General features: G+C 63.2%; 43 protein-coding genes. 22 read left to right on the plus strand and 21 right to left on the minus strand.

Translation table 11 applies throughout. The annotated features are described in order from the left end of the window. Positions 1–350 precede the first annotated feature (350 nt). The 4 genes from DMX06_RS21600 to DMX06_RS21615 all read left to right on the plus strand — a co-directional run bounded on the left by DMX06_RS21600 (position 351) and on the right by DMX06_RS21615 (position 3,292). Positions 351–764 carry a GFA family protein gene (locus DMX06_RS21600; protein ID WP_110739274.1) on the plus strand — a complete coding sequence of 138 codons (414 nt, stop codon included), beginning with the start codon at positions 351–353 and terminating at the stop codon, positions 762–764. Positions 765–837: 73 nt separating this feature from the next. Continuing rightward, positions 838–1,176 (plus strand): FKBP-type peptidyl-prolyl cis-trans isomerase, encoded by a 339-nt coding sequence (locus tag DMX06_RS21605; RefSeq protein ID WP_110739275.1) that lies wholly within the window; start codon positions 838–840, stop codon positions 1,174–1,176. Positions 1,177–1,390: 214 nt separating this feature from the next. After that, positions 1,391–2,053 carry a histidine phosphatase family protein gene (locus tag DMX06_RS21610; protein ID WP_110739276.1) on the plus strand — a complete coding sequence of 221 codons (663 nt, stop codon included), beginning with the start codon at positions 1,391–1,393 and terminating at the stop codon, positions 2,051–2,053. A 45-nt stretch (positions 2,054–2,098) separates the two neighbouring features. Beyond that, positions 2,099–3,292: a D-amino acid dehydrogenase gene (locus DMX06_RS21615; protein ID WP_110739277.1), complete on the plus strand. Its 1,194-nt coding sequence runs from the start codon at positions 2,099–2,101 to the stop codon at positions 3,290–3,292. Positions 3,293–3,401: 109 nt separating this feature from the next. Here DMX06_RS21615 and DMX06_RS21620 read toward each other — a convergent pair whose 3' ends face one another. The 3 genes from DMX06_RS21620 to DMX06_RS21630 form a co-directional block, all read right to left on the minus strand. Beyond that, positions 3,402–4,130 (minus strand): aspartate/glutamate racemase family protein, encoded by a 729-nt coding sequence (locus DMX06_RS21620; protein ID WP_110739278.1) that lies wholly within the window; start codon positions 4,128–4,130, stop codon positions 3,402–3,404. A gap of 17 nt (positions 4,131–4,147) precedes the next feature. Further along, positions 4,148–5,683: an NCS1 family nucleobase:cation symporter-1 gene (locus tag DMX06_RS21625; RefSeq protein WP_110739279.1), complete on the minus strand. Its 1,536-nt coding sequence runs from the start codon at positions 5,681–5,683 to the stop codon at positions 4,148–4,150. Positions 5,684–6,192: 509 nt separating this feature from the next. Next, a complete protein-coding gene (locus DMX06_RS21630; protein ID WP_110739280.1) occupies positions 6,193–6,630 on the minus strand; it encodes an Lrp/AsnC family transcriptional regulator in 438 nt (145 codons plus the stop codon). A gap of 133 nt (positions 6,631–6,763) precedes the next feature. Here DMX06_RS21630 and DMX06_RS21635 point away from each other — a divergent pair, with 133 nt between their 5' ends. From DMX06_RS21635 to DMX06_RS21655, 6 genes are all read left to right on the plus strand, one after another. Beyond that, entirely contained in the window at positions 6,764–7,663 is a 900-nt protein-coding gene (locus tag DMX06_RS21635) for a DMT family transporter (protein WP_110739281.1), read from the plus strand. A 143-nt stretch (positions 7,664–7,806) separates the two neighbouring features. After that, complete coding sequence (locus DMX06_RS21640; RefSeq protein WP_110739282.1) at positions 7,807–9,501, plus strand: ShlB/FhaC/HecB family hemolysin secretion/activation protein; 1,695 nt, start codon at positions 7,807–7,809, stop codon at positions 9,499–9,501. Between the two features lie 88 nt (positions 9,502–9,589). Then, positions 9,590–20,629 carry a two-partner secretion domain-containing protein gene (locus DMX06_RS21645; protein WP_181427876.1) on the plus strand — a complete coding sequence of 3,680 codons (11,040 nt, stop codon included), beginning with the start codon at positions 9,590–9,592 and terminating at the stop codon, positions 20,627–20,629. Further along, a complete protein-coding gene (locus DMX06_RS26170) occupies positions 20,630–20,956 on the plus strand; it encodes a hypothetical protein (protein WP_146232225.1) in 327 nt (108 codons plus the stop codon). 241 nt (positions 20,957–21,197) lie between these two features. After that, entirely contained in the window at positions 21,198–21,458 is a 261-nt protein-coding gene (locus DMX06_RS26905; protein WP_110739283.1) for a YwqJ-related putative deaminase, read from the plus strand. Then, a complete protein-coding gene (locus DMX06_RS21655; RefSeq protein ID WP_110739284.1) occupies positions 21,458–22,324 on the plus strand; it encodes a hypothetical protein in 867 nt (288 codons plus the stop codon). Before DMX06_RS26905 ends, DMX06_RS21655 begins: the two co-directional genes overlap by 1 nt. Here DMX06_RS21655 and nfi read toward each other — a convergent pair. Further along, positions 22,308–23,006 carry a deoxyribonuclease V gene (nfi, locus tag DMX06_RS21660; RefSeq protein WP_110739285.1) on the minus strand — a complete coding sequence of 233 codons (699 nt, stop codon included), beginning with the start codon at positions 23,004–23,006 and terminating at the stop codon, positions 22,308–22,310. The genes DMX06_RS21655 and nfi overlap by 17 nt on opposite strands. 339 nt (positions 23,007–23,345) lie before the next feature. Here nfi and DMX06_RS26175 point away from each other — a divergent pair, with 339 nt between their 5' ends. The 7 genes from DMX06_RS26175 to DMX06_RS21685 all read left to right on the plus strand — a co-directional run bounded on the left by DMX06_RS26175 (position 23,346) and on the right by DMX06_RS21685 (position 27,395). Next, positions 23,346–23,780, plus strand: a complete 435-nt coding sequence (locus DMX06_RS26175) for a hypothetical protein (protein WP_146232226.1) — start codon at positions 23,346–23,348, stop codon at positions 23,778–23,780. 99 nt (positions 23,781–23,879) lie between these two features. Continuing rightward, the gene (locus tag DMX06_RS21665) at positions 23,880–24,374 is read left to right on the plus strand and encodes an SMI1/KNR4 family protein (protein WP_202892791.1); all 495 of its coding nucleotides are present in this window, start codon (positions 23,880–23,882) and stop codon (positions 24,372–24,374) included. 193 nt (positions 24,375–24,567) lie between these two features. Beyond that, positions 24,568–25,014, plus strand: a complete 447-nt coding sequence (locus DMX06_RS21670) for a hypothetical protein (protein WP_146232227.1) — start codon at positions 24,568–24,570, stop codon at positions 25,012–25,014. Positions 25,015–25,306: 292 nt separating this feature from the next. Next, positions 25,307–25,555: a hypothetical protein gene (locus DMX06_RS26180; protein ID WP_146232228.1), complete on the plus strand. Its 249-nt coding sequence runs from the start codon at positions 25,307–25,309 to the stop codon at positions 25,553–25,555. Between the two features lie 243 nt (positions 25,556–25,798). Further along, positions 25,799–26,248 (plus strand): hypothetical protein, encoded by a 450-nt coding sequence (locus DMX06_RS26185; protein WP_146232229.1) that lies wholly within the window; start codon positions 25,799–25,801, stop codon positions 26,246–26,248. A 233-nt stretch (positions 26,249–26,481) separates the two neighbouring features. Continuing rightward, entirely contained in the window at positions 26,482–26,829 is a 348-nt protein-coding gene (locus tag DMX06_RS21680; protein ID WP_110739289.1) for a DUF3969 family protein, read from the plus strand. Positions 26,830–26,918: 89 nt separating this feature from the next. After that, on the plus strand, positions 26,919–27,395 hold the full coding sequence (locus tag DMX06_RS21685) for a hypothetical protein (RefSeq protein WP_110739290.1): 477 nt from the start codon (positions 26,919–26,921) through the stop codon (positions 27,393–27,395). Positions 27,396–27,875: 480 nt separating this feature from the next. Here DMX06_RS21685 and DMX06_RS21690 read toward each other — a convergent pair whose 3' ends face one another. The 8 genes from DMX06_RS21690 to DMX06_RS21725 form a co-directional block, all read right to left on the minus strand. Next, positions 27,876–28,736, minus strand: a complete 861-nt coding sequence (locus DMX06_RS21690; protein ID WP_051555768.1) for a glutathione S-transferase C-terminal domain-containing protein — start codon at positions 28,734–28,736, stop codon at positions 27,876–27,878. A gap of 1 nt (position 28,737) precedes the next feature. Next, the gene (locus tag DMX06_RS21695) at positions 28,738–29,385 is read right to left on the minus strand and encodes an FMN-dependent NADH-azoreductase (protein WP_050706621.1); all 648 of its coding nucleotides are present in this window, start codon (positions 29,383–29,385) and stop codon (positions 28,738–28,740) included. Between the two features lie 206 nt (positions 29,386–29,591). Further along, the gene (locus tag DMX06_RS21700; RefSeq protein ID WP_028692820.1) at positions 29,592–30,029 is read right to left on the minus strand and encodes a PaaI family thioesterase; all 438 of its coding nucleotides are present in this window, start codon (positions 30,027–30,029) and stop codon (positions 29,592–29,594) included. An 11-nt stretch (positions 30,030–30,040) separates the two neighbouring features. Then, complete coding sequence (locus DMX06_RS21705) at positions 30,041–31,117, minus strand: acyl-CoA dehydrogenase family protein (protein WP_110739291.1); 1,077 nt, start codon at positions 31,115–31,117, stop codon at positions 30,041–30,043. Positions 31,118–31,127: 10 nt separating this feature from the next. After that, the gene (locus tag DMX06_RS21710; RefSeq protein ID WP_110739292.1) at positions 31,128–32,252 is read right to left on the minus strand and encodes an FAD-dependent oxidoreductase; all 1,125 of its coding nucleotides are present in this window, start codon (positions 32,250–32,252) and stop codon (positions 31,128–31,130) included. Further along, on the minus strand, positions 32,249–34,192 hold the full coding sequence (gene asnB, locus DMX06_RS21715) for an asparagine synthase (glutamine-hydrolyzing) (RefSeq protein WP_110739293.1): 1,944 nt from the start codon (positions 34,190–34,192) through the stop codon (positions 32,249–32,251). The genes DMX06_RS21710 and asnB overlap by 4 nt, the downstream gene beginning before the upstream one ends. A gap of 80 nt (positions 34,193–34,272) precedes the next feature. Further along, positions 34,273–35,055, minus strand: a complete 783-nt coding sequence (locus DMX06_RS21720; protein ID WP_110739294.1) for an enoyl-CoA hydratase-related protein — start codon at positions 35,053–35,055, stop codon at positions 34,273–34,275. A gap of 5 nt (positions 35,056–35,060) precedes the next feature. Further along, entirely contained in the window at positions 35,061–36,248 is a 1,188-nt protein-coding gene (locus DMX06_RS21725; RefSeq protein ID WP_062360730.1) for a hydroxymethylglutaryl-CoA synthase, read from the minus strand. Here DMX06_RS21725 and DMX06_RS26380 point away from each other — a divergent pair. The 4 genes from DMX06_RS26380 to DMX06_RS21740 all read left to right on the plus strand — a co-directional run bounded on the left by DMX06_RS26380 (position 36,171) and on the right by DMX06_RS21740 (position 38,757). After that, entirely contained in the window at positions 36,171–36,377 is a 207-nt protein-coding gene (locus DMX06_RS26380; protein WP_162232977.1) for a hypothetical protein, read from the plus strand. The two genes, DMX06_RS21725 and DMX06_RS26380, sit on opposite strands and share 78 nt — an antisense overlap. A 453-nt stretch (positions 36,378–36,830) precedes the next feature. Continuing rightward, positions 36,831–37,727 carry a LysR family transcriptional regulator gene (locus DMX06_RS21730; protein ID WP_052896062.1) on the plus strand — a complete coding sequence of 299 codons (897 nt, stop codon included), beginning with the start codon at positions 36,831–36,833 and terminating at the stop codon, positions 37,725–37,727. A 554-nt stretch (positions 37,728–38,281) separates the two neighbouring features. After that, positions 38,282–38,521 (plus strand): hypothetical protein, encoded by a 240-nt coding sequence (locus tag DMX06_RS21735; protein WP_110739296.1) that lies wholly within the window; start codon positions 38,282–38,284, stop codon positions 38,519–38,521. Between the two features lie 32 nt (positions 38,522–38,553). Continuing rightward, positions 38,554–38,757, plus strand: a complete 204-nt coding sequence (locus DMX06_RS21740; protein ID WP_110739297.1) for a DUF3077 domain-containing protein — start codon at positions 38,554–38,556, stop codon at positions 38,755–38,757. Between the two features lie 190 nt (positions 38,758–38,947). Here the strand turns inward: DMX06_RS21740 and DMX06_RS21745 are convergent, their stop codons facing one another. The 4 genes from DMX06_RS21745 to DMX06_RS21760 all read right to left on the minus strand — a co-directional run bounded on the left by DMX06_RS21745 (position 38,948) and on the right by DMX06_RS21760 (position 45,261). After that, a complete protein-coding gene (locus DMX06_RS21745; RefSeq protein ID WP_110739298.1) occupies positions 38,948–40,315 on the minus strand; it encodes a TolC family outer membrane protein in 1,368 nt (455 codons plus the stop codon). Between the two features lie 78 nt (positions 40,316–40,393). Next, on the minus strand, positions 40,394–43,471 hold the full coding sequence (locus tag DMX06_RS21750) for a MexW/MexI family multidrug efflux RND transporter permease subunit (protein ID WP_050706615.1): 3,078 nt from the start codon (positions 43,469–43,471) through the stop codon (positions 40,394–40,396). 36 nt (positions 43,472–43,507) lie between these two features. Then, positions 43,508–44,611: an efflux RND transporter periplasmic adaptor subunit gene (locus tag DMX06_RS21755; protein WP_110739299.1), complete on the minus strand. Its 1,104-nt coding sequence runs from the start codon at positions 44,609–44,611 to the stop codon at positions 43,508–43,510. Beyond that, positions 44,608–45,261 carry a DsbA family oxidoreductase gene (locus DMX06_RS21760; protein ID WP_110739300.1) on the minus strand — a complete coding sequence of 218 codons (654 nt, stop codon included), beginning with the start codon at positions 45,259–45,261 and terminating at the stop codon, positions 44,608–44,610. The genes DMX06_RS21755 and DMX06_RS21760 overlap by 4 nt, the downstream gene beginning before the upstream one ends. A 161-nt stretch (positions 45,262–45,422) precedes the next feature. On the opposite strand from DMX06_RS21760, the gene DMX06_RS21765 reads away from it, so the two are divergent. Next, on the plus strand, positions 45,423–46,352 hold the full coding sequence (locus DMX06_RS21765) for a class I SAM-dependent methyltransferase (protein ID WP_110739301.1): 930 nt from the start codon (positions 45,423–45,425) through the stop codon (positions 46,350–46,352). Positions 46,353–46,560: 208 nt separating this feature from the next. Here DMX06_RS21765 and DMX06_RS21770 read toward each other — a convergent pair whose 3' ends face one another. The 5 genes from DMX06_RS21770 to DMX06_RS21790 all read right to left on the minus strand — a co-directional run. Next, positions 46,561–47,559 (minus strand): sulfate ABC transporter substrate-binding protein, encoded by a 999-nt coding sequence (locus DMX06_RS21770; RefSeq protein ID WP_050706612.1) that lies wholly within the window; start codon positions 47,557–47,559, stop codon positions 46,561–46,563. 221 nt (positions 47,560–47,780) lie between these two features. Next, positions 47,781–48,602 carry an ion transporter gene (locus DMX06_RS21775; protein WP_110739302.1) on the minus strand — a complete coding sequence of 274 codons (822 nt, stop codon included), beginning with the start codon at positions 48,600–48,602 and terminating at the stop codon, positions 47,781–47,783. A 45-nt stretch (positions 48,603–48,647) separates the two neighbouring features. After that, positions 48,648–49,523: an urea transporter gene (locus DMX06_RS21780; RefSeq protein ID WP_110739303.1), complete on the minus strand. Its 876-nt coding sequence runs from the start codon at positions 49,521–49,523 to the stop codon at positions 48,648–48,650. 207 nt (positions 49,524–49,730) lie between these two features. After that, complete coding sequence (gene pyk, locus DMX06_RS21785) at positions 49,731–51,146, minus strand: pyruvate kinase (RefSeq protein WP_110739304.1); 1,416 nt, start codon at positions 51,144–51,146, stop codon at positions 49,731–49,733. Further along, positions 51,143–52,352, minus strand: a 1,210-nt coding sequence (locus DMX06_RS21790) for a glycerate kinase type-2 family protein (protein ID WP_110739305.1), incomplete at its 5' end; no start/stop codon positions are given. The genes pyk and DMX06_RS21790, both read right to left, overlap by 4 nt.

Genomic DNA, 52,352 nt, shown 5'->3' on the forward strand with positions numbered 1-52,352 from the left:
GAGGCCGAGCGGAGTTCTTGCGGAGGGAGGTGACGGCCATGGATGGCCGTCAAGCGCTGCGCCCCAGGATGGGGCGTTCAGCGCGGTCCTCCCGGGAGCAAGAACGGAGCGAGGGAACCCCGGAGCGAAGCGTAGGGGCCGGATGAACGGAGCGGGGCGGCTTTGGTTACTTTGGCCAAGACCAAAGTAACCCGCCGTAAGGGCGGAAAGGTGACTAAATGTCGTTATCTTCTACGAATGCGCATAAAAAATTCAAAATCCACACCCTGAAACCCGAACCCGAACCCGAACCCGAACCCGAACCCACCACCTATACTCCAACTCCCAAAAACAACAGCAAGGAGCCCCCCATGCCCCAGGAAAACCTAGGCACCTGCCTATGCCAAGCCACCAAACTGACCGTCAAGGTCGATAACAACCACGTCAGCGCCTGCCACTGCAGCATGTGCCGCAAATGGACCGGCGGCCCACTGCTGGCCGTCCATTGCGCCGAACCCCCGCAGTTCGAAGGTCCAGCCCCGAGCGTCTATGATTCCTCCCCCTGGGCCCAGCGCGGCTTCTGCGGCCAGTGCGGCACGCACCTGTTCTACCGCCTGAAAGAGGGCAACCTCTATGTCGTGCCGGTCGGCGTGCTCGACGGTAAGGTGAACTGGACCTTCACCGAGCAGATCTTCATCGACGAAAAACCCGCCTGGTACTGCTTCAAGAACGAAACCAAGGACCTCACCGGCCAACAGATCTTCGAACAGTTCGCCCCGTCCTGAGCCGACCCGCCTTGCCAAACCCACGTATTTCTGAGAAAAGGGCGCCCACCAAAACCGTCTCGAGGAACCTGCCATGAGCAGTGAGCTGCAAGTCATCGATCTACAGGAAGGCGACGGCAAGGCCGTGGTCAAGGGCGCGTTGATCACCACCCAGTACCGCGGCACCCTGGCCGACGGCAGCGAGTTCGATTCGTCCTGGTCGCGCGGCAAGCCGTTCCAGTGCGTGATCGGCACCGGCCGGGTGATCAAGGGCTGGGACCAGGGCCTGATGGGCATGCGCGTGGGCGGCAAACGCAAGCTGTTGGTGCCGGCGCACCTGGGCTATGGCGAGCGCTCGGTCGGTTCGATTCCACCGAATTCGGACCTCACCTTCGTGATCGAGTTGCTGGAAGTGCTGACCCGCGACGATTGAACTACAAGCAATAATTCAGCAACACACATGCGTTAACGTGGCCTATGTCCATGGAACGGCATGTGCGCCCAGGGAGGAACCAAACGGGTCGAGGGCACTCTGAGCCTCACTCGCTGCCATGGATGGCATTCACGACAAGGACGACCAGCAGCCAAGGCTGCGGGACCGTGTGGCGGGGCAACCCAGTATCCCTTGCCGCAAGAGTCCGTCCCAGATGAAGCTGCCCACCTTCCTTCGCCGTCGTCGTCACCTGTTGTTGAGCCTGACGCTCGCCGCTGCGGCCGTGCCGTTGGCCTTGGCTGTGGTCGAGAGCCGCGCGCAACCCGTGGATGGCACCCAGACCCTGGTCTTCCTGCGTCACGCCGAGAAACCCGGGGAGGGGTTGGGGCAGCTGAACTGCCAGGGGCTCAACCGTGCCCTGGACCTCGCCACCTTGCTGCCCGAGCGCTTCGGCAAGGCCGACTACGTATTTGCCGCCAACCCTTCGCGGGGGGTCGAGGAAGGTAGCCAGGATGAGCGCTACAGCTACATCCGCCCGCTGATGACCATCAGCCCCAGCGCCATCCGCCTCGGCCTGCCGGTGAACATCGACTATGGCGCCAACGATACCGATGACCTGGCTGACGAGCTGCTCAGCAGCAAGTACCGCAATGCGACGGTCTACACCGCCTGGTCCCGCGGCTATCTCCCGGAACTGATCAACACCGTGGCCGGCAAGGCCCTGGGCGAAGAGCGGGTGCTCACCGAAGACTGGCATCGCGACGACTTCGATACCTTGTACGTGCTCACGCTGACCTGGCGCGATGGCAAGGCGACCCTGCTCAGCCGTAACCTGCGCCAGGGGCTCGATCACGGCGAGCCTGGCTGCCCGACCTGACCTGCTGTTACTGTCTGGCCATCAGGCCTGGACAGGAATGGATGCATGAACCAGCGGGTGACAGTGATCGGCGGCGGGGTGGTCGGCTTGGCGACGGCATATGCGTTGGTGCGCGACGGCAGGCAGGTCGACCTGGTCGAGGCCCGCGACAGCCTGGCCAGCGCCACAAGTTTTGCCAACGGTGGACAGCTTTCGTATCGCTATGTGGCGCCTCTGGCCGATGCCGGTGTGCCGTGGCAGGCACTTGGCTGGCTGCTGCAGGGGGATTCGCCGTTGCGTCTGCGCGTGCGTCTGGACACAGCGCAGTGGCGTTGGCTGGCGGCTTTCGTCATGGCCTGCCGCACGTCCGTCAATCGGCGTAATGCTGCTCAGTTGCTGAGCCTGGCGCTCGAAAGCCAGGCGGCGTTACAGCGCTGGCGCGAGCAGGACGGCCTTGATGATTTCGCCTGGCGACGCAATGGCAAGCTGGTCGCATTCCGTACCCAGCGTGCATTCGACCATGGGTGCCGACACCTGCTCGATCCCGACAGCCAGCGAACACTGGATGCTGCCGAACTGCGCGAACTCGACCCGGCGCTTTGCGAGGCACCGTTCGTTGGCGGCGTGTTCACCCCGGACGAAGAGGTCGCCGATTGCCACCGCTTCTGCCTGCGCCTGGCCGAGCGCTTGGAGGCATCCGGGCAATGCCGGTTGCTGTTGGGGCGGCCGGTGACACGGCTGATCACGCACGGTGATCAGGTGCTGGCGCTTGAGATGGGCAACGAGCGGCTGGAAGTGCAGCGCCTTGTACTCAGCGCCGGGCACCGCAGTGCCGGCTTGGCATTGCCGGGCTTGAAGCTGCCGGTCTATCCCTTGAAAGGTTACAGCCTGACCGCGCCGGTCGGTGCCACGCACCGGGCGCCGGAGGTGAGCATCACCGACTACGAGCGCAAGATTGTCTATGCACGATTGGACGATCAACTGCGGGTGGCGGCGATGGTGGACATCGTCGGTTATGACGAGGCGGTGGACGCCGGCAGGCTCGCGAGCATGCGCCGGCTGGCGCGCCAGACCCTGCCGGAGGCCGCTGATTACGGGCAGGCGGTGGAGTGGGCTGGGATGCGGCCGGCGACGCCGACCGGGGTGCCGATCCTCGAGGCCACACGGTATCGCAACCTGTGGCTGAACCTGGGGCATGGAGCGCTGGGGTTCACCTTGGCGTGTGGCAGTGGCGAGCGGCTGGCGAGGCTGTTGCGCTGACCTTGTTGGCCTCATCGCGGGGCAAGTCGGGTCGCCGCATCGCCGCTCCCACGGATTGCTTTTGACGCCAGGGGAGCGGGCTTGCCCTGCGACGGGCGCTACTGGTGGATCAGCGGCCGAAGCGCATCGGCCAGCCCACCACCTTCTTCGCCCGCGGCGTGGCATAGGTACGCACCTTGGAGGTACTCAACCCCAGTCTCACCAGCGACTCGGCAATGGTCACCGCCGCACTCACGCCGTCCACCACCGGCACCCCGGTGCGCTGGCGGATCTGCTCGTCGAGCCCGGCCATGCCGCCGCAACCCAGGCAGATCACTTCGGCCTTGTCCTCGCGCACAGCCCGCTCGGCCTGCTCGACGATGGCTTCCACCGCGCGCCGTGGGTCGCTTTCCAGCTCCAGCACCGCCAGGCCGCTGGCGCGCACCGAGGCACAGCGCTCGTACAGCCCGGAGAGCTTGAGGCGGTCCTCGATCAGCGGCACGGTGCGGTCCAGGGTGGTGACCACCGAGTAGGCGTGGCCCAGGTACATGGCGGTGCTGGCGGCGGCGTCAGTGATGTCCACCACCGGCACGTCCAGCAGCTCCTGCAGGCCTTCGCGGCCATGCTCGCCGTAGCCGGCCTGGATCACGGCATCGAAGGGCTGGTCGTAGGCCAGCACCCGGTCCATCACCGCGATGGCGGCCAGGTAGCTCTCGAAATTGCCCTCCACCGACTCGGCGCCGAACCACGGGGTCAGGCCGACGATCTCGGTACCGGGCGCGGCCACGCTGCGCGCTTGCTCGGCAATGGCCTGGGTGATGGCTTCGGTGGTGTTGACGTTGGCGATCAGAATACGCATGACGGATCTCCCTGAATTCAGTGGCTGCTGTGGTCGACGGCGATGCATTCGCCGCTGACATCGAGGTATTGGCGGTGGCGTGGCGCAATCAGCAGGTAGATGGCGGCGGCGATACCGGCACCGATCAGCCAGGAGAATGGCGCGATGCCGTGGAAGTTGGGCACCAGGGCCAGGATGATGGCCAGCAGCGCGGCCGGGATGAACGCCGCCAGGGCGCGCAGGTTGATGCCGCGGGTGTAGTGGTAGGCGCCGGCGGGATTCTCGCTATACAGCTCAGGCACGTTGATGCGGCCCTTACGCAGCAGCCAGTAGTCGGCCATGATCACGCCGTACAGCGGGCCGAGCAGGGCGCCCAGGCCCGAGAGGAAGTAGACGATCACCAACGGGCTGTTGTACAGGTTCCACGGCAGGATCAGCACCGCCAGGGTGGCGCTGATCAGCCCGGCGCGGCGGAAGTTCAGGTGGCGCGGCGCCAGGTTGCTGAGCACGAAGGCCGGGGCGACGAAGTTGGCCATGATGTTCACTGCCACGGTGACGATCAGGAAGGCCAGGCAGCCCAGCACCAGGAACGCGGTGTTGGGGATGCTGGCGACGATCTGCGTCGGGCTGTCGATGACCTGGCCGTTGATCTGGAACTGCGCGCCGCACAGCACCACGGTGATCGCCGCGAACACCAGGATGTTCACCGGCAGGCCCCAGAAGTTGCCGACGCGGATGGTCCTGCGGCAGGGCGAGGAGCGGGCGAAGTCGCAGAAGTTGAGCACCAGGGTGCCGTAGATCGCCAGCCACAGCGCGCCGCCGGCGAAGATATTGCGCCACATCTCGTAACCGCCCAGGGGCTCGGCGACCGACCAGGCGATGCGCGCATCGGCCTTGAAGTACATGAACACCGCCAGGCTCGCGACGGTCAGCAGGATCACCGGGCCGGCGAAGGCCTCGTAGCGGCGCACCATCTCCATGCCGTAGGCGAGGATCACCAGCTGCACCAGCCAGATCGCCACGAAGCATACCCAGCCCAGGCTCGACAGGCCGAGGATGCTGTCGTGATCGTAGTCGGCCACTTGTGGCCACACGGCGGTCAACAGCACCCGCAGCACCACCGAGGCCAGGTAGGTCTGGATGCCGAACCAGGCGATGGCGATCACCGCGCGGATCAGCGCCGGGATCTGCGCGCCATGGATGCCGAAGGCGATGCGGCTGATCACCGGGAACGGCACGCCGGTCTTCTGCCCCATGTAGCCGGACAGGTTCATGAAGAAGTACACCAGCGCCGCACCGATCGCCAGCGACAGCAGGATCTGCCAACCGCCCAGGCCCAGGGCGAACAGCCCCATGGCGAAGGAGTAGTTGGCGATGTTGTGCACGTCATTGGTCCACAGCGCGAAGATGCTGTAGCCGCCCCAGCGGCGCCCTGCCAGTTTGGTCGGGGCGAGGTCGCGGTTATGCAGGCGTGGGCTCAATTCGAGATCGGCCGGGTGGCCTTCGAGGGGCGTGGTCGAGGGATGGGTGCTGGCAACGGAAAGTTCAGGGGCAAGGGGGAGGCTGCTACTCATTCCGGCGGCTCCTGATGCGTGTGACTGCGATGAGCGGGCGCTGGCGCACGGGCTCGCCATCTCGTCGGTGCAGGCGTTGGCATCACAGGGTTCTGGGCGCAACGGTCGCCGATGGGGCGACGCTGCGGGTTCTTGTGTATTTATGTTTCGTTAAATTTGTATACAAAACGCAAACACACAAAAGCCAGTTCCATGCCAGCAATCAACACGCTTTCAGGGGGCTACTATTTTGAATCTATCTGTTTGAAAGTTAAGTAGATGAAATATGGGAACTATAAGTTGACCAAATGAACAGGTTATATTTTTCACGCAACCAATTAGTTGATCGTTTGGTCAAATTTAGTTAAACAAAGTGTGTAACCTAATGGGGCGTTACCCGTGGAAAGTGCACACAAAAATGGCACTTATGGTGACATTCGTGTGTACAAGTTTTGCTCGGGCTCTTGGCCAAACCGACCTCGTGGGAGCGGGCTTGCCCCGCGATAGGGCCTGCCGCTGCAAAGCCTCCCTCACGCCATGGGCGGCAACCGCCGCTTCACCGGCGTCTTCTTGATGATCGCCGTATTGGTCTCGGCCAGCACGTTGAGGCGGTCGAGCAGCGTGTCCAACTGCTCCATCGAGCGCACATGCAGGCGAGCGATGAAACAATCCTCGCCAGTGACCTTGTCGCATTCGGTGAACTCGGGAATGGCCACGATCTGCCGTTCCACCTCCTGCAACTGCCCCGGCAGCGGGCGAATGCGCACGATCGCCTGCAACTGGTAGCCGAAACAGCGCGGGTCCACCTCCACCGTGTAACCGCGCAGCACGCCGCGCTCCTCCAGGCGGCGCAATCGCTCGCTGACGCTGGGAGCCGACAGTCCGCTGAGTTGCGCCAGGGCCTTGAGCGAGCGGCGCGAATCCTCCATCAGGGCGTTGATCAGCAACTGGTCGATGGCATCGGTCATGGCATCCTCGTTAGGTGATTTTCAAGATTTGCCTTGATAGTAAAGGTGCAAGCACGGATATGCCTTGGTTATCCGCTGGAAGGGCGCCCTCGACCCTCCGCATACTGTGCCCATCGTCGACAGGAGGTGTGAGATGGACAATTCGTTGCGCCGTGGTTCGCTGGAAATGATCGCCGCCATGCTGATCTCCGGGACCATCGGCTGGTTCGTGCTGGTGTCCGGGCAGCCGGTGCTGGAGGTGGTGTTCTGGCGCTGCGTGTTCGGCGCTGGCACCTTGCTGCTGATCTGCGCGGCCATGGGCTTTCTCAAACCGGGCGTGCTGACCCGCGCCACTTTTCTGCTGGCGGTGGCCAGCGGGGTGGCGATCGTCGGCAACTGGGTGCTGCTGTTCGCCTCCTACTCGCGGGCTTCGATCGCCATCGGCACCGCGGTGTACAACGTCCAGCCGTTCATGCTGGTGGGCTTGGCCGCGCTGTTTCTCGGCGAGAAGATCACCCTGGCCAAGCTGACCTGGCTGGGCGTGGCGTTCCTCGGCATGCTGGCCATCGTCAGCGCCCATGGCGCGGGGCAGGCCAGTGGCGACGAGTATCTGCTGGGCATCGTCCTGGCATTGGGCGCTGCGTTGCTGTATGCCGTGGCCGCGTTAATCATCAAGCGTCTGACCGGCACGCCGCCGCACCTGATCGCGCTGATCCAGGTGAGCACCGGCGTGTTGCTGCTGGCGCCCTGGGTAACACTCGGCGGACTGCCCGGTGAACTGCCGGCGCTCGGCAGCCTGGTGACGCTGGGGATCGTGCATACCGGGTTGATGTACGTGCTGCTGTACAGCGCCATCCAGCGCCTGCCCACGGCGTTGACCGGGGCGTTGTCGTTCATCTACCCGATCGCGGCGATCCTGGTCGACTGGCTGGCCTTCGACCATCGCCTGGCGCTGGTGCAGTGGCTGGGTGTGGGGCTGATCCTGCTGGCGGCGGCGGGCATGCAGCAGGGGTGGTGGTTCCGGCCAGCCGGCAAGCCTGCGCGACAACCTTAACGCAAGGGCGGCTTACCGGCGTAAAGGAATCATCCGGCAATATCAGGAAGCAGGTGGCTTATTGATGGCACTGCTGTCCTTTAGTACCCTGCGCAGCTATTTCGCAGTGATGCGCTCGGCTTTAAGTGACGGACCACGCCCCCATGCCCCTTCCTACCCGCTTCCTGGCCGCAGGCCTGGCACTTTTGCCTTTGCTGGCCGGTGCCGCACCGTTCCAGACACCTGGCGATCGCGACCTGATCCGCGACCGCCAGGAGAACCTGTTGCAAGAGCAGCGCAAGCGCCTCGAAGAGCTGCAGCAACTGCCGGGCAGGCAGGCACCGCAGGCGCCAGCCCAGCCGAGCCAGGAAGGGCGTTGCTTCCAGATCCAGCGTGTCGAGCTACAAGGCGCCAGCCTGCTGGATGATCGGCAGCGCCAGGCCCTGCTCGAAGGGTACCAGGGCAAGTGCCTGCAGGTCGGCCAGCTCAACGACCTGCTCAAGCGCATCACCGACCATTACCTGAACCGCGGCTACCTGACCACTCGCGCCTACCTGCCCCAGCAGGACCTGGGCTCCGGCGTGCTGCAGATCATCATTGTCGAAGGCCGCCTGGAAGGGCTGGACGGTTCCGCCCTGGCCAGCCCCCGGGAAATGGCCATGGCCTTCCCCGGCAACACCGGCGAGGTGCTCAACCTGCGCGACATGGAACAGATGGTCGACCAGCTTGGCCGCCTGCCCTCGCGTCAGGTCGAGGTGGAGCTGGTGCCGGGCCAGGAGGTCGGTGGCAGTCGCGTCCAGCTCAAGGGCCAGCGTGACAAGCCCTGGCGGGTCTCGGCCAGCCGTCACAACAACGGTGACGCCAGCAGTGGCGAACAGCAGATGAACCTTGGCCTGGAATGGGACAGCCCACTGGGCCTGGCCGATCAGCTGAGCCTGCGCGGCGGGCGCGACGTGGTCAGCGACCACTGGCGCCATTCCGACAGCCACGGCCTGAACTACAGCCTGCCGTGGGGCTGGTGGACCTTCAACTACAGCTACAACCACAACTACTACCGCACCCGCGACACCTCCAGCGGTTTTCCCTTCAAGCTCGACGGCGACAACAGCGTGCACCAGTTCCAGGCCGAACGGGTGATCCACCGCGACAGCCTGAGCAAGACCGCGGTCAATGCCGGCGTCAGCCACCTGCGTGCGCGCAACTACCTGGACGACACCCTGATCGACGTCTCCAGCACCCGTATCACCGAGCGCCAGCTGGGCGTCAACCACGGCCGTCGTATCGGCAACGCCTTCGTCAACCTCGATGCCGGCTGGCAGCAGGGCATCGGCGCCCTCGACGCCCAGGGCGCGGGCGATCCGCGCGGCAACGAACCGGTGGCGCGCTACAACAAGTACACCCTCACCCTGAGCTACCTGCAGCCGTTCCAGCTGTGGGGCGAGCAGTTCAGCTTCGACAGCCTGGCCACCGGCCAGCGCAGCGAAGACGCCCTCTACAGTGGCCAGCGCATCAGCGTCGGCGGGCTGACCTCGGTGCGTGGCTTCAAGGAGCAGACCCTCACCGGCGACAGCGGCGGCTACTGGCGCAACCAGTTGCGCTGGCGCCGCCCGGTGACCTGGGCCGCACTGCAGCCGTGGCTGCGCGAATACGGCATGGCCTTCGCCTATGACGCCGGGGTGATCAAGGGCCAGCACGGCAATGGCCAGGACCATGGTCGCCTGAGCGGCAATGCTTTCGAGTTCAACGTGCGCGGCCAGTACTTCGCCGCCAGCGCGACCTTCGCCCGCTCGCTTGAACGCCCCGACGTCATCACCCGCCGCGAACACCCGATCTATTTCCGCGTCGACGCGTTCTTCTGAGCCTCGACCCACCCATTACCCGTGACACCGCCGCCCCGTCAGGGGCGCGTCTGCAACTGGCCCGAGCAGCGACTGGAGTTCGTTCGACATGGATATCCGCACCCCACTGAACCAATGCATCGCCCTGATCGTCGCGGGTGTGCTGTTCCTCAACCCCATCGTCGCCACGGCCGCGCAACTGACCGTCGATGCGGCGGCCAATGCCAACACCAGCATCAACCAGGCCGGCAATGGGGTGCCGATCGTCAACATCGCCACGCCCAACGGCAGCGGCCTGTCGACCAACACCTTCCGCGACTACAACGTCGGCAGCAACGGGCTGATCCTCAACAACGCTACCAGCAAGACCCAGTCGACCCAGCTGGGCGGCATCATCATCGGCAACCCCAACCTCAAGGGCCACGCCGCCCAGGTGATCCTCAACCAGGTCACCGGCGGCAACCGCAGTACCTTGCAGGGCTACACCGAGGTAGCGGGGCAGGCGGCCCGGGTCATCGTCGCCAACCCCCATGGCATCACCTGCAAGGGCTGCGGCTTCATCAACACACCGCGGGCGACCCTCACCACCGGCAAGCCGATCATGGACGGCGAGCGCCTCGACCGCTTCCAGGTCGACGGCGGCGACATCGCCATCGAAGGCGACGCGCTCAACGCCACCAACCTCGACCAGTTTGACCTGATCACCCGCAGCGCCAAGCTCAACACCGAGCTGCACGCCAAGCAGTTGAACATCGTCACCGGGCGCAACGACGTCAAGGCTGACACCCTGCAGGCCACACCGCGTGCCGACGAGGGCGGCGACAAGCCGCTGCTGGCCATCGACAGCTCGGCGCTGGGTGGCATGTATGCAAACACCATTCGCCTGGTCGGCACCGAGCAGGGCGTGGGCGTCAAGCTGGCCGGCAACATGGCCGCCACCACCGGCGACATCCAGGTGGACGCCAACGGCAAGGTGACCCTGGCGCAGACGTCCAGTGCCGGCAACCTGACGGTCACCGCGCAGAGCGCCGAGCTGACCGGCAAGACCTACGCCGCTGGCAGTGCCACGGTGCGGGTGCGAGACGAAGCAACGGTCGGCCAGAGCCTCGCCGCCAAGGACAGCATCACCGTGGCCGGCGCGCGGATCGACAACCACGGCATCATCGAAGCCGGCGTGGAGCCAGACAACACCCGCAATGCCCACGGCGACGTGACCCTCACGGGCCAGACCCTGCGCAACCGTGGCAGCGTGGTGGCCAACCGCACCCTGGAGGCCACCGGCAGCACCACCCTCGACAACCAGGGCGGCACCTTCAAAGGCCGAGCGACCACGCTGACGGCTGGCCAGCTGGACAACCGCCAAGGCCAGGTACTGGCCGACGACACCCTGACGGTCAACGCCCACGCGATCGACAACCGTGACCAAGGCCTGCTGCAAGGCAAGGGCAAGGCCGTGGTGGATGTCAGCACAACCCTCGACAACCGTGGCGGCCGCCTGGTGGGCCAGGGCGGCCTGCAGGTCACCGCCACCCAGCTCGACAACCGTGACAAAGGCCTGGTCGGCAGCGATCGGCAGGCCAGGCTGACCACCCATGCGCTGCTGGACAACCAGGGCGGCGGCAAGCTCAGTGCCGACCGCCTGGACATCACCACCGCCGGCCTGCTCAACGGTGGTGGCCAGTTGTTCGGGGGCGATGTGCTGATCAACGCCAGCGCCGACATCGACAACCGCCTCGGCCTGGTTTCGGCCAAGCGCCTGCTCGACCTCAAGGCCGTGGGCCTGGATAACAGCGGCAAGGGCAACCTGCTCAGCGATGGCACGTCGGACATCAAGGTGGCCACCCTGGATAACCGCGGCGACGGCATTGTGTCCAGCCTCGGCGACCTGAGCCTGCATGGCAAGCACCTCGACAACCGTGGCGGCCTGGTCCTCGCCGACCGCTCGCTGACCGTCACCGGCGGGCATTTCGACAACCGCGACAAGGGCGCGGCCACCACCAAGGGCAAGGCCCTCATCGACGTCGCCAGCCTGTCCAACAGCGATGCCGGCCACCTGCAGAGCGATGGTCGTCTCGACCTGATCGCCGGCACGGTCGACAACCAGCGCCTGGGCAACATCACCGCCAAGGGCGACCTCGAGGCCCACCTGGGCACCTTGAACCATCAAGGCGGCAGGTTGACCAGCCTGGGCAGCCTGCTGCTCACCGCCGACACGATCGACAACCAGCAGGGCGGCAAGATTGGCGCGACCACCGTGGCCGACATCAGCGCGGCGCGCATCCTCAACCAGCAGGGTGAGATTTCCACCGCCGGCAAGGTCGTCCTGAATGCCAGCGAATTGCTGGACAACCAAGGCGGCAAGGTCATCGGCGACCGTGGCCTGGCCCTCACCGTGCAGCGCCTGCTCAACCAGAACAAGGGCCTGCTCAGTGGCTATGACCGCCTGAGCCTGCACGGCACCGAGCTGCTCAACAACGGCGGCAAGCTGAGCAGCCACCAGCACATCGATGTGACCCTGGACGGCCAGCTGGACAACAGCGACGCCGGCCTGATCGTCAGTGACGCCAGCGTTACCCTGAATGCCGGCACGCTGCGCAACAACCAGGGCGGCAAGGTCTCGGCCAACGCGGCCCTGGACCTGACCAGCCAGGGGCTGCTGGACAACCAGGGCGGCACCCTGGTGACCAACACCGGGCTGCTGCTCAAGGCCGGTCGCCTGGACAACAGCCACCTCGGCGTCATCAGCGCCCAGGACCACGCCGAGCTGCGCAGCGGCGCCATCGACAACAGTGCCAAGGGCAATATCGGAGCCGGCAGCCTGTTGCTGGTCGCCACCCAGCTCGACAACAACGCCTACGGCCGCATCAGCGCCGCCGGCCAGATCGATGCCACGCTGACCGGCCTCGACCAGAACGACCACGGGCAACTGGTCAGCGCAACCGGTATCGATCTCGACCTGCAGCACGGCCAGCTGGTGAACCGCAACGGCGGCCTGCTGCGCTCGCCGGGCAGCCTGTTGTTGCGCCAGATCGGTGTGGTGGACAACCGCGAGGCGGGCGAGATTTCCAGCAATCACGGTTTCAGCCTGGTTGCCAACAAACTCGACAACCGTGGCGGGCGAGTGATCAGTGCCCAGGACCTGACCCTGCGCATCGCCGGCGTCCTCGACAACAGCCTTCAAGGGGTGTTGTCGGCCAGCCATGACCTCACGGTCGAGGCCACCCGCCTCGACAACTACACCGGCGGCAGCCTGGCCAGCGGCCAGGCCCTCAAGGCCACGATCGGTGGCCAGCTCGACAACCACGACCAGGGCATCCTGTCCGCCGTCGGCGCGTTGACCGTGACCAGCGCCGGCTTGCTCAACAGCGAGCGCGGCCTGCTGTCGGGCAACACCGGCGTGACCGTCACCACCGGCCAGCTGGACAACCACCAGGGCGGCCAGCTCATCAGCCAGGCGGCGATGACCGTCGACAGCGCCGCGCTCGACAACCGTGGCGGTGCCTTGAGCAGCAAGCAGGCCATGAAGCTGACCACCGGCGACCTGCGCAACGGCGCCGATGCCTTGCTGCGCGGCGGCCGGATCCACAGCGATGGCGCGTTGACGCTGGTGGCGGGGCAGGTCGATTCCAGCCAGGGCGGTGAAATTTCCGCCAAGGGCGACCTGCTGCTGCGGGTCAGCACGCTGATCCAGCGCCAGGGGCGGCTGATCGGCGAACAGAAGCTCGACCTCGACCTGAATGGCGGCGACCTGCTGAATCAGGGCGGCTTGATCAGCGCCAACGGCCCACTGAACATCCAGAACCTGGGCAAGCTCGACAACAGCGCCGGCGAAGTCACCAGCCAGCAATCCTACAGCCTGCTCGCCCAGCGCATCGACAACCAGCAGGGCCGTATCCTCAGCGATGGCCGGCTGACCGTGGAAGCGCCACTGCTGGACAACAGCGGCAAGGGCCTGATTTCCGGCGCGCAGGGCCTGCTGGCCAAGGGTACCGACCTGAACAACAGCGGCGAAGGCACCCTGTCCAGCAAGGACGGCGACCTCACCGTGACCCTGGCCGGTACCCTCGACAACCGCGAACTGGGCGCCCTGGTCAGCAAGGGTAACCAGCAGGTCAGCGCGGCCAACCTGCATAACAGCAAGGGCATCATCTCTTCCGAGCAGGCCATCACCCTCAGTGTCACCGACCGGCTCGACAACAGCGGCGGCGGGCTCATTTCCGCCACCGGCGACCTGGCGTTCGACCAGGCAGGCACCGTCATCGACAACCAGGGCGGGCAGATCAACGGCCAGGCGATCACCGTCGTCGGCAAGCGCCTGGAAAACGCCAAGGGCCAGCTGACCAGCCGCGCGCTGCTCGACCTGACCTTGGCCGGGGCCCTGCTCAACACCGACGGCGCGCGCCTGGTCAGTGGCGCCGACCTGCTGCTCAAGGCCGGCAGCATCGCCAACAACGGCGGCAAACTAATCAGCCACGGCCTGCTGCGTGTCGATTCGGCGACGCTGGACAACAGCCGCGGCGGCAACCTGGCCAGCCAGCAGAACCTGGTGCTGCGCTTGAGCGGTGACCTGCTCAACGGCCAGGACGGCCTGCTGTTCAGCGAACACGGCAAGCTCGACATCCACGCCAATGCCCTAGACAACCAGGCCGGTACCCTGAAGAGCCAGGGCGGCATCGAAGTGCGCCTGGACAAGGCCCTGAACAACCACGGCGGACGCCTGGAGAGCCAGGCGGGCGACCTCGAGCTGCATGCCGCGAGCCTCGACAACGGCGGCAACGGCATGCTCAGCGCGGTCAAAGGCCTGTTCAAGGGCGTCTTCGCCGGCCTGTTCGACAACGGCGGCGGCACCACCCAGGCGCAGTCGGTGGACATCAAGGCCGACACCCGGGTGAACAACCAGGGCGGCTACCTCTCGGCCCTGGGGGGCGACAATCAGCTCGACACCGCCGAGTTCGACAACCGCGGTGGCGGCCTGTACGCCGCCGGGCTGCTGCACCTGCAGGGCCAGCAGCTGCTCAACCAGAGCGGCAAGATCGGCGCCGGGCGCATCGACTTCGGCCTGAGCGGCGCGCTGTACAACGGCCTCGGCCAGCTGGAAAGCGAAAGCGACCTGTTGCTGCGCGCCAGCGAGCTCGACAACCGCGCGGGCAACCTGCGCGCCCTCGGCAAGACCGGCACCAGCCGCTTCATCGTCACGGGCAACCTGCTCAACGACAACGGCGTGCTGGCCACCGCCAACCACGACCTCAACCTGCAGATCGGCGGCCTGAGCAACAGCGGCGGGCAACTGCTGCACACCGGCCTTGGCACCTTCGGCCTGGCCTCGGACAAAGTCACCCAGGCCGGTGGCGTGCTGCATACCGATGGCCTGCTGAGCATCGGCGCCGCCAGCTGGACCAACGACAGCGTGCTGCAGGCCCGGCGCCTGGAGCTGGACATCGGCCGCTTCGTGCAGACGGCCAGCGGCAAGCTGCTGGCGGTCGAGAGTTTCAAGGGTCGCGGTGGCGACTGGACCAACCATGGCCTGCTGGCCAGCGATGGCAGCCTGCAACTCGACCTCACCGGCAACTACGACGGCAACGGTCGCCTGAGCAGCCTCGGCGGCCTGGGGCTGAGCGCCACCGACATCCGCCTGTCCAGTGCCGCCAGCCTGGCCGGTGGCGCGGGCGGCGTGGTGACGGCCCGCAACCTGCTGAGCAACGACGGTCGCCTGACCGCCCTCGGTGGCCTCACGGTTAACGCCGCCAGCCTGGAAAACCGCGGCACCCTCGGCGGCGCCGCGGCGGTGACACTTGCCGCCAACACCCTGAGCAACCAGCGCGGCCTGGTGTTCAGCGGCAACGACATGACCCTGCGCGTGGGCAGCCTGAGCAACTACTACGGCGATATCTACAGCCTCGGCGGCCTGGACCTGGCCGGCAACGGCAGCGCCCGCGCCGCGTTGCTGGACAATATCTCCGCCAGCATGGAGAGCGCCGGCAGCATGACCCTGGCGGTGGACACCTTGCTCAACCGCAAGGAACACCTGAGCTCGAAGCAGAAGCTGGTCGCCGGCTACGTCAACGTGTATTCCGACGACCGCTGCAAGGGCAAGGGCTGCGAGCTGTACTTCTCGGCCACGGAAAGCTGGCAGGATGTCATCGACCAGGACAGCCCCACGGCCTTCATCACGAGCGGCGGTAAGCTGACCTTTGCCGGTGACGCGTTCCGCAACCACTACAGCAGTGTCTCGGCGGGCGGCGATATCGCCATCAACACGGCCGTGTTCGAGAACAAGGGCGCCGGTGGCGGCGAGCAACGCAACCTCACCGCCAGCATGTACACCCGTGATCGCGGACAGTACAACGCGTTCATCAACGCCAAGAACCAGTTCAACCAGAATCCGGGCTCGCTGACCCTCGATCAGGTCATGGCGGCGTCTGGCTATCCGCATGCCAGCATCTATAACGTCATCGACAACAAGACGCCGATTGCCGGCGCCGTGGTCGCCCCGGCGGTGGTGCAGTCGGCTGGCGCGGTGACCATCAATGCCACCCAGCGTATCGACAACAGCGTGGTACGCGTCAACCAGGCCGGTGCCGGCACCATCAATGCCCGTGGCGATGCCACCGCCGATGCGCGCCAGGCCCAGACCCAGGTGCGCGCGCTCAACCCGCAGTTGCCGCCGGACCTGGCCCAGCGCCAGGTCAACCCGGTGACCCTGCCCAGCTTCAGCCTGCCCCAGGGCAGCAACGGCCTGTTCCGCATCAGCAGCCAGGCCGGCCAGGCCGCGATCAGCGGCGACGCCCTGGACGCGACTGGCGACCGTACCCAGGCCGGTAGCGGCACCTTCATCGCACCGCTGGCCAGTACGGCCAGTGCCGACAGCCGTGCCGCGCAGACGCTTGGCGCCAGCGGCGCGGCCGCGGCGCAGGGCGCCGTGGCTGGCTCCGGCGTGGCGCTGGGCGGCCAGGCCGCCGGCGTCAAGCTGGTCCAGGGCGTGCCTGAGCGCAGCGTGCCGAATGTCTCGCACAAGTACCTGGTAGAGACCAACCCGGTCCTCACCGACCTCAAGCAGTTCCTCAGCTCCGACTACATGCTCGGCCAGCTCAATATCAAGCCGGACCAGGCCATCAAGCGCCTGGGCGACGGCCTCTACGAGCAGCGCCTGATCCGCGAGGCGGTGGTGGCCCGTACCGGCCAGCGCTACATCGACGGCATGACCAGCGACGAGACGCTGTTCCGCTACCTGATGGACAACGCCATCGCTAGCAAGGACAAGCTGTCGCTGAGCGTGGGCGTGTCGCTCAGCGCCGAGCAGGTGGCGGCACTGACCCACGACATCGTCTGGATGGAGCAGGTCGAGGTCAACGGCGAGAAGGTACTCGCCCCGGTGCTGTACCTGGCCCATGCCAACGGCCGCGTGGCCCCCAACGGCGCCTTGATCCAGGGCCGCGACGTCAACCTGATCAGCGGCGGCGAACTCGTCAACGTCGGCACCTTGCGCGCCACCAACAACCTCGCCGTCAGCGCCACCAACATCGGCAACACCGGGTTGATGGAGGCGGGCGGGCGCCTGGACATGCTGGCCACCGAGTCGATCCGCAACGCCCAGGGCGGGATCATCGCCGGGCGTGAAGTGAGCCTCACCGCGTTGACTGGCGACGTGATCAACGAGCGCAGCGTCACCCGCCTGGAAGGCCGCGCGGGCGGCGAGCACGTGACCAAGGACCTGGTCGACACCGCCGCGCGCATCGAGGCGGCGAACAACCTGACGATCACGGCGGGGCAGGACATTGGCATTGTCGGCGGCGCCGTGCAGGCCGGCGGCAACATCGACATGGATGCCGGGCGTGACCTGATCATCGCCAGCCAGGAAGGTGTCGACAGCCACGAGTACCAGCGTCGCCGCGTCAGTGGCCACGACACCAGCATCACCCAGTACGGCAGCGAGGTGAAGGCCGGCGGCAACCTCACCGCCACGGCCGGCCAGGACCTGAGCATCGTCGCCAGCGAGATCGAGGCCCGCCGCGACCTGGCCCTGCAGGCGGGGCGCGACGTGACCCTGGCCGCCGCGGCGAACGAGGAGCACAGCTACGCCAAGGGCAAGAAGGGCAAGACCAAGTACGAGCGCCAGGAGGACGACGTCGAGCAGCAGTCGGCCGAAGTGAAGGCCGGCGGCGACCTGACCATCGACGCCGGGCGCGACCTGCGCATGGTGGCGAGCAAGGCCAGCGCCGGCGACGAAGCCTACCTGGTGGCCGGCGACAAGCTCGAGCTGCTGGCCGCCAACGACAGCCAGTACTCGCTGTATGACATGAACAAGAAGGGTGGTTGGGGGAGCAAGAAGACCCAGCGTGATGAAGTGACCGACGTCAAGGCGGTGGGGAGTGAGATCACCAGTGGTGGCGACCTGACCCTCGAGAGCGGCGGTGACCAGCTGTACCAGGGCGCGAAACTCGCCTCCGGTGCGGACCTGACTATTGATAGCGGCGGTTCGGTGACCTTCGAAGCGGTCAAGGACATGCATCAGGAGAGTCACGAGAAGTCCAAGGGTGACCTTGCCTGGAACAGCATGAAGGGCAAGGGCAGCACTGACGAGACCCTGCGTCAGAGCCAGCTGACCGCCAATGGTGATCTGGTGATCAAGGCGGTGGATGGCTTGAAGGTCGATGTGAAACATGTCGACCAGGCGACCATCAGCCAGAGCATCGACGCCATGGTCGCGGCCGATCCACAGCTGGCTTGGCTGAAGGAAGTCGAGAAGCGCGGGGATGTGGACTGGCGGCAGGTGAAGGAAGTGCATGACTCCTTCAAGTACAGCCATTCCGGGCTTGGGGCTGGGGCGCAGATCGTTATTGCCATCATCGTCACCTACCTGACGGCCGGGGCGGCCAGTGCAGCCATCGGTAGCACGGCGGGCGCAGCGGCGGGATCAGGTTCGGCCATGGCGGCCAGTGGTACCGCGACGGCAAGCGCGGTGGCAGGTGGCGCAACGGCGGGCTCTACGGTTGCTGCTGGATGGGCCAACGTGGCGCTGTCCAGTATTGCTACCGCGGCCACCAACAATGCAGTGATTAGCGGTATTAACAACCGCGGCAACATTGGTGCTGTCTTCAAAGACGTCACCTCATCAAGCAGCCTCAAAGGCTATGCCACGGGAGCCATTACCGCCGGGGTTACTGCCGCCTATCTCAACGATGCGTTCGGCATCTCGGCTGAAGAGCTGAGCAAGCCTACCTTTGGCTTCGACCTAAGTACGCTGTCGGGCTTCGGCAAGTTTGCCGGTTACACCGGCTCGCAGGCAGCAATCGGCGCTGTGGCCAAATCCGCGCTGGAAGGGAGCAGCCTGGGTAGCAACCTGACCGATGCCGGCAAGACCTTCGTGGGCAATGCGCTGTCGGCGGCCATCTACAAGCGACTTGGCGACAAGCTGTACTTCGAAGGGCTGCCAACCAAGACCGTGGCGCACGCCTTGGTCGGTGGCCTGATCGCCGAGGCCGCGGGTGGTGATTTCCGTACGGGGGCGATTGCGGCAGGTGCGAACGAAGCCTTCGTCGCCACCGTTGGTGAACACATTTTCCCCGGGGAGTCGCATGAGCAACTGCTGACCATGACCTCGCAGTTGCTGGGGCTGACCGTGGCCGCAGGTTTGGGGGCCGATGAGAAAGGGCAGCAGGTGGCAGGCTGGGTGGCGCAGAACGCTACCCAATACAACAACCTCGATCACCCGACTGCGGAGCGCATGCTGGGTGAGTTGAAGGCATGTCGGGCAACCAAGCAGTGCACGGCGGGCCGGATCCAGGACATTGTCGATCGATACGAAAGCATCTCCATCGCCCGCTCGAAGGCGATGGACGATTGCAAGACGCGTGCGTGCGCGCAGGGGCTGGTCGACAGCGCGGTTGTCATTGACAGCCCGGTTGCCAAGGAACTGATTGCGTTCTTCAAGAACCAGGGATACGACACCGTCGGTTTGCTCAATGGCAACCCAGGGCAACACCTGATGCCGTCGATGAACCCTGCCGGTACCGGCGGCTTGTTTGTGCCCGATAAGGACCTGTTCACCGCGAAACTCATCAAGGAAGGCTGGTTGACGCCTGCGGAGCAAGCCGGGCTTCAGCGATGGGATACGGAAACATCATGGCTGGACAATGCCGCTGGTCGTAAGTTGACGATCGAAGAAAAGGCTACGCTGATCACCGAACTGGGTACGACTGGGGCGCTGGCCATCATGGCCGGTGGTCGAGGCGGAGTCGCTGCGACGGGGGGCGGCAAGGGTAAAGCTGGAGATGGCAAGGTCAGCCCGGGCGAGGGCGCGAAGGTCCCGCCATGCCCGCGTTGTTTCGCAGCCGGCACCCTGGTGGCAACGCCGGATGGCGACCGGGCGATTGAAACGCTCAAGGTCGGCGATTTGGTTTGGACCAAGCCAGAGCACGGCGGCAAGCCGTTTGCCGCGGCGATCACCGCGACCCATGAGCGGGATGACCAGCCGATCTATCGCCTGGCCCTGGAGAGCACCCGTACCGATGGCGCGGTAAGATCGGAAACATTGTTGGTGACACCGAGCCACCCGTTCTATGTACCCGCCAAGCGTGATTTTGTGCAGATGGGCGAGCTACGGCAGGGGGATCTGTTGCAGTCGCTGGCAGATGGAGAGGGTGAAGGGACGTCGACTCGAGTGGTCTCGGCGCGGTTGTATAAGCCGGTTGGGAAGACGTTTAACCTGACGGTGGATGTGGGGCATACGTTCTATGTGGGTGATTTGAGGACGTGGGTTCATAACACGGGGCCCTGTGCTCCCATACCTACAACCACTGTTAAGGCAGCTGAAGGGGTAATTGCAACTCGAGTTAACGTCAGAAATGGTGATGGGAGTAAGGGCAGTGGCTTGGAGTATGCTTGGAAGAAGCATGGTGGAGGTTGGGGAGATAACAAATCTGCATTTAGTATTAGTAAAGAGGAGTTAAGGGCGGTCTTACAGGAGCCAGTGGTTGTGAAAACGCCAGCTTATAAATCGCCTACTACAGGAAATTATATCAGGACTGTCGATATGAATAGGGTGATTGGCGTAGACGCAAAAACTGGAGGTAAGCCAACGAGTACTATGACAGTGATTACTGATCATAAAGGTAATCTTGTGAACGCTTTTCCAGGGAAAACATTCTGAATGTACTGTGCTATTTTGTGGAGTAAGGAAAGGGCCGCTGCGGGGTTGGATGGAGTACTGAAGGTAATTAAAATTCCTAAAGATGCCATTCCAATGCTCATAAATGCGGATTCTAAAAATTATCCATTGCTCTCGGAACTGTGTCTTGATGATTATGGGTTGTACTCTGGAGAGCAGTTGGATCGGTTGCGGCTTGAGTTGAAGAATATGTCAAGAGCAACGAATGGAATGGATGGATTTTTTTGTTCTTTGGACGATCTTGCTTTAGAGGCAAGGGTGCTTGGAGAAAGTGTTTTGTTTGATCCGTTTAGGGATTTAAGTAGTTAAGGAAAGAAAAATAAGGCTAGGAAAAGGGGACGGATTTATTCTTGTTGCTCTAGTTTCGGTTTCTGGCGGCGAACGGATCTAGACATCATGTGGGGAGGGCGAGGTTAGAGTAAAACGAGTAAAAAGGGAGCAAAAAAGCAAAAAGGGGACAGATTTATTTTTCCTACTCTAATTCCAGCTCCTGGCAGCGAAGGGATCTAGCTGTCATGTAGGTAGGCCGAGATTAGAGTAGGGAAAATAAATCTGTCCCCTTTTTCGTCCTTTTTTCGTTGTCAGCAATGGAAAGAAATTTGATGTCCAGAATGGTATTCCTGGGCTGCATGCCGAGGTCATAGCGGTGAATAGCGCGCTTACTCGCTACCCCAAGGTATCAATTGATGATGTGAAAGTGGCCACCTACAAGCTGGCACCGAAACAGGGTCAAGGGGATAAATTCGAGGTGTGCTCGAACTGTAGCGGTGTACTGAAGAATGCCGATGTGATTACCGGAAGGAAGCACTGATGATTATCAAAAGAAATGCAATAAGCAACCAGGGCGGATTGTGGACTTTTCGGGGCGTGCCCTACACCGGGGGCGCGTTGGAACTCTCGAATGGTCATGTGGTTGGGGGAGGTATGTATGAAGATGGCCGCTATGTTGATGTCTACCGTAGCGAGTTTATTATTGGGGAGGTGCGTAATAGTATCGAAATGGAGCGAGACTATACGGGGGAGCAGTTTTATTGGGGAGATAGTGTCTACAATGGATTCTCCTATGAGTTCAGTGGAGATGTATGTGTCAGCGAGCGCTTGTATGAATATGGCTGGGTGATAGAGGAAGTAACATATTTCCCAGATGGGCAGTTGCGTACTGTCGAGATCGGGGAGGATGTTTCGCAGAGTTATGAGTGGTTCGAAGGCGGTGGACTGGAAGCGATGACGGTTCACCAGAGTAATATTTTCATGTTTTCCTTGAAATTTTCTTTGGAAGGTCTGAAGCGGTTGACTCTGTTGGGTGACTACTTTTCTAAGACACCGCAAGTGATCGGGTGCATAAGGTTTCCTGTGTTGCGTGATAAAGCGGAGCTCTCCTCTCTTAAGTGTGCGGCCCGGGTTTCACTCATTGGAGATGGTATTGACAAGGCTGTGGTTGATTACATTTTTATGGGCGACAATGAGCGCCGTATCAGAGAGTTAGAGCTGGATGGTGTCAATGGGGCACCGGAAATTCTGCAGTGTTTGAAAAATTATCAGCAGTTGAGTGTATTGAAAGTTGTGGCTGCTAAGGATTGCGTTGACTGGTGGCGTGAAGGGTGCGTCCAGTTTCAGGTACTTCGTCCCGAATGTGACGTATATTTAAATAATCGGAAGGTTAGTTTGGAGGGGTGATGGGGTATTTGTTCTGTTCGTAGAATTGCCTTCCATATCGATCTGCAAGCCGGGTCGTTTCTGGTAGTCGATAGTGGCGTGTTGCATTCAATACCCAGTGACAGGCAGTTTCAAGGGAGATTCGGTGGCCGATTGAAACGAACACGGGTTTTACATTTTTTTGAGTCCTGAGCGCGGCCCCGATTAGTTCGTCGCCGTCGAACAGGCCTGATTGGCATCCCCTTTCATCAAGGGGAGGTGCGTATTCACCAATGAAGCGACTTTTTCCGCATCCAATAGTGGGTATGTCATAAAGTACCCCCAAATGCGATGCCAAGCCAAACCGACGAGGGTGAGCTATACCTTGCCCGTCGCAGATGATCAGGTCAGGTCGGTGGGTTATAGTTGATAAGAGCTTTACGATAGAAGGCAGCTCTCTAAACGAAAAAAGACCAGGCACATAGGGAAACGAAGTCGTACTCGACCATGCATGCTCTTCGATGATTTCCAGGCTTTCTGCGTCAACCACAACAATGGAGGCAATGAGTGTATCGTTTTCTTTGTGGTAGGCGACATCAATGCCTGCGATACTAGAGATAGGCCCAAGCTGATCTTGCTTGACTACAAGTTTAGATAGTCGTAGCTGTAGATCTATGGCCTCGCTTGGTGTTATATCCCAAGGGTGTTGTATGACTGGCTGCATGTGGACTGTTCTCGCTAAATCAAGCGGGTGAGGTTGTCGTCAACGAATCGTCAGATTATGCCATTTAAGAGCCAAATGACCAGCTGATTTTACTATTGATCTTGGGCATGAAAAAAGTATGAAAGGGACTGAAAATTGGACAGGTCTGATTTTCCTACTGTAGGTTCGGTCCCTGTGGGGCGAAGGGATCGAGGGGGCATGTAGAGTAGGCCGAAATTAGAGTATAGAAAAAATCTGTACCCCTGTCAGTTCCGTCTCGTCCAATATTTATATTAGAACCCAGGGCGGTTGGTTGGATATTTCGGCTGGTCGTCTGAGTCAGTATATAGGGTGGCAGTGATGGCGAACGGTTTATTTGTTCCAGTGAATAAGGTTCCTGAGCTAAAAATGCTTAAAATAAGGCTGGGGAAAGAACTGTCTAGTCTGGGGTATGTGGCACAGAGAATAACCGTTGGTGTAACTTTGGTGGATAGTGATTGTTTGTTGGGTAATATGATTTACATCATGGATCATGAGGGTGGCACGTGCTGTTGGTTGACCTTCATGAGCGCGGATGATTCTTTGCTAGAGGTGAGTGAGAATGGATTGCCATTTATTGCTCATGTTTCGGGAGGGACTGGACGGGGGAGACGTCTCGCTTTGGCTGTTTCCTATGGTGTATCTGTCGAAGGGCAAGGAGAGTGTGTTTATGATGACGGTCGCCTGTATTTGGGGGGAGGAGCAGGTTATAGTTCTATAGAGGGGCTCAAGAAATTATTGGTGGAGCTGAAATGATTAGATATCTGCTAAAAACGAAAAAGGGGGTGCAGATCTACTTTTTCTGATCTAATTTAAAGAAGAATAAATCCGTTCTCTTTCTGCTGGAGTGATTTCGTGGGTGGTGATAAGTTATTAGAGTATTTGTGCGGAGCGGAACGGAGCTTCGTAAAGTGTATGGGTTATAGTGAGCCCGAGCTGGATAAAATTGCCCGGTTATACGATATTCGCATTGAAGGACAACTGCAGTTGTTCTTGAGCAGGATGGGGAAATGCGCAGTAGGTTTGATCGGAGACTCTCAGGTTCAGTTATATCGCACCTCTTGGACGGTGAGGGAGCATTTGCTTTTTCAGGTTGACTTCTTCTCGCAAATGCAGGAGGCAGGTCATTATGGCTTCTTGAATAATCCTTTTGTTTTTTCGCTTGTTTCGGAAACGCAGTACTATTTTCTCCAGACTTCGTTAAGTGATGCTGTCTATCACTATGACTCCAATACTGATGTTGTGACAGAGACAGATGCTGATCTATTTGCATTTCTGAAGCTTTTGGCTGATGAGAATAGAGGTGTTCTCAAGGTTTTCACGTGTGGTGATTTGTTGAGGATCATTTGAGTAGGACGAAAGTGGAAGTGAGGAAAGAGGGGCCGATCTATTTCCTCTGCTCTAATTTCGGCCCTGCGGTGTCGAAAGGGTCGAGAAGTCATGCAGGGACAGTAGGAATTAGAGCAAAGAAAATAGATCTGTCCTATTTTATCCTGTAGCGCTGGGGCAACAGCATGGCCTATATACGGAAAAATAGAAGGGTATGAATGTAGGTATTGTTTATCCAAGTTGGTCGAGCTTTGGGTTTTATGACGTCTCCGTCAATGAGTCTGATGCCAGGGTTCAGAAGGAACGACCGCCTTGCGGTGTGCGTGAGGTTGTGGGGTGGTTGAGTGATGACGTTAGTAGTAGTGTTAGCGCCAAAGCGCTGATCACTCGGCTGGAAGAGTGTGAGCTTCGTGGTCAACCCGAGTATTTGGGGTTCGGCAATGCACACCACATGGCATATGCGGCAGGTCATCTGTACCTGGAGTGTGAGTATAGTGAGGGATCCCAGGTATTAATGACCCTTGAACAAGCCATTTCTACTTTGAACGACTACGTGATTTTTTACAGGCTGGCGTTCGGAACAAAGAGGTTCCACCTCAGCCGTTCATGGTTGAATACCTTGCCGAGGGAGAGGGATCTTATAGGCGCTTTGAAGCGCTAGGTGGTCGTTTGGGATTTTCGGTGGAGGAAATGAAAGGTATGAGTCGGGCTAATCGACAAGAAAATAAACGGAGAGTATTGGTCGATAAGTCTCGTACCTCCCAAGAGTAGTGATTTGGTGCTCTGACTGAGAAGTTTAGGGAGCGAAAAGTGGACAGATCTATTTTCCCTACTCTAATTTAGGTTCCTGGCGGCGAAGGGATCTAGCCATCATGTAGGTAGGCCGAGATTAGAGTAGGGGAAATAAATCTGTCCCATTTTTTGATGAGAAAGTATATTTTAATGGAGTTTTTATGCTTGAAGATATTAGCGAAGGTAAATTGCCGTGTCAGGTTTTTAGAGATTTGATAAAAGTCGATCCTGCTATTGGTAATGTACGTCTTAGTGAGGTTTTTCATGAGGAGTTTATCGAGGTTGATAGTTTGGCTCTACAGCTTATCTGGCATTGGCGGGGGCCAGGAAAAACTGAAGGAATTAGTGATGAGTCACTAAATGCTGAGCTGTTGGTGATGTTGAAGAACGCTGGTTATTTGAAGAGGTGAAAGATGAGTTTTCCAGTTGTAACTGCTGAGGGGAGGGTTGGTGGCGCAACATTGGATCGGAAAAGGGGACAGATTTATTTTTCCTGATTTATTTTTCCTACTATAATTCCAGCTCCTGGCAGTAGGGAAAATAAATCTGTCCCCTTTTGGTCGGTCCCCTTTTAGTCGGAGAAGTAAATCTGTCCAATTCCCTGTTGTCAAATTGTCGCAAGATATTTTTAAAAGTGTATGAGTGAACGGAATATGAATGGGCAAGCGAGGAGTGAGCAAGTTGGAGAGCTGATCGCCAGATTGTCGCTCAATAGAAATTCATGTGATGAAAATGAATTGTGTTATGAGGTTAGGTCGATTTCAGAAGATGAAAAGTTAAATATTATTTGTGAGCTGATAACTTTTAATGTTCGCCTCGCTGCTACTGTCGCCGCACGAGTGCATTTGGCAGAGCGGCAGCAGGTGCAGTTGATGAGGGAGCTGCTGGAAAGGGGAGGGAGTAATACTATAAGGCAGTTTGTAGGGCGTTTGTTTTCGCATCGGCTAAGTGCTTCATTGATTATAAAAGAGCTGATGAAGGCGAGAGCGAAGAGTCCTGATGCGGTTAGGTTGATGGCGTATTATTTTTCCAGGACATTGGTGCTTAAGAGTTCGGGTCAAAAATCTGTAATTTATAAGTTAAGGTCTGGTGATGCTGATTGATGGGTCCAAGGAAAAAAGGGCGGCGAAGAGAAAAGGAGACTGATTTGTTTTTCCTACTCTAATTTCAGTTCCTTGTAGCGAAGGGATCTAGCAGCCATGCAGGTAGACCGAAATTAGAGTAGAGAAAATAAATTTGTCCCCTTTTCGAAAGCAAGCAGTGTCATTTGTTTTTTCTTATTTGTTAGAGCTAAAGTGGGGCAGCGTCGATAAAAATCCGACTGGAGGAATGTTAAGTGACCGATATAGCGCTGGAGGTGAAAATTTTTAATGCTGATGAAGCTGGACGTTTTCTAGCGATGGCTGCGATTGGATTACTTTCATCAGTCAGGGCGGGTGTCATCGAACTGGATGAAGCAGAGCGCTTGTTGTTCTCGCCGGGTGTGGCAAGTGTTTTTAGAAGGAAGGGAATTTCTTCAGTTGTCTGCGATCTTGTTATGGAGTGTTGTGAGTTGGAAGATGTGCTTGGTCTCTTACCCAATAGGTTTGATAGTGAGGTTGTACGGCTTATTGATGCTTTTTCGGAGTATTTAACCGTCACGGCACCGCTAGATGCCTATTCGGATCATGTGGAATATAGGTAGTTTATATGTCGCTGGCAGTGTCGAAGAAAGGGAGTGGATGTGGGTCTGTTCCCGATTTATACTGCGCTTTTGCACCTTAACGCACGAATATGAAAATAATCAAATCCTTTGCAAGATTGACAGGGCTTAAAAAGTTTGCGGCTTGGCGAGCCGGCTGGCAGGAACCAGCATCTGTCGACCTGTTTTCCTATATTGGAGATGTCGTCAGTCCAGAGGACAGTTTGATTTTTTGCAAATGGCTGTTCCCGGATTTCGTCGTGTTCGAGGATTCGGTGATACTGGAAATGAAATTTGACGAGCCCGCATTTCGTGTGTGGCTTGATCATTTTTCAGGTGATAAAGCTGGTGTTGAAGGGATGCTGAATCACACCCATCTGTACGATGTGTTTTCAGGGTGTGGATCTTCGGTGGACGAGGTGGTTTTTGAGCAGCTGTCCGATGTGCTGGCCATGTCCTGGCGAATGGTGTTGAAGGCGCAATTCCCTGATAGAAGATTTCACGTAGAGGCTATTAACTCCGATCAGGAGTATGGCCCGGTGGTCACCTTCCATGAAATGCGTGGGTGAGCTTTGCCGTTCTTTTGACGACAGTACTGAGGATGTAGTGTGTCTGTCGGTCGAGGGTACGTGGCCGGATGTGCCGGTGTGCCATGTTGCACCTGCTTGAGCGCGGTTAGTTCAAGCTGTTCGAAGTCTGCATTCGGCTTCAACCTGCCGGGGCTGCGATGCAGCCCTTTCGCGACACAAGGCCGCTCTCATGGAACAAAACATAATTCTTTGATTTGACTGGAGTAGCGTGGGAGCGGGCTTGCCCCGCGATGCGGCGTTTGGCACCGGCTTCGCCGGTGATCGCGGGGCAAGCCCGCTCCCACGCTGGAACCCTGTTCCCTGTTCCCTGTTCCCTGTTCCCTGTTCCCTGTTCCCTGTTCCCTGCGCGACTGCGCAGCCCGAGGGCTGCGCAATCTCCTACAGGGGATCGCGTTCTCCTGTGGGAGCGGCCTTGCCGAGGCGTCGGACCGGCCGGAAAGGGCCGCAAACGCCGACTGCTCAGTTCAACCAGCTCAACGCCGGCCCCTGGGGCACGATCCGGGTCGGGTTGATGTGGTTGTGCGAGTAGTAGTAGTGCAGCTTGATATGCGCCATGTCGATGGTGCGGTAGATCGCCGGGATCTGCGTCAGGCGCACCAGGTACTGGTACAGCGCCGGGTACTCGGCCAGGGTCTTGTGGTTGGTCTTGAAGTGCACGTAGTACACCGCCTCGTAGCGGATCAGCGTGGGCAGCAGGAACAGGTCCGACAGGCTCAGCTTGCCGCCCACCAGGTACGGCTGCTTGCGCAGCCGGTGCTCGAGGGTGTCCATGGCCGCGAAGAACTGCTGGAAGGCCTGGTCGTAGCTCTCCTGGTCCGGGGCGAAGCCCATGTGGTAGACCATGCGGTTTATGTTGGTGTGCAGCCACTGGTTGAGCTCGACGATGTCGCAGCTGGAGCGGTCGGGCACCAGGTCGATCGGGGTCTTGGCCAGGGGCAGCAGGCGGGTGGCCATCTGCAGCGCCAGCTCCGCCGAGTCGTTGTGCACGATGCGGTTTTGCTGGCGGTCCCAGAGCACCGGCACCGACTGGTTGCCGGTGAAGCCCGGGCGCGAACGCTCGTACAGGCTCGACAGCAGGGTGACGTCCTTGTGCAGCGGGTCCTGGTCGTGCTCGTCGAACTCCCAGCCCTGGTCGTGGCGGCGCGCCGCCACCGAGGTGACGTCCAGCGCGTCTTCCAGGCCCAGCAGGCTCTGCACCAGGTGCACCCGGTGCGAGAACGGGCAGGCGTGGGAGATGTACAGGTGGTAGCGGTTGGGCTCGGCCACCAGTTCGCTGAGGAACAGCTCCTGGACCGACGGGTTGTCTTGGCTGCGGGTCATCTTACCTCCCTACGGCGGTGGCCAGGCTTGGGCATGGGCGTTCGCCGAGGGCGGCGATGCTGTGCTGGATCTTCAGGTTGGCGGCGGCCAGGCCCGCGGCCAGGCTCTCTTCGCCCATGCCCAGGCCTTCGGCGTAGATGAACTCGACGCTGTTCAGGCCGACGAAGCCCAGGGTCTGCGACAGCCAGCCGGCCAGGGTGTCGGTGCCCTGGCTGTAGACGCCGCCGCTGGCGTTGAGCACGTGCACTGGCTTGTCATCCAGCAGGCCGACCGGGGCGCCGTCGACGTAGGTGAAGGTAACGCCGCCGCGCACGATGTAGTCGACCCAGGTGTGCAGGATCGACGGTGCGCCGAAGTTGTAGCGCGGCAGGCCGATGACCACGCGGTCGGCTTCCTGGATTTCTTCGATCAGTTCGTTGGACAGTTTCAGCGCCGCGGCCGCCTCGATGCTGCTGGCGTCACCGCCGAACAGGGCGTCCATGGTCACCGCATTGAGGTGCGGGATGGGCTGGGCGTGCAGGTCGCGCACCACCACCGAAGCTTCGGGGTTGACCTCTTTGAGCTGCTTGAGGAAGTTGTCCACCAGTTGGCCGGAGAAGCCGCCATCGGACTTGATCGAGGAGCGGATGACCAGGACCTTGTGATTCATTGCGAGAATCCTTTCAGTGATGTGTGTGACAGCCAGTCTTGAGCAATCGGGCGGGAGTGAAAAGCGCAGATAATCAGGGTATTACCCTTAAGGTTGTCATGTATCGCCAGGGGCTCTGTGCCGGAACGAGCGCGGGGCAAGCCTGCTCCCACATATCGCGTGGGAGCGGGCTTGCCCCGCGATGAACGTGATGAGTGATTACGCCATTACCACTCGCGCTTGAGCCTGAACTTGCTCAGCTGTGCGCTGGCGATGCGTGTCTGGCTGCCGTCGGCGTTGACCCGCCAGGCCTCGGCCTGGGTGAACATCAGGTTGCGGCCGTCGCGGATCACCTTGGCGTGGAACAGCACCTCGGTATCCCGTGGCGTGGCCGACAGCAGCAGGGTGTTGAAACTGTTGGTCAGGGCGTACTCGTCAGGCCCCAGCAGGGGCAGGGTGGCGAGCATGCTGGTGACGTCGAGCATCGAGTAGATCACCCCGCCGTGCAGGGTCTGGCTGAGGTTGTCGATGGCATCGGTGACGGTCAGCCGGCAGGTGCACTGGCCGGGGGACTGTTCCAGCATTTCCAGCCCGCAGTAGCGCTGGTAGGCGTGTTCGAGCAGCGCGCGCGAGTGCGCGGCGGCGTGGTCGCTGATGGTGCTCATGGTGTGATCCTTCACAGGTGCCGGGCAATGATTTCCAGCATGATTTCGTGGGTGCCGCCGCCGATGGCCAGCAAGCGGGCGTCGCGGTGGATGCGTTCGACCAGCGAGGGCTCGACGCAGCCGTGGGCGCCATGCAGCTGCACGGCGTCGCGGGCCAGGGTTTCCAGGGTCTGCACGGCGCTGTTCTTGGCGATGGCCACCTGATGCGCGTCCAGGGTGCCTTCGGCCTGGCGGGCCACGCAGGTGTCGACGAACTGGCGGCTGACCGTCAGCTGCGCGTAGTGCTCGGCCAGGCGCTGGCGGATCACCGACTTGTCGAACAGCGGCTTGCCGCCGACCTGGCGGTTCTTGCACCAGTCGATGGCGGCCTGCAGGGCCATGTCGGCGCTGGTGATGGCCATCACCGCCAGGTTCAGCCGCTCCTGCTGCAGGCTGGCCTGCAGCAGGCGGCCGACGCCGCCCTTGCCGGTCAGGCGCAGCGCTGGCACGTCGACAAGCTCCAGGTCGGCCAGCGGCAGGCAGCGCCAGCCCAGGGCCTGGCGCGGGGTGTGACGGATGCCGGCGGCGGAGCCCTCGACCAGGAACAGCGCCAGGCCGTCCTCGCAGTGGCCGACCATCAGCAGCCAGTCGGCGCGGGTGGCGTTGCAGATGAACGCCTTGTGCCCGTTCAGCCGGTAGCCATCGGCCTGGCGCGTGGCCCGGCACTCCAGGGCGCGCAGGTCGGAGCCGGCCTGGCGCTCGGTGATCGCCAGGGCAATGCTCTGGCGGCCGTCGAGCACCGCCGGCACCAGGTCGTGGACGATCGGGTGGCCGGTGGCCTGCACCGCCTTGAGGCTGACGAAGTGCGAGCCCAGGCCCATGGTGATGCCCTGGGCGCCGCTGCGGGTCAGTTCTTCGATCATCACCGCCACGGCCCGCGGGTCGTCCGGCAACTGGCGGTGGTCGTGGCCCAGGCCGAGCAGGCCGGCGGCGCCGGCCTCGCGGTTGAGCGTGGCCGGGTAGGCGCCGAGCTGCTCCCAGGCCGCCACGTTCGGCGTGATGCGCTCGCTGACGAAGGCCTGCAGGCGCTGGCGGTATGCGTCACTCATGGCGATCTCCTCAGAACACCGTGGTCAGGGCCAGGTCGTGGAAGCGCTCGACGATCGGCCGGATCCGCGAGGAGGTCATGGCACTGTCCTCCTCGAAGTAGTACAGGTCGGTCATGTCGCGCATCACTTCCAGCATCACCCGCGAACGCTCGGCGGCGCGGATCTCGTAGCGCTGCAGGGCACTGTCGAGGCGCTCGTCGCAGCAGCCGACCAGGGCCTGGGCGAGCATGAAGGCGTTCTCCAGGCCCAGGGTCAGGCCGTAGCCGAGGGTCGGCAGCATGGCGTGGATGCTGTCGCCGAGCATCACCACGCGGCCGTTCTGCCAGCAGCCGGCGCCGGTCAGCGCCATCATCTTGTGGGTGAGGATCTGCTCGTGCTCGGTGGCTTGCATCATCCGCACCACATCCGGCGGCAGGTCGGCGAACAGCCGCACCAGGCCGTCGCGGTCGAGCAGTGGCTGGTTGCGGTGCTGGTAGGCGGCGAACCAGTAGCGGTACGGACGGTCGGCCGCCAGCGGGTAGGTGACCACCCGCGAGAACTCCGAGGCGAAGATCTGGCAACGGTCGGGCAGCAGCAGCGGCGAGTCGAACTCGACCATGCCGCGGCTGGCCACCAGGCCCGTGTCGTAGGGCGTCAGGCCCGGTTCCAGGCACTGGCGCACGGTAGAGCCGACGCCGTCGCTGCCGATCACCAGGTCGAAGTCTTCCTGTTCGCCGTTGCTGAAGGTGACCCGCGCCTGTTCGCCGACCTTCTCCACCTTCTCGCAGCCCATCTGGTAGCGGATCTGCCCGGGGGCCAGGCGTTCGCGCAGCAGGCCGAACAGCTCCGGGCGCGGGAACATCACCGCCGGCGCCGGGATCCCCAGGCCGTCCGGGCGCACCGGCTGGCTGTGGATCAGGCGACCGTCGCGGCCATGGGTGTCGAGGAACTCGATGGCCTTGCCGCGGCCGATGAAGCTGGTGTCGTTGAACAGGAAGCGCAGCACCTGCACGCCCTGGGGCCAGACGTAGATGCCGGTGCCCGAGTCGCGCGGGCCATGGGCCCGCTCGTACACCGTGGCCTCGAGGCCGAAGCGCTTGAGAATCAGGGCGCAGGCCAAGCCATTGAGGCCGGCGCCGATGATCGCGATTTTCATGCGGCCACCTCGCTCAGGGTGTTCCAGCTCTGGCCGCTCATGCGGTAGCGGCGCTGCAGCAGGCACAGGCTGGTCAGCTCCATCAGCATCGGGTCGAGCAGGCCCTGTTCCTGGGCGCTGAGGGTCGGCAGCTGCTTGAGCAGGGTGCGGACCTTGGCCGCGTCGAAGAACGGCAGCGCGTCCAGGTCACGGCTGTGCAGGGTGTCCTGCACCAGCTGCCACAGGCGGCCTTGCTGCTGCAGGGTGGCCGGCGGGGCGCGGAAGTAGTGCTTCTTGCGCTCGTACAGGGCCTTGGGCAGGTAGGGGCGCATGGCTTCGCGGAATACGTACTTCTCGGTGGCGCCGCGCACCTTCATCCACACCGGCAGCTGGCAGGCCAGTTCGACCACGTGGTGGTCGAGCAGCGGTACGCGGCCTTCGATGCTGTTGGCCATTTCCATGCGGTCGCCCAGGGTGGTGAGGACGAAGTTCGGCAGGTACGACTTGGCCCACAGGTACATGGAGTTGTGCACCGGGTCGCGGTCGGCGAGCTTGCCGTGGTCGAGGCGGTCGAAGAACTGGCGGTACGGGTCGACACCGGTGAAGTGGTCGCGGAAGTCGCCGCGGTACAGGCTCTCCAGGGCCTTGAACCAGCCGGCCTGGTTGTCCAGCCACGACACGCCGTGCTTGAGCTGGTCGACCATCCAGTGGATGTCATGGGGCATGTGCGCGTTGGTGTAGCCCTGCTCGTTGGCCTGGATGCGCTGGCGCAGCAGGTCGATGACTTTCGGGTCTTGTTGTTCGTTGTTGTACAGCAGCATGTCGCGGCGGAAGTGCGGGTAGCCGGCGAACACTTCGTCGGCGCCTTCGCCGGTCAGCACCACCTTCAGGCCGGCCTTGCGCACTTCCTTGCTGAGGATGTACTTGGCCACGCCGTGGGCGTTGAAGAACGGCGTCTCGTTGTGCCACACCGCCTGCTCGAAGTTGTCCGCCAGGTCGTCCTGGGTGATCTCGATGGTGTGGAAGCGCGCGCCGTTGTGCTCGGCGGCCATGCGTGCGAAACGGTTCTCGTCGTAGTCGTCCATGTCGGTGAACGACAGGTTGAAGGCGTCCAGCGGCTCGCCCTTGAGGGCGGTGGCCATGCCCAGCATCGCCGAGGAGTCGATGCCGCCGCTCAGGTACACGCCCATCGGCACGTCGGCGCGCAGGCGCAGGCGCACCGCTTCTTCGATGGCGGCGCGCACGGATTCGATCATGCCGGCCTCGTCGCTCGGCGCCGGGGTGTCGCGGCGGGCGAATTCCATGTCCCAGTAGCGGCCGCTGTGCAGGCCGCCGTGGTCGACCATCACCCAGCAGCCTGGTTGCACGCTGCGCACGCCTTCGAACAGGGTGTGGTCGCGCAGGTAGAAGGCGCGGCTGGCGTAGGCGTTCTCGTCCCAGGTCGGGTTGACGCCGGCGGCCAGCAGGGCCTTGATCTCGGAGGCGAAGTACCAGTTGCCTTCATGCTGGGTGTAGAACAGCGGCTTGATGCCCAGGCGGTCGCGTACCGCCAGCATCAGGCGGCGACGGCGGTCGAACAGGACCATGGCGAACTCGCCGCGCAGCTCCTTGAGCCCGGCCATGCCGGAACGACGGTACAGGTGCAGGGCGATCTCGCTGTCCGAGGCGGTCTTGAAGATCGCGCCTTCGGCCTGCAGCTCGGTACGGATGCGCTCATGGTCGTAGAACTCGCCGTTGACGATCACCGCCAGGTCGCCTTCGTCGGCGACGATCGGCTGCATGCCGTTGTCCAGGCCGATGATGCTCAGGCGGGTGTGGCCGAGCACGGCGCGCTCGCCCGGGTCACGCCACAGGCTGTGCTCGTCCGGGCCGCGGTGGTTGATGGCGGCCAGGGCGTCGAGGATCGACTGGTCGCTGATGCTGTTGCGTTTGGACTGGTAGACACCGATGAAACCACACATGGCAAAATCCTTTTCTCATAGGTCGGGCGTCGTCGGCGACGCCGGAACGGCGCGGGCTTCGTGGTCCGCGCACCCAGGGTTCATTGCGCCCAGTCGGGGCGGCTGCGTTCGAAGAAGGCGGCAAGACCGTGCTGGCCCTCGCTGGAGGTGCGCAGGCGGGCGATCAGCTGCAGGTTGCAACCCTGCTCGTCGAGCAGATGGTCGCGGCCTGCCAGGCGCGCCAGCATCTGCTTGATCTCGCGACTGGCCTGGGGGCCGGTCTGCAGCAGGGTGGCCAGCCAGCGGTCGCGGGCCTGCTCCAGCTCGGCGGCGGGCACCAGGCGGTGGACCAGCTGCAGGCGCAGCGCATCCTCGGTGCCGAACACCTCGGCCGAGAGCATGTAGCGCCGTGCCTGGCGCACGCCCATGGCGCGCACCACGTAGGGGCTGATCAAGGCCGGGGCCAGGCCCAGGCGCGCCTCGCTGAAGCAGAAGCGCGCATCCTCGGCGGCCAGCACGTGGTCGGCGCAGCACAGCAGGCCCAGGGCCCCGCCGAACACCGCGCCGCGGGCCAGCATCAGCACCGGCACCGGGAAGTCGTCCAGGCGCTGCAGGACGTTGGCCAGCAGGCTGGCGTCCTCCAGGTTGCGCGCATGGTCGAAGTCGCGGCTGCGGCGCATCCACTCCAGGTCCGCCCCGGTGCACAGGTGCTCGCCGGCGCCGTCGAGCACCAGGGCGCGCAGCCCCGGGTGCTCGGCGAGGGCCTGCAGCTGCTCGTGCAAGGCCCCGAGCAGGGCCTCGTCGAGGGCGTTGCCGGCATGCGGACGGTTCAGGGTCAGGCAGGCGACCGCGGGTTGCGGCCAGCTCAGCAGCACGTCGCTCATGGTCGTCAGCTCGCCATCTTCAGGGACAGGGCGGTGCTCTCGTACTGACGGCGATAGCCCTCGCAACCGCCGTAGCGGAACGCGCCGCCGGTGACGTACGGGGTGCTGTAGTCAGCCACGGCCGGGTGGTTGTCGCCGTAGAACCAGCTGCTGTACTGCTCATGGCCCAGGCGGGTGCGGCTGGCCAGCATGCGCGCATGCGCCTTGCGCCGCGAATGGGCCTGGTAGCCCGGCACCACGGTGGCGCTGAAGAACTCGCCGACGCTGCCCGAACCGTAGCTGAACAGGCCGATGTTGCGCCCGGTCAGGTCCTCGTCGCTGTTGTCCAGCAGCGACAGCAGGGCGATGTACAGCGAGGCGGTGTAGCAGTTGCCGATGGCCTTGCCGTACAGCTGGCTGGTGGAATAGGCCTTCTCGCCCAGGGCCTTGGCCGCTTCGGGTTCGATCGCCTCGAACACCGAGAAGGCTTTCTTCGCCATCTTGGTGAACGGCTGGTGGAAGCACAGGAAGCTCATGTCTTCCAGGCCCAGGCCGCCGTCGGCGCGGTAGCTCTGCCAGGCGTTGCGCAGCGACTCCAGGTAGACCTCGATCGACAGCTTGCCGTCGACCAGCGCGGTGCTGCGCAGGTTCGGCCGCCAGAAGTCCGAGACGTCCAGGCTGTAGCGGCCCTGGTGCGGGTGCAGTTCCAGCAGGCGCGGGTTTTCGGCCACGATCATGGCCACGGCGCCGGCGCCCTGGGTGCATTCACCTTCGGAGTTCTGCTCGTAGCGGGCGATGTCGGTCGCGATCACCAGCACCTTCTCGTGAGGGCGCTGGGCGACCAGCGCACGGGCCATCTGCAAGCCGGCGGTGGCGCCGTAGCAGGCCTGCTTGAACTCCACCACGCGGCAGTCGGCACGCAGGCCGAGCAGGCTGTGGACGAACAGGCCGGCGGCCTTGGACTGGTCGATGCCGCTCTCGGTGGCGAGGATCACCGTGGCGATCGAGGCGCGGGTGGCGTCATCGAGCAGTGGCAGGGCAGCGTTGGCCGCCAGGGTCACGATGTCTTCGTCCGGTGCCGGCACGGCCATGAACTCCTGGCCGATGCCGACCAGGTATTTCTGCGGATCGATACCATGCCGTTCGGCAAGTTCTTCCAGTGCGAAAAAGTGTTGCGGTACAGACAGCCCAATATCATCAATGCCGATTTTCATGTGTATGCCCAATTATTTTTCACTGTTGAAAAAATCCCAAAATACACAACCGGTCTTGTTGTTCCGGTGCCAGACCCTGCTGGCCATTTAATTATTGCGGCTGAAGCTTTTGCCAAAAAAAGCGAATAATTCCGATGGGATTGATGACGCCAGTTCATGGTTTTTTGAGGGTGGAAAGTTCGGCGTTTATTTATCGCGCACAGGCGTGCGCCCCGTGATTCCACGCGGCTTGTGCAAAGGGGGATGAGCGGATTGTCGAACAATTGGGCAATTAAAATTTTCAATTGTTTTAATATGAAAATTTTATGGCGGTGTTATCGCCTGATTGACCTGTTGTTTTGGCTATATATTTATGCCGTATCGCTTGTGCATATCTGCATGGTCGGGACTTCCTTGTCCATTATTCATCCATTAGTGCCGGGCACCGTGAGGGAGGTTGTTGTCGCACGAACCGCGCCGGGCGAATAGTGACAAAAAGTGCGTGCATCGCGGCATGGTCTTCATGTGTCGTACGCAGCTGTGGTACAACGCCGCAGGACAAAGGATTCGTCGCCCGGCTTTCGGGTACACAAGGAGGTAGTGGTGTTTTCCAAGATCAGTCTCGATCAGTGGCGCGCGTTCGTCTGCACGGTCGAGTGCGGCGGTTTCCAGCAGGCCGGCGAGCACATGTACAAGTCGCAGTCGGCCATCAGCCACTCGGTCAACCGCATGGAAATGCTCCTGGGCCAGGAGCTGTTCATCATCGAAGGCCGCAAGGCCGTGCTCACCTCCCTGGGCAAGGCCCTGCTGCCCCAGGCCAAGCACCTGCTGGGGGCGGCGCAGAAGCTCGAGCACCTGGCCAACCAGTACCAGCCGGGGCTGTTTACCGAGCAGGCGCTGGCGGTGGATGTGCTGTTCCCCATCGAATTGCTGCAGCAGGCATTGCAGGAGTTTGCCCTGGAGTACAAGGATCACCGTATCCGCCTGTACGAAACGGCGTTGTCCGGGGCCCGCGAGCTGCTGGAGGACGGCAAGGTCGAGCTGGGGATCGCCAGCAGCCTGCCTTCCGGTTACCTGCAGGAGTTCCTGCTCAATGTCTCGCTGGTCTGCGTGGTGGGGGCCAGCCACCCGCTCAGCGCGGCGCAGGGCGAGTTGAGCCTGGACGACATGAAGAACCACCGGCAAGTGGTGATCCGCGATTCCGGCACGCGCAATTCGCAGAACAGTGGCTGGCTGGGGACCTCGCAGCGCTGGACGGTGAGCAGCCTGGCGGCGGCCGAGAGTTTCGTCGAACGGGGGATGGGCTTTGCCTGGCTACCGGAGCATCGGGTGCAGCAGGGGTTGGCGCAAGGGCGGTTGGTGCGGGTCAACCTGCAGCATCAGCGGGAGCGGGAGGTGCCGATGTACATGGGGTATCCCGAGGAGTATCGGCACAGTCCCGAGGTGCGGTTGCTGGCGCAGATACTGCGGGAGCGGTGCAGGGAGTATCGGCCGGGGTGATTGTTGGGGCAGCTTGATGTGCATTTCATTGCGGTGTCGATTCCAGGTCACCGCCGTTCAAGGTGTTCTGAGTCAGCGTTTGGCTTTAGCTCACCGGGGCCGCTGCGCGGCCCTTTCGCGACACAAGGCTGCTCCCACAGGATATGTGTCGGTTCTGCCATGGCGCGGTCCCTGTGGGAGCGGCCTTGTGTCGCGAAAGGGCTGCGCAGCAGCCCCGACCATCTCGAAAACTGTCAGATGTTTCCGAACCTGAAACCAAATGCTTCAGCCAGCAAGGCTTGGGAACTATCCTACGCGCTTGCCGGAAGCCGCCGTGTTGTCGGGGAAACACCCCACGGATAACTTCACTGGGTCGCCACACCAGGTGACCGGGCGTGAGAACCCGAGGCGTAAAGTATCGGCAATCCAGTTATGGCAGCCGTGCCCGGGCAGACTTCGGTCTGGCCGAGTTTCTCTTGCGCCTCGGTTTCTCACCCCGTGCACGGCTGCCACCCTTTGTCCCGTGAGAAAGGCGCCGGAGGGCAGCATTCTTGAACTGCGCAGGAGTGTTGACCATGAAAAAGATCGTCCCAGACCTACCCCGTCTAGCCCCCTTCATCGCTATCCGCCCGACCCTCACCCACGAAGAAGCCATGACCGCCGCCGTCGAAGTGGCCACCGCCATTTCCGATGTCCTCGATATCTACTTCAAGACCGACCCCGGCGAAGCCCAGGACCGTCTGTTCACCGCCAGCGACTACCTCGGCCAGCTGGCCTGTGCCTTGCTCGAACACAAGCCAGGGGTACAGCCATGACCAACGCACGTACCGCAGGCCGGACCCGTTGCATGGACCTGTTCAAGGTCGAGCCGGGCATCCCCTTCGCGGATGCCTTCAGCGAATTGTCGGTGCTGCTTGGCTGCATTCGCCACCTCACCTGTGAGGCCGAGATGGAGGGCGACCTGATGGCGGGCAGCGCAGCGCGCATGTTGAGTGCCATGGCCAAGGCGTTGATTGATGATATGGAGTTGGGGATGAACCGCTGCGGTTGATCCGATGGCCCTATCGCGGCACAAGGCCGCTCCTACAGGTGACCGCGCGCCCCTGTAGGAGCGGCCTTGTGTCGCGAAAGGGCTGCAAAGCAGCCCCGGCAAGCCCAAGCCGGACGCCAATTCTCAACACCTTGAAAGGGATGACGCTGAACACGCTGTCGTGGGAGCGGGCCCCGCGATTGCCAATACCTTACCCGCGCAGATCACTCGGCAGGAAATCCCGCTCCGGCTCGTAATCCAGCTTCAGATACCCCGCCAGCTCGCGCAGGTCATCCGGGCTCAGGCTGCCGGCCTGTTGCTTGAGCCGCAGGCTGTCGACGATGTAGGCATAGCGCGAGACGTTGTAGTCGCGCACCGCGTTGTACAGGTCGCGCTGCGCATCGAGGATATCGACGATGTTGCGGCTGCCCACCTCATACCCCGCCTCGGTGGCCCGCAACGAGCCCTGGCTGGAGACGATGCTCTGGCGTCGCGCGCGCACCTGCTCGACATCGCTGACCACCGCGCGGAAGGCGTTGCGCGAACCTTCCAGCACCTCGCGCTCGAGGCTGGTGCGGCCGTACTCGGTGCGCGCCAGCTCATGGGTGGCCTGGCGCACTCGCGCGCTGGTGCCGCCGCCGCTGAACAGCGGCAGCTTCATCTGCACCATCACCGAGCTGTCGCGCTGGTTGCCGGAGCGCTGGCCGAAGTGCGCGCTGGAGTCCATCAGGTCGCTGTCGCCCTCGCTGTAGCCCATGGCCAGGTTGAAGGTCGGCAGGTGATCGGCCTTGCTGCTGCGCAGGGTCTGGCCGGCCTGGCTGACGGCGGCCTGGCTGGCGCGCAGGCGCAGGTTCTGCGCCATGGCCTGTTCGACCCAGGCCTCGGCGCGCTCGGGCACCGGCGCCTGCACCGGCAGGCTGTGGCGGATCCCGGCCAATGCCGGTTGCGCCTGGCCGGTCAGGCGCATCAGCGCCTGGTAGGCGTCCTCGCTGCGGCGCTGGCTGTCGATCAGGTTGGCGCTGGCGCGGTCGAAGCTGGCCTGGGCCGAGAGCATGTCGTTCTGGTCGGACAGGCCGGCGTCATAGCTCAGCCGGGTCTGCTGCAACTGGCGGTCGAAGGCGCGCAGCTCGGCCTTGGCGGTGGCCAGGTTGTCCTCGGCCAGCAGGGTGTCGAAGTAGGCGGTGGCGGTGTCGAGGATCAGCTGCTGCTGGAACGCCGAGAAGTCCAGTTCGGCCTGTTCGTTCTCGGACTGCGCGGCCTTGAAGTCGAACCAGCGGCTGAGGTCGAACAGCGGCTGGTCGAGGCTCAGGCGGTACAGGCTGCCGCTGCGCTGCTCGACCTGGCGGCGGTCGCTGCGCACGTCGCCGGCCTCGGCATCCAGGGCCACCTGCGGCAGCAGGCGGGCGCGGGCCAGGGGCACGGCCTCGCGGCGGGCCAGGTAGTTCTCGCGGGCGGCGGCCATGTCACTGTTGTGCTCGACCACCTGGGCGTACACCGACATCAGCGTCGCACGGTCGGCGGCAACGGCCTGGGCCAGGGGCGCCAGCAGCAGCAGGGGCAGAAGGGTCTTACGTAGCATGTCGTTTCTCTTTATTCGGGCCGGCCGCTCCCAGGGGCAGCCGATCACGGCTGCCACAGGGGAGGGCGGGCTAAAGGGTTAGGCCGGCTGGGTGTAGGCGGCCAGTTCCTGCAGGCGTGGGTCTTCGCTGGCGCGGTGGTCCTTGGCCAGCAGCGAGTACACGGTGGGCAGGATGAACAGGGTGAACAGCGTGCCGACCAGCATGCCGATGACGATCACCAGGCCCAGGCTGAAGCGGCTGTGGGCACCGGCGCCACTGGCCAGCAGCAGCGGCACCAGGCCCACCACCATGGCCGCGGTGGTCATCAGGATCGGCCGCAGGCGGATCTGCGCTGCGCGCTCGATGGCCGTGCGGCGGTCGAGCTGGTCGGCCTGCTGCAGCTCGTTGGCGAACTCGACCATGAGGATGCCGTGCTTGCTGATCAGGCCGACCAGGGTCACCAGGCCGATCTGCGTGTAGATGTTCACCGTGGCGTAGCCCAGGTACAGCGGGATCAGTGCGCCGCACACCGACATCGGCACGCTGACCAGGATCACCAGCGGGTCGCGCAGGCTTTCGAACTGTGCCGCCAGCACCAGGTAGATGACCAGGATGGCGAAGATGAACGTCACCACCAGGGCACTGCCTTCCTGAACGAACTGGCGGGCATCCGACAGCCAGTCATGGCTGAAGCCGGTGGGCAGGGCATTGGCCTGGGCGGCGAGGAACTGCACCGCGTCGCCGATGCTCACGCCCGGTGCCGGCACTGCCTGCAGGGTGGCGGAGTTGAGCTGGTTGAACTGGGTCAGCTTGTTGGGCTCGATCGACATGTCGAAGCTGACCAGGGTCGACAGCGGCACCTGGGCGCCGTTGGCGGCCTTGACGTACTGGCCGACCAGCATCTCGGCCGACAGGCGCTGGGCTCGCGCCACCTGCGGGATCACATCGTAGGAACGGCCGTCGAGGGCGAAGCGGTTGACGTAGTTCTCGCCCACCAGCACCGCCAGGGCGTCGCCGATGGCCTGCATGCTGATGCCCAGGTCGTTGGCCTTGCTGCGGTCGATGTTGATGTTGACCAGCGGGCTGTTGAAGTCCAGGTCGCTGTCGACCACGGCGAACAGGCCGCTGGCCATGGCCGCCTGCTTGATCTTGTCCATGGCGTCGAACACCACGCGGTGGTCCTGGGAACTCTGGATCACCATCTGCACCGGCAGGCCGCCGGTGGAGCCAGGCAGTGGCGGCAGCTGGAAGGCGAAGATGGCCACGCCCTCGATCTCGCCGACGGCTTTCTGGATCTCGGCCTGCAGCTGGTCGGCGCTGCGCTGGCGCTTTTCCCAGGTGCTCAGGTTGGCGCCGCCGAACGCGGTGCGCGGGCCGTCGTTGCCGTTGACCACCCAGGTGATGTCGGTTTCCGGGAAGGTGGCGAACAGGCGGTCCATGCGGTGCGCGTACATCTCGGTGTAGTCGATGTTGGCGTACTGAGGGGCCTTGGCCACTGCCAGCACCTGGGCCTGGTCCTCGACCGGCGCCAGTTCGCGCTGGGCGCCGAGGTAGAGGATCGGCAGGCTGACGAACACCGCCGCGGCAATCGCCAGGGTCAGCCAGCGGTGGTGCAGGGACACGTCCAGCACGCGGCCGTAGCCCTTGCCCAACCACTGGAAGAAGCGCTCGGCGCCACGGGCCATCGGCCCTTCGCTGGCCTGGCGGTTGAGCAGGAAGGCGCTCATCACCGGCGACAGGGTCAGCGCCACCACGCCGGACACCACCACGGCGCCGGCGAGGGTGAAGGCGAACTCCTTGAACAGCGCGCCGGTGAGCCCGCCCATCAGGCCGATGGGTGCGTACACCGCGGCCAGGGTCAGGGTCATGGCGATCACTGGGCCGGCGATCTCGCGGGCACCGACCAGCGCCGCCTGCAAGGGCGACTTGCCTTCCTCGATATGCCGGTGGACGTTCTCCACCACGACGATGGCGTCGTCCACCACCAGGCCGATGGCCAGGACCATCGACAGCAGGGTCAGCAGGTTGATGCTGAAACCGAACAGGCTCATGATCGCCGCCGCGCCGATCAGCGACAGCGGGATGGTCACCAGCGGGATCAGCACGCTGCGCAGCGAGCCGAGGAACAGGAAGATCACCACGGCGACGATCACCACGGCCTCGATCAGGGTCTTGACCACCTCGTCGATGGACGCCTGGATGAAGCGCGCCACTTCGAACACGATGTTGGCGGTCATGCCCGGCGGCATGGTCTCGCGGATCTGCGGCATCATCTCCTGCACCGCGCCGACGATGGTCAGCGGGTTGCCGGCGGGGGTGGCGTGCAGGCCAATGAACACCGCCGGCTCGCCGTCCATGATGCCGCTGGTGTCGTAGGAGGTGGCGCCGAGCTCGGCGGTGCCGATGTCGCTCAGGCGGATCAGCGTGTCGCCGTCGCGGCGCACCACCATCTGGCGGAACTGGTCGACGCTGGTCAGGTCGGTGTTGATGTTGATGTTGGCCGAGACGTACTGGCCCTTGGTCTGCCCGGGGGCGGCCTGGAAGTTGTTCTGGCGGATGGCCTCGGCCACGTCGCTGGCCGACAGGTTGCGCGCGGCCATGCGCGCCGGGTCCAGCCACAGGCGCATGGCCAGCTTCTGGCCGCCGAGGATCTGCGCCTCGGCGACGCCGTCGATGGCCGCCACGCGTGGCTGCACCACCCGCGAGATGTAGTCGGTGATCGCCGGCAGGCCGATGTCCTTGCTCGAGAAGCCGATGTAGATCACCGCCGTGCCTTCACCGGAGGACTTGGCCACCACCGAGTCGTAGGCGCCTTCGGGCAGGCGGTACTTGACCTGGTTGACGGCGGCCATGATCTCGGTGAGGGCCTTGTTGGAGTCGGCGTTGAGCTTCAGGCGCACGCTGATGACGCTCTTGCCCTGGGTCGAGGTCGAGCTCAGGTAGTCGACGCCGTCGACCGAGGCCACGGCTTGCGAGATGGGTTGGGTGACGAAGCCCTGCATCAGCTGCGAGCGGGCGCCGGGGTATTCGGTGGTGATGGTGATGGTCGCGCTTTCCAGCTGCGGGTACTGGCGGATCGGCAGGTTCAGCAGCGCCAGCAGGCCAAGCATGACGATCATCGCGCAGACCACCAGGGTCAGTACCGGGCGGCGGATGAACAGGTCGGTGAATTTCATGGTGCTACAGGTCCTTTTCAGTGGCACGCAAACCCATTACTGCTGGGCCAGGTCCGGCTTGCGCGTGGTGCTGGCGGCCAGGGTGTCGTCGGTGACCCGCACCGGCATGCCATTGCTCAGGCGGATCTGCCCGGACACCACCACGCGGTCGCCCGGGGTCAGCGCGTCGAGCACCACTACACGGTCGTCGCGGCGGGCGCCGAGCTTGACGAACACCTGCTCCACGCGCAGCGCGCCGTCCTTCTCGCGCAGCACGTACAGCGAGTTGCCGTAGGCGCTGTAGCTGATCGCCGTTTCCGGCACGCTGAGCACGTCGGCGTGGCTCGGCAGCTCGATGCTGACGTTGGCGAACATGCCCGGCTTGAGTTGCTGGCCGGGGTTGTCGAGGGTCGCTTGCACCTGCATGGAGCGGGCACCCGGATCGATCTGCGGCTCCAGGGTGGTGACCGCGGCGACAAAGCGCTGCTGCGGCCAGGCGTCGACCTTGAGGGTGATGGCCTGGCCCGCCTGCAGGGCGGCGGCGGACTGCTCGGGCAGCGGGAAGTTGACATGCAGGCGCGACAGCTCGGTGAGGGTCACCAGGCTGTCGCCGGGGCTGACGTACTGGCCGAGGTTGACCTTGCGAATGCCCAGCACGCCGGCGAACGGGGCGCGGATGGTCTTCTGCGCGATCTGCGCCTGGACCTGGGCGATCTCGCCAAGCAACTGGTCGTAGTTGGCCTGGGCCTGGTCGAGCTGGGCCTGGGTGGAGGCCAGCGGCAGCACCTTGCGCGTGCGCTCCAGGGCCAGCTTGGCGTTCTTGGCCTGGGCCTGCAGCTTGGCCAGCTCGCCGCGCTCGGGCGCGTCGTTGAGCTTGACCAGCACTTGGCCGGCGGCCACGGCCTTGCCGGCGGTGAACTCCAGCGCGGTGATGCGCCCGCCGACTTCCGGCGAGACATTGACCTGGTGCACCGCCTCCAGGGTGCCGACGGCGCTGAGCACCTGCGGCATGGGGCCGGACTGCACCCGGGCGACCGCCACCGGGGTGGCGTTGGCCTGGGCGGCGGGGGCGTCGTTGGCCATCACAGCCGGGGCGGGCAGCAGGGCCATGGTCAGCAGCGACAGCGAGGCGCCGGCGGCGATCCAGTAGCGATTGTTCATTGTGCGGCTCCTTGTGCCTGGTTCTGGTTGGCACGGACCTGGATGAAGGTCTGGCGCAGTTGCTCGAGGCTCAGGGCGCCGGGGACCAGGTAGCGGCCATCGATCACCAGGCTGGGCACCGAACTGATGCCCAGGCGCCGGCCCAGGGCCAGCTCTTCGTCGAGCATCTGCGGCGCCTGCTGGTCGAATGCCGTGGCGAAGGCCTGCGGGTCGAAGCCGGCCTCGGCGGCCACCGCCAGCACGGTGGCGCGGTCGCCGATGTTGCGGGCCTGCACCAGGTGGGCTTCCTGCAGACGGTCGAACATGCGCTCGTGACCTTCGTTGCCGCCCAGCGCCTTGGCGGTCTGGCAGGCCAGGCCGGCGAGCAGGCCGGTGGGGTACTCGAAGTCCTGCTGGCGCATGGCTTCGATGTTGATGCGCTTGACGTCCTCGGCGCGCGAGCACGACAGCCAGTGGCTGAGGATGGTTTCCTTGGCCTTGGGCATCGAGCCGAAGCGCTCGACCATCGCCTCGCGGCTGGTCTGCAGGATGAAGCTGCGGTGCTGGATGTCCAGGTTGAGTTCGTCCTGCAGCTGCTTGAGGCGCGGGGCGAGGACGAAGCACCAGCCGCAGACGACATCGTGGAAGAATTCGACTTTCAGGGGTGACATGGCAGTGATCCGGTTTCAGGGAGGGATGGCCGCACTATCCACAGCGCCCCGGCAAGAAAAAAGCGACAAAAGTGCCGCAAACCCTCTCATCCCCTTCATCGATGGCCGCCCGGCCCGGCCGCGAGCGGGTAGAATGGCGCTTTTGCCTGACCGTAGCCGACATGAGCCCAGCCATCGCCACCCTCGAGCAGCACTTGCTCGCCGCCCTCGATCCCGCCCCCCTGGAGACCCGCCGCCTGTTCCATGGCCGTGGCCGCTGCTGGCCGGGGCTCGAGCAGATCACCGTCGACTGGCTCGATGGCGTGCTGCTGGTGGCGCTGTTCCGCGAGCCGCCCGAGGGCCAGCTGGCGGAGCTGGAAGCGATGCTGATGGCGCTGGCCGAGCGCCCGCAGTGGGCCGGCCAGGCCATTCTGCTGCAGCACCGCTACCTGCCGGACAGCCCCGGGCAGTGGCTGTGGGGCGCGCCGTGCCAGCAGCGCGAGGTGATCGAGGACGGCCTGAAGTACCTGCTCGACCTGGGCGTGCGCCAGAACAACGGCCTGTTCCTCGACATGCGCTACGGCCGACGCTGGGTGCGCGAGCAGGCGGCCGGCAAGCGCGTGCTCAACCTGTTCGCCTACACCTGCGGCTTTTCGGTGGCGGCGATCGCCGGTGGCGCCGAGCAGGTGGTCAACCTCGACATGGCCAAGTCGGCGCTGTCCCGGGGCCGCGACAACCACCGGCTCAACGGCCATGACGCCTCGCGGGTCGCGTACCTGGGGCATGAGCTCTTCAAGTCGTGGGGCAAGGTGCGCAAGTACGGGCCGTATGACCTGATCATCATCGACCCGCCGACCTTCCAGCGCGGCAGCTTCGTGCTGACCCAGGACTACGCCAAGATCCTTCGGCGTTTGCCGGAGTTGCTGAACGAAGGCGGCACGGTGCTGGCTTGCGTCAACGATCCGGGGATCGGGCCGCAGTTTCTCATCGAGGGGATGGCCGAGCAGGCGCCGGGGCTGGCGTTCGTCGAGCGGCTGGAGAATCCGCCGGAGTTTCCGGATGCGGATCCGGAGGGTGGCCTCAAAGCCTTGGTTTTCCGCCAGCAGGCATGAAGCAGGACTCTTGTAGGAGATCGCCCAGAGAACTGTCCCCCTGTGGGAGCGGCCTTGCGTCGCGAAAGGGCTGCGCAGCAGCCCCAGTAATTTCGATGGTGGCTCGGAATCTGGGGCCGCTACGCGCCCCTTTCGCGACGCAAGGCCGCTCCCACAGGGTCTAGCTAAATCTATGAGTTACGGTTTGCTCCTTGAGAGCGGGCGTTGGTTACTTGTTGGTATAGATCTGGTCGAACACGCCACCGTCATTAAAGTGGGTCTTCTGCACGGTGCGCCAGTCGCCGAAGGTCTTCTCCACCGACAGGAAGTCGACTTTCGGGAAGCGGTCGGTGTACTTGGCCAGTACGGTAGCGTCACGCGGGCGCAGGTAGTTGTTCGCGGCGATCTCCTGGGCCTCGGGCGACCACAGGTACTTCAGGTATTCCTCGGCCACGGCCTGGGTGCCTTTCTTGGCCACCACCTTGTCCACCACGCTCACCGGTGGCTCGGCCTCGGCCGACACGCTCGGGTAGATCACCTCGAACTGGTCGCGGCCGAATTCGCGGGCGATCATCTCGGCCTCGTTCTCGAACGTTACCAGCACATCGCCGATCTGGTTGGTCATGAAAGTGGTGGTGGCGGCGCGGCCACCGGTGTCCAGCACCGGCGCCTGCTTGAACAGCTTGCCGACGAAGTCGCGGGCCTTGGTTTCGTCACCGCCCTGCTTGAGCACGTAGCCCCAGGCCGAGAGGTAGGTGTAGCGGCCGTTACCCGAGGTCTTGGGGTTGGGCACGATCACCTGCACGCCGTCCTTGAGCAGGTCCGGCCAGTCCTTCAGCGCCTTGGGGTTGCCCTTGCGCACGATGAACACGGTGGCCGAGGTGAACGGCGCGCTGTTGTTCGGCAGGCGGCTCACCCAGTTGTCCGGCACCAGCTTGCCGTTGTCGGCCAGGGCGTTGATGTCGGTGGCCATGTTCATGGTGATCACATCGGCTGGCAGGCCATCGATCACCGCGCGCGCCTGCTTGCTCGAGCCGCCGAAGGACATCTGCAGGTTGACCTTCTCGTTGTGCTCTTTCTCCCAGTGCTTCTGGAACGCCGGGTTGTAGTCCTTGTAGAAGTCGCGCATCACGTCGTAGGAGACGTTGAGCAGGGTAGGGGCGGCTTGGGCGAGGTTGCCCAGGGCCAGGCCCGCGGCGAGCAGCGAGGCGCTGAAGAGTTTTTTCACTGGGGGCATTCCTTGTTCTGGTTCAAAGGGTTGGCGATTTGCCAGCGACTATAGCGGGTGGCTTTGCGTGGGTTAAAGAACAAAACGGTCTTTGGTTATGTCGTTGTCAGTGCCGGCCTCTTCGCGGGTAAACCCGCTCCCACAGGTACTCAGCAGCCCTTGAACACTGCGAAATCCCTGTGGGAGCGGGATTACCCGCGAAAGGGCCAGCACAGTCAGCCTCACTGCTTGGGAAACAACGCATTGCCACAGCGCGAACAGAACGCCGCGCCATGTTCGTGGTGATGCTTGGCGCAGGTCGGGCAGTCATGCTGCAACTGCTCACCGCGCAGGGCATTGGCCAATTCGGCGGTGAAGATGCCGGTGGGCACGGCAATGATCGAGTAACCGGTGATCATCACCAGCGATGACAACACCTGCCCCAGCGGCGTCTTCGGCACGATATCGCCGAAGCCTACCGTGGTCAGGGTGACGATGGCCCAGTAGATGCCCTTGGGAATGCTGGTAAAGCCGTGCTCCGGTCCTTCGATCACATACATCAGCGTGCCGAACACGGTGACCAGGGTCGACACGCTGACCAGGAACACGATGATCTTCTGCTTGCTGCCCTGCAGCGCCGCCAGCAGGTAATGGGCCTGCTTGAGGTAGGGGCTGAGCTTGAGCACGCGGAAGATCCGCAGCATGCGCACCACGCGGATGATCAACAGGTACTGCGCGTCGCTGTAGTACAGGGCGATGATCCCCGGCACGATCGCCAGCAGGTCGACCAGCCCGTAGAAACTGAAGGCATAGCGCAGCGGCTTGGGCGAGCAGTACAGGCGGGTGATGTACTCGGCGAGGAAGATCGCCGTGAAACCCCACTCGATCCCGGCCAGCAGCCCGGCGTAGTTCTGGTGAACATCGTCGATGCTGTCGAGGATCACCGTGACCAGGCTGGCCAGGATGATCAGCAGGAGCATCTTGTCGAAGCGCCTTCCAGCCGTGGTGTCGGTCTGGAAGACGATGACGTAGAGCCGCTCGCGCAGGCTCGAAGGGTTGTCCATGGGCGCGTTCCATTGTGCGAATGGGCAGAGCCTAGGGGCTGTGTTTCAGCTGTGCAAGCGAGGCGCGTTGCGGCGCTGGTTGAGCTGGGCCAGGTGGTTGCCTACGTGCATGAGCCAGCAGGCGGTGACGAACGGCGCGGTCAGCCCGGCGATCGGCAGCAGATTGAACAACGGCTGCAACAGCAGGGCGCAGGCGATGGCGAGCAAGGTCACCCAGGGTTTCTCGCCCTGGCGGCTGAAGGCCAGGGCGGCCAGTGCCGCATTGAAGCCATACAGCCCCAGCCACGCGGCCTGCGTTTCCCCCGCTAACAGCGCGACACCGCCACCGATGGCCGAGCCGATCAGTGCCCAGGTGGCGGCATAAGGGTTGGCGAAGTACATGCCGATGACGATCAGCAGGCCGGCCATGGGCTTGTTGAGCAGGAAGATCTGCCCCACGCCGCGCAGTAGCGCATACACCGGATCGGCTTCGACGAAGCTGCTGATCGAGGGCTCGGCCAGCAGCAGGGTGGCCCAGCCCAGCAGCACGAAGGGTGCGGTGTAGGCGATCAGCAGCTTGCCGCCACGCTTGCGCCACTGGTGGGTGAGCATGCTCGACAGGCCGCCGGCGGCGATGATCAGCGGCGGCAGGATCGCCGACCAAGGCAGCACGGCGCTGATCAGGATGCCGATCAGCACGCCGTTGTAGCAGTACAGCCCGGCCTGGCGATCGGCGCGGTCGTAGCCGCGGCGCTGGGCGGTGAGCAGGCCGGCGAGGGCGCCGAGCAGGGCGCCGCCGACCAGGTTCGGCGCGGTCAGCAGGATGGCCAGCAGGCAGCACAGGCCACACAGGGGATTGCGCAGCAGCAGCACCTGGCTGAAGCCGTTGAGCAAGGCCGTGGCCCAGTCGGGGCACGGGTTGACGAAATTCTTGGTGTACATGGGCAGTCGGCAAGGTGGGTGGGGGAGCGGTGGGCCTCTTTGGGCCTCGGTTTTCCGCAGTTCTGTTACATCGGTGTATGGGGAGGGCTGCGCCCTCCAATCGCGACACAAGGCCGCTCCTACAGGGATCGTGTATTCATGCCTGGGCGCGATCCCTGTAGGAGCGGCCTTGTGTCGCGAAAGGGGCGCAGAGCGCCCCCGGCGATCTCAAACCAAGGTCTCGATCCGCAAGGTGTTAGTCGAACCCGGCTTGCCGAAAGGCACACCTGCGGTGATCAGCAGCGTGTCGCCACGGCTGGCCATGCCTTGTGCCTGGGCGATCTCCAGCGCCGTGGAGACCACCTCGTCGACCTGGCGCAGGCGGTCGTTGACCACCGAGTGCACGCCCCAGGCCACGCTCAGGCGGCGCGCGGTGTTGAGGTTCGGCGTCAGGTTGAGGATCGGCGCCCGTGGCCGCTCGCGGGCGGCGCGCAGGGTGGAATTCCCCGACTCGCTGTAGTTGACCAGCACCGCCACCGGCAGGATGCCGCTGATGCGACGGATCGCGCAGCTGATGGCATCGGACACCGTGGCTTCGGCCTTGGGCCGGCCGACGTCGAGCTGGGCCTGGTAGTCCGGGCCGTTTTCCACCTGGCGGATGATCTTGCTCATCATCTGCACCGCTTCCAGCGGGTAGTCGCCCGAGGCGGTCTCGGCCGACAGCATCACAGCATCCGCGCCTTCGGCCACGGCGTTGGCCACGTCGGTAACTTCGGCGCGGGTCGGGGCCGGGGAGAAGCGCATCGACTCGAGCATCTGGGTGGCCACCACCACAGGCTTGCCCAGCTGGCGGCAGGTATTGATGATGCCCTTCTGGATCTGCGGCACGCTCTCGGCCGGCACTTCCACGCCCAGGTCGCCACGGGCGACCATGATCGCGTCGGACAGCTCGGCGATGGCCTGCAGCTGCTCGACCGCCGAGGGCTTCTCGATCTTGGCCATCAGGTAGGCGCGGTCACCGATCAGCTGGCGCGCCTCGACGATGTCCTCGGGACGCTGGACGAACGACAGCGCCACCCAGTCCACGCCAAGCTCCAGGCCGAAGGCCAGGTCGCGGCGGTCCTTTTCGGTCAGCGGGGAGAGGTCGAGCACTGCCTGGGGCACGTTGACGCCCTTGCGGTCGGACAGCTCGCCACCGGCCAGCACTTCGGTGTCGATGGCGTCGCCGTGCTTGGCGGTGACGCGCAGGCGCAGCTTGCCGTCGTCCAGCAGCAGGTCCATGCCCGGCTCCAGCGCGGCGATGATCTCCGGGTGCGGCAGGTTGACCCGGCGGCTGTCGCCCGGGGTTTTGTCCAGGTCCAGGCGCAGGGCCTGGCCGCGTTGCAGCTGGACCTTGCCGTCGGCGAAACGGCCGACGCGCAGCTTTGGCCCCTGCAGGTCCATGAGGATGCCCAGCGGATAGTTGAGCTGCTGCTCGACTTCGCGGATCCACTGGTAGCGCAGGGCGTGGTCGGTGTGTTCGCCGTGGCTGAAGTTGAGGCGGAAGATATTTACCCCGGCCTCGACCAGCTGGCGGATGTCATCGATGCCTTTGATCGCAGGCCCGAGGGTGGCGAGGATTTTGACTTTTTTATCAGGCGTCATGATTGCGGAGTCTCGAGGATCAGGATGGCACGGAAGTCGTTGACGTTGGTGCGGGTCGGCTCGGTGACGATCAGCGCGTCGAGGGCGGCGAAGTAGCCATAGCCGTTGTTGTTGTCCAGCTCATCGCTGGCCGACAGGCCCAGGGCCTCGGCGCGAGCGAAGCTGTCCGGGGTCATGAAGGCGCCGGCGTTGTCCTCCGAGCCATCGATGCCGTCGGTGTCGCCGGCCAGGGCGTACACGCCGGGCAGGCCCTTGAGGCTTTCGGTGAGGCTGAGCAGGAACTCGGCGTTGCGCCCGCCACGGCCGTTGCCGCGCACGGTGACGGTGGTCTCGCCGCCGGAGAGGATCACGCAGGGTGCCTTGAGCGGCTGGCCGTGCAGGACGATCTGCCGGGCGATGCCGGCATGCACCTTGGCCACTTCGCGCGACTCGCCTTCCAGGTCGCCGAGGATCAGCGGGCTGAATCCGGCCTGGCGGGCTTTCACCGCGGCGGCCTCCAGCGACTGCTGGGGCCTGGCGATCAGCTGGAAGTGGCTGCGGGCCAGGGCCGGATCATCGGCCTTGACGGTCTCGGAGGCCGGGTTGTTGAGCCAGTCGATGACGGCCTTGGGCGCGTCGATGTTGTAGCGCTTGATGATCGCCAGGGCGTCGGCCGAGGTGCTCGGGTCGGCCACGGTGGGGCCGGAGGCGATGACCGTGGCGAGGTCGCCGGGCACGTCGGAAATCGCATAGGTGTAGACGGTGGCTGGCCAGCAGGCCTTGGCCAGGCGGCCGCCCTTGATCGCCGAGAGGTGCTTGCGCACGCAGTTCATCTCGCCGATGGTGGCGCCGGATTTCAGCAGGGCCTTGTTGATCTGCTGCTTGTCGGCCAGGGTCAGGCCTTCGGCGGGCAGGGCCAGCAGGGCCGAGCCACCGCCGGACAGCAGGAAGATGACGCGGTCGTCTTCGCTCAGGTTGCTGACCAGGTCGAGCACGCGCTTGGCCACGGCCAGGCCTGCGGCATCGGGGACCGGGTGGGCGGCTTCGACCACCTCGATCTTCTGGCAACTGGCGCCATGGCCGTAGCGGGTGACCACCAGGCCGGAGACTTCGCCCTGCCAGCTTTTCTCGACCACTTCGGCCATGGCCGCGGCGGCCTTGCCGGCGCCGATGACGATGACCCGGCCGCTGCGGTCGGCGGGCAGGTGGGGTTCGAGGACCTGGCGG

The sequence above is a fragment of the Pseudomonas mosselii genome, assembly GCF_003205295.1.
GTDB lineage: Bacteria > Pseudomonadota > Gammaproteobacteria > Pseudomonadales > Pseudomonadaceae > Aquipseudomonas > Aquipseudomonas mosselii_B.

Bases quoted from the DNA above. Each gene is read 5' to 3' on its own strand.
- DMX06_RS21600 (WP_110739274.1), top strand. From the start codon at position 351: ATGCCCCAGGAAAACCTAGGCACCTGCCTATGCCAAGCCACCAAACTG.
- DMX06_RS21605 (WP_110739275.1), top strand. From the start codon at position 838: ATGAGCAGTGAGCTGCAAGTCATCGATCTACAGGAAGGCGACGGCAAG.
- DMX06_RS21610 (WP_110739276.1), top strand. From the start codon at position 1,391: ATGAAGCTGCCCACCTTCCTTCGCCGTCGTCGTCACCTGTTGTTGAGC.
- DMX06_RS21615 (WP_110739277.1), top strand. From the start codon at position 2,099: ATGAACCAGCGGGTGACAGTGATCGGCGGCGGGGTGGTCGGCTTGGCG.
- DMX06_RS21620 (WP_110739278.1), bottom strand. From the start codon at position 4,130: ATGCGTATTCTGATCGCCAACGTCAACACCACCGAAGCCATCACCCAG.
- DMX06_RS21625 (WP_110739279.1), bottom strand. From the start codon at position 5,683: ATGAGTAGCAGCCTCCCCCTTGCCCCTGAACTTTCCGTTGCCAGCACC.
- DMX06_RS21630 (WP_110739280.1), bottom strand. From the start codon at position 6,630: ATGACCGATGCCATCGACCAGTTGCTGATCAACGCCCTGATGGAGGAT.
- DMX06_RS21635 (WP_110739281.1), top strand. From the start codon at position 6,764: ATGGACAATTCGTTGCGCCGTGGTTCGCTGGAAATGATCGCCGCCATG.
- DMX06_RS21640 (WP_110739282.1), top strand. From the start codon at position 7,807: ATGCCCCTTCCTACCCGCTTCCTGGCCGCAGGCCTGGCACTTTTGCCT.
- DMX06_RS21645 (WP_181427876.1), top strand. From the start codon at position 9,590: ATGGATATCCGCACCCCACTGAACCAATGCATCGCCCTGATCGTCGCG.
- DMX06_RS26170 (WP_146232225.1), top strand. From the start codon at position 20,630: ATGTACTGTGCTATTTTGTGGAGTAAGGAAAGGGCCGCTGCGGGGTTG.
- DMX06_RS21655 (WP_110739284.1), top strand. From the start codon at position 21,458: ATGATTATCAAAAGAAATGCAATAAGCAACCAGGGCGGATTGTGGACT.
- nfi (WP_110739285.1), bottom strand. From the start codon at position 23,006: ATGCAGCCAGTCATACAACACCCTTGGGATATAACACCAAGCGAGGCC.
- DMX06_RS26175 (WP_146232226.1), top strand. From the start codon at position 23,346: ATGGCGAACGGTTTATTTGTTCCAGTGAATAAGGTTCCTGAGCTAAAA.
- DMX06_RS21670 (WP_146232227.1), top strand. From the start codon at position 24,568: ATGAATGTAGGTATTGTTTATCCAAGTTGGTCGAGCTTTGGGTTTTAT.
- DMX06_RS26180 (WP_146232228.1), top strand. From the start codon at position 25,307: ATGCTTGAAGATATTAGCGAAGGTAAATTGCCGTGTCAGGTTTTTAGA.
- DMX06_RS26185 (WP_146232229.1), top strand. From the start codon at position 25,799: ATGAATGGGCAAGCGAGGAGTGAGCAAGTTGGAGAGCTGATCGCCAGA.
- DMX06_RS21685 (WP_110739290.1), top strand. From the start codon at position 26,919: ATGAAAATAATCAAATCCTTTGCAAGATTGACAGGGCTTAAAAAGTTT.
- DMX06_RS21690 (WP_051555768.1), bottom strand. From the start codon at position 28,736: ATGACCCGCAGCCAAGACAACCCGTCGGTCCAGGAGCTGTTCCTCAGC.
- DMX06_RS21695 (WP_050706621.1), bottom strand. From the start codon at position 29,385: ATGAATCACAAGGTCCTGGTCATCCGCTCCTCGATCAAGTCCGATGGC.
- DMX06_RS21700 (WP_028692820.1), bottom strand. From the start codon at position 30,029: ATGAGCACCATCAGCGACCACGCCGCCGCGCACTCGCGCGCGCTGCTC.
- DMX06_RS21705 (WP_110739291.1), bottom strand. From the start codon at position 31,117: ATGAGTGACGCATACCGCCAGCGCCTGCAGGCCTTCGTCAGCGAGCGC.
- DMX06_RS21710 (WP_110739292.1), bottom strand. From the start codon at position 32,252: ATGAAAATCGCGATCATCGGCGCCGGCCTCAATGGCTTGGCCTGCGCC.
- asnB (WP_110739293.1), bottom strand. From the start codon at position 34,192: ATGTGTGGTTTCATCGGTGTCTACCAGTCCAAACGCAACAGCATCAGC.
- DMX06_RS21720 (WP_110739294.1), bottom strand. From the start codon at position 35,055: ATGAGCGACGTGCTGCTGAGCTGGCCGCAACCCGCGGTCGCCTGCCTG.
- DMX06_RS26380 (WP_162232977.1), top strand. From the start codon at position 36,171: ATGCCGTTCGGCAAGTTCTTCCAGTGCGAAAAAGTGTTGCGGTACAGA.
- DMX06_RS21725 (WP_062360730.1), bottom strand. From the start codon at position 36,248: ATGAAAATCGGCATTGATGATATTGGGCTGTCTGTACCGCAACACTTT.
- DMX06_RS21735 (WP_110739296.1), top strand. From the start codon at position 38,282: ATGAAAAAGATCGTCCCAGACCTACCCCGTCTAGCCCCCTTCATCGCT.
- DMX06_RS21740 (WP_110739297.1), top strand. From the start codon at position 38,554: ATGGACCTGTTCAAGGTCGAGCCGGGCATCCCCTTCGCGGATGCCTTC.
- DMX06_RS21745 (WP_110739298.1), bottom strand. From the start codon at position 40,315: ATGCTACGTAAGACCCTTCTGCCCCTGCTGCTGCTGGCGCCCCTGGCC.
- DMX06_RS21750 (WP_050706615.1), bottom strand. From the start codon at position 43,471: ATGAAATTCACCGACCTGTTCATCCGCCGCCCGGTACTGACCCTGGTG.
- DMX06_RS21755 (WP_110739299.1), bottom strand. From the start codon at position 44,611: ATGAACAATCGCTACTGGATCGCCGCCGGCGCCTCGCTGTCGCTGCTG.
- DMX06_RS21760 (WP_110739300.1), bottom strand. From the start codon at position 45,261: ATGTCACCCCTGAAAGTCGAATTCTTCCACGATGTCGTCTGCGGCTGG.
- DMX06_RS21765 (WP_110739301.1), top strand. From the start codon at position 45,423: ATGAGCCCAGCCATCGCCACCCTCGAGCAGCACTTGCTCGCCGCCCTC.
- DMX06_RS21775 (WP_110739302.1), bottom strand. From the start codon at position 48,602: ATGGACAACCCTTCGAGCCTGCGCGAGCGGCTCTACGTCATCGTCTTC.
- DMX06_RS21780 (WP_110739303.1), bottom strand. From the start codon at position 49,523: ATGTACACCAAGAATTTCGTCAACCCGTGCCCCGACTGGGCCACGGCC.
- pyk (WP_110739304.1), bottom strand. From the start codon at position 51,146: ATGACGCCTGATAAAAAAGTCAAAATCCTCGCCACCCTCGGGCCTGCG.